Origin of the sequence: Leptospira andrefontaineae, assembly GCF_004770105.1 — a bacterium.
GTDB classification, from domain to species: Bacteria; Spirochaetota; Leptospiria; order Leptospirales; family Leptospiraceae; genus Leptospira_B; species Leptospira_B andrefontaineae.
In genome coordinates, this window is sequence record NZ_RQEY01000019.1 from 1 (window position 1) to 57671 (window position 57671).

General features: G+C 39.4%; 43 protein-coding genes (1 of these 43 running past the window's edge). 28 read left to right on the top strand and 15 right to left on the bottom strand.

Annotated elements, in window-relative coordinates; all coding sequences use genetic code 11:
• The first annotated feature begins 19 nt into the window (after positions 1-19).
• From EHO65_RS14140 to EHO65_RS14165, 6 genes are all read left to right on the top strand, one after another.
• Positions 20-7687: a TIGR04388 family protein gene (locus EHO65_RS14140; protein ID WP_135775236.1), complete on the top strand. Its 7668-nt coding sequence runs from the start codon at positions 20-22 to the stop codon at positions 7685-7687.
• Positions 7632-8333 (top strand): hypothetical protein, encoded by a 702-nt coding sequence (locus EHO65_RS14145; protein WP_135775237.1) that lies wholly within the window; start codon positions 7632-7634, stop codon positions 8331-8333. The genes EHO65_RS14140 and EHO65_RS14145 overlap by 56 nt, the downstream gene beginning before the upstream one ends.
• Before the next feature lie 282 nt (positions 8334-8615).
• On the top strand, positions 8616-9047 hold the full coding sequence (locus EHO65_RS14150; RefSeq protein ID WP_135775238.1) for a hypothetical protein: 432 nt from the start codon (positions 8616-8618) through the stop codon (positions 9045-9047).
• Positions 9034-9639, top strand: a complete 606-nt coding sequence (locus tag EHO65_RS14155; RefSeq protein ID WP_135775239.1) for a hypothetical protein — start codon at positions 9034-9036, stop codon at positions 9637-9639. Before EHO65_RS14150 ends, EHO65_RS14155 begins: the two co-directional genes overlap by 14 nt.
• A gap of 1000 nt (positions 9640-10639) precedes the next feature.
• On the top strand, positions 10640-13996 hold the full coding sequence (locus tag EHO65_RS14160; RefSeq protein ID WP_135775240.1) for an efflux RND transporter permease subunit: 3357 nt from the start codon (positions 10640-10642) through the stop codon (positions 13994-13996).
• Between the two features lie 143 nt (positions 13997-14139).
• Positions 14140-15165 (top strand): LEA type 2 family protein, encoded by a 1026-nt coding sequence (locus EHO65_RS14165; RefSeq protein WP_135775241.1) that lies wholly within the window; start codon positions 14140-14142, stop codon positions 15163-15165.
• A 116-nt stretch (positions 15166-15281) separates the two neighbouring features.
• On the opposite strand, the gene EHO65_RS14170 is transcribed toward EHO65_RS14165, so the two are convergent.
• Both EHO65_RS14170 and EHO65_RS14175 read right to left on the bottom strand, forming a co-directional pair.
• Positions 15282-15695: a hypothetical protein gene (locus EHO65_RS14170; protein ID WP_135775242.1), complete on the bottom strand. Its 414-nt coding sequence runs from the start codon at positions 15693-15695 to the stop codon at positions 15282-15284.
• Between the two features lie 12 nt (positions 15696-15707).
• The gene (locus tag EHO65_RS14175; protein WP_135775243.1) at positions 15708-16973 is read right to left on the bottom strand and encodes a sugar transferase; all 1266 of its coding nucleotides are present in this window, start codon (positions 16971-16973) and stop codon (positions 15708-15710) included.
• Between the two features lie 111 nt (positions 16974-17084).
• Here EHO65_RS14175 and EHO65_RS14180 point away from each other — a divergent pair, with 111 nt between their 5' ends.
• The 3 genes from EHO65_RS14180 (at position 17085) to EHO65_RS14190 (ending at position 21472) form a co-directional block, all read left to right on the top strand.
• Positions 17085-17852, top strand: a complete 768-nt coding sequence (locus EHO65_RS14180; RefSeq protein WP_135775244.1) for a response regulator transcription factor — start codon at positions 17085-17087, stop codon at positions 17850-17852.
• Positions 17836-19842, top strand: a complete 2007-nt coding sequence (locus EHO65_RS14185; protein WP_135775245.1) for a sensor histidine kinase — start codon at positions 17836-17838, stop codon at positions 19840-19842. The genes EHO65_RS14180 and EHO65_RS14185 overlap by 17 nt, the downstream gene beginning before the upstream one ends.
• Before the next feature lie 154 nt (positions 19843-19996).
• Positions 19997-21472, top strand: a complete 1476-nt coding sequence (locus EHO65_RS14190; protein ID WP_135775246.1) for a flavin-containing monooxygenase — start codon at positions 19997-19999, stop codon at positions 21470-21472.
• Positions 21473-21524: 52 nt separating this feature from the next.
• On the opposite strand, the gene EHO65_RS14195 is transcribed toward EHO65_RS14190, so the two are convergent.
• On the bottom strand, positions 21525-22181 hold the full coding sequence (locus tag EHO65_RS14195; RefSeq protein WP_135775687.1) for a TetR/AcrR family transcriptional regulator: 657 nt from the start codon (positions 22179-22181) through the stop codon (positions 21525-21527).
• A gap of 136 nt (positions 22182-22317) precedes the next feature.
• Between EHO65_RS14195 and EHO65_RS14200 the strand changes: the two genes are divergently transcribed.
• Together EHO65_RS14200 and EHO65_RS14205 are read left to right on the top strand one after the other, a co-directional pair.
• Positions 22318-24342 (top strand): oxidoreductase, encoded by a 2025-nt coding sequence (locus EHO65_RS14200; RefSeq protein WP_135775247.1) that lies wholly within the window; start codon positions 22318-22320, stop codon positions 24340-24342.
• A gap of 12 nt (positions 24343-24354) precedes the next feature.
• Positions 24355-26097: an acyl-CoA dehydrogenase family protein gene (locus tag EHO65_RS14205; protein ID WP_135775248.1), complete on the top strand. Its 1743-nt coding sequence runs from the start codon at positions 24355-24357 to the stop codon at positions 26095-26097.
• An 8-nt stretch (positions 26098-26105) separates the two neighbouring features.
• Here the strand turns inward: EHO65_RS14205 and EHO65_RS14210 are convergent, their stop codons facing one another.
• The 8 genes from EHO65_RS14210 to EHO65_RS14245 all read right to left on the bottom strand — a co-directional run bounded on the left by EHO65_RS14210 (position 26106) and on the right by EHO65_RS14245 (position 35509).
• The gene (locus EHO65_RS14210) at positions 26106-27200 is read right to left on the bottom strand and encodes a hypothetical protein (RefSeq protein WP_135775249.1); all 1095 of its coding nucleotides are present in this window, start codon (positions 27198-27200) and stop codon (positions 26106-26108) included.
• Positions 27201-27373: 173 nt separating this feature from the next.
• Positions 27374-28153 carry a GNAT family N-acetyltransferase gene (locus EHO65_RS14215; RefSeq protein ID WP_100767314.1) on the bottom strand — a complete coding sequence of 260 codons (780 nt, stop codon included), beginning with the start codon at positions 28151-28153 and terminating at the stop codon, positions 27374-27376.
• 100 nt (positions 28154-28253) lie between these two features.
• The gene (locus EHO65_RS14220) at positions 28254-28610 is read right to left on the bottom strand and encodes a PilZ domain-containing protein (RefSeq protein ID WP_135775250.1); all 357 of its coding nucleotides are present in this window, start codon (positions 28608-28610) and stop codon (positions 28254-28256) included.
• A gap of 114 nt (positions 28611-28724) precedes the next feature.
• The gene (locus tag EHO65_RS14225; RefSeq protein WP_135775251.1) at positions 28725-29546 is read right to left on the bottom strand and encodes a histone deacetylase; all 822 of its coding nucleotides are present in this window, start codon (positions 29544-29546) and stop codon (positions 28725-28727) included.
• 85 nt (positions 29547-29631) lie between these two features.
• Positions 29632-30528 carry an alpha/beta fold hydrolase gene (locus EHO65_RS14230; protein WP_135775252.1) on the bottom strand — a complete coding sequence of 299 codons (897 nt, stop codon included), beginning with the start codon at positions 30526-30528 and terminating at the stop codon, positions 29632-29634.
• 78 nt (positions 30529-30606) lie between these two features.
• Complete coding sequence (locus tag EHO65_RS14235) at positions 30607-31563, bottom strand: aldo/keto reductase (protein ID WP_135775253.1); 957 nt, start codon at positions 31561-31563, stop codon at positions 30607-30609.
• A gap of 59 nt (positions 31564-31622) precedes the next feature.
• A complete protein-coding gene (polA, locus tag EHO65_RS14240) occupies positions 31623-34385 on the bottom strand; it encodes a DNA polymerase I (RefSeq protein WP_135775254.1) in 2763 nt (920 codons plus the stop codon).
• Positions 34382-35509: a glycosyltransferase gene (locus tag EHO65_RS14245; protein WP_167482047.1), complete on the bottom strand. Its 1128-nt coding sequence runs from the start codon at positions 35507-35509 to the stop codon at positions 34382-34384. The genes polA and EHO65_RS14245 overlap by 4 nt, the downstream gene beginning before the upstream one ends.
• Positions 35510-35634: 125 nt before the next feature.
• Between EHO65_RS14245 and EHO65_RS14250 the strand changes: the two genes are divergently transcribed.
• From EHO65_RS14250 to EHO65_RS14260, 3 genes are read left to right on the top strand one after another with little or no spacing between them, the layout of a single operon-like run.
• Positions 35635-36435 (top strand): class II glutamine amidotransferase, encoded by an 801-nt coding sequence (locus tag EHO65_RS14250; protein WP_135775256.1) that lies wholly within the window; start codon positions 35635-35637, stop codon positions 36433-36435.
• A 9-nt stretch (positions 36436-36444) separates the two neighbouring features.
• Positions 36445-36990 carry a hypothetical protein gene (locus EHO65_RS14255; protein ID WP_135775257.1) on the top strand — a complete coding sequence of 182 codons (546 nt, stop codon included), beginning with the start codon at positions 36445-36447 and terminating at the stop codon, positions 36988-36990.
• A gap of 59 nt (positions 36991-37049) precedes the next feature.
• Positions 37050-37409, top strand: a complete 360-nt coding sequence (locus tag EHO65_RS14260; RefSeq protein ID WP_135775258.1) for a cereblon family protein — start codon at positions 37050-37052, stop codon at positions 37407-37409.
• Between the two features lie 2 nt (positions 37410-37411).
• Here EHO65_RS14260 and EHO65_RS14265 read toward each other — a convergent pair whose 3' ends face one another.
• On the bottom strand, positions 37412-37987 hold the full coding sequence (locus tag EHO65_RS14265) for a hypothetical protein (protein WP_135775259.1): 576 nt from the start codon (positions 37985-37987) through the stop codon (positions 37412-37414).
• A 134-nt stretch (positions 37988-38121) separates the two neighbouring features.
• Between EHO65_RS14265 and EHO65_RS14270 the strand changes: the two genes are divergently transcribed.
• From EHO65_RS14270 to EHO65_RS14280, 3 genes are all read left to right on the top strand, one after another.
• Complete coding sequence (locus tag EHO65_RS14270) at positions 38122-38508, top strand: YfeK family protein (protein ID WP_135775260.1); 387 nt, start codon at positions 38122-38124, stop codon at positions 38506-38508.
• A 75-nt stretch (positions 38509-38583) separates the two neighbouring features.
• Positions 38584-39645, top strand: a complete 1062-nt coding sequence (locus tag EHO65_RS14275; RefSeq protein WP_135775261.1) for a hypothetical protein — start codon at positions 38584-38586, stop codon at positions 39643-39645.
• An 85-nt stretch (positions 39646-39730) separates the two neighbouring features.
• Positions 39731-40966 carry a glycosyltransferase family 4 protein gene (locus EHO65_RS14280; protein WP_135775262.1) on the top strand — a complete coding sequence of 412 codons (1236 nt, stop codon included), beginning with the start codon at positions 39731-39733 and terminating at the stop codon, positions 40964-40966.
• 47 nt (positions 40967-41013) lie between these two features.
• On the opposite strand, the gene EHO65_RS14285 is transcribed toward EHO65_RS14280, so the two are convergent.
• Positions 41014-41421 carry a winged helix-turn-helix transcriptional regulator gene (locus EHO65_RS14285; protein WP_135775263.1) on the bottom strand — a complete coding sequence of 136 codons (408 nt, stop codon included), beginning with the start codon at positions 41419-41421 and terminating at the stop codon, positions 41014-41016.
• Positions 41422-41553: 132 nt separating this feature from the next.
• Here EHO65_RS14285 and EHO65_RS14290 point away from each other — a divergent pair, with 132 nt between their 5' ends.
• The 6 genes from EHO65_RS14290 to EHO65_RS14315 all read left to right on the top strand — a co-directional run bounded on the left by EHO65_RS14290 (position 41554) and on the right by EHO65_RS14315 (position 47183).
• Positions 41554-42357, top strand: a complete 804-nt coding sequence (locus EHO65_RS14290) for an SDR family NAD(P)-dependent oxidoreductase (RefSeq protein ID WP_135775264.1) — start codon at positions 41554-41556, stop codon at positions 42355-42357.
• Positions 42358-42783: 426 nt separating this feature from the next.
• On the top strand, positions 42784-43149 hold the full coding sequence (locus EHO65_RS14295) for a DoxX family protein (RefSeq protein WP_135775265.1): 366 nt from the start codon (positions 42784-42786) through the stop codon (positions 43147-43149).
• Positions 43150-43280: 131 nt separating this feature from the next.
• Positions 43281-43541 (top strand): hypothetical protein, encoded by a 261-nt coding sequence (locus EHO65_RS14300; RefSeq protein WP_135775266.1) that lies wholly within the window; start codon positions 43281-43283, stop codon positions 43539-43541.
• 65 nt (positions 43542-43606) lie between these two features.
• A complete protein-coding gene (locus EHO65_RS14305; RefSeq protein ID WP_135775267.1) occupies positions 43607-43924 on the top strand; it encodes a hypothetical protein in 318 nt (105 codons plus the stop codon).
• A gap of 69 nt (positions 43925-43993) precedes the next feature.
• Positions 43994-45838, top strand: coding sequence for an OmpA family protein (locus EHO65_RS14310; protein WP_135775268.1), 1845 nt, complete (start codon positions 43994-43996; stop codon positions 45836-45838).
• An 88-nt stretch (positions 45839-45926) separates the two neighbouring features.
• The gene (locus EHO65_RS14315; protein ID WP_135775269.1) at positions 45927-47183 is read left to right on the top strand and encodes an FAD-dependent oxidoreductase; all 1257 of its coding nucleotides are present in this window, start codon (positions 45927-45929) and stop codon (positions 47181-47183) included.
• Positions 47184-47187: 4 nt separating this feature from the next.
• Here the strand turns inward: EHO65_RS14315 and EHO65_RS14320 are convergent, their stop codons facing one another.
• On the bottom strand, positions 47188-48135 hold the full coding sequence (locus EHO65_RS14320; protein WP_244243540.1) for a class I SAM-dependent methyltransferase: 948 nt from the start codon (positions 48133-48135) through the stop codon (positions 47188-47190).
• 164 nt (positions 48136-48299) lie between these two features.
• Here EHO65_RS14320 and EHO65_RS14325 point away from each other — a divergent pair, with 164 nt between their 5' ends.
• A complete protein-coding gene (locus tag EHO65_RS14325) occupies positions 48300-50693 on the top strand; it encodes a transglycosylase domain-containing protein (protein ID WP_135775270.1) in 2394 nt (797 codons plus the stop codon).
• Here EHO65_RS14325 and EHO65_RS14330 read toward each other — a convergent pair.
• Positions 50668-52164 (bottom strand): ABC transporter substrate-binding protein, encoded by a 1497-nt coding sequence (locus tag EHO65_RS14330; protein ID WP_135775271.1) that lies wholly within the window; start codon positions 52162-52164, stop codon positions 50668-50670. The two genes, EHO65_RS14325 and EHO65_RS14330, sit on opposite strands and share 26 nt — an antisense overlap.
• A 9-nt stretch (positions 52165-52173) precedes the next feature.
• On the opposite strand from EHO65_RS14330, the gene EHO65_RS14335 reads away from it, so the two are divergent.
• The 4 genes from EHO65_RS14335 to EHO65_RS14350 all read left to right on the top strand — a co-directional run.
• Positions 52174-54057 carry an ABC transporter ATP-binding protein gene (locus EHO65_RS14335; RefSeq protein ID WP_167482038.1) on the top strand — a complete coding sequence of 628 codons (1884 nt, stop codon included), beginning with the start codon at positions 52174-52176 and terminating at the stop codon, positions 54055-54057.
• Positions 54058-54063: 6 nt separating this feature from the next.
• The gene (lpxK, locus tag EHO65_RS14340) at positions 54064-55107 is read left to right on the top strand and encodes a tetraacyldisaccharide 4'-kinase (RefSeq protein ID WP_135775272.1); all 1044 of its coding nucleotides are present in this window, start codon (positions 54064-54066) and stop codon (positions 55105-55107) included.
• Between the two features lie 131 nt (positions 55108-55238).
• A complete protein-coding gene (locus EHO65_RS14345) occupies positions 55239-56513 on the top strand; it encodes an LA_0442/LA_0875 N-terminal domain-containing protein (protein ID WP_135775273.1) in 1275 nt (424 codons plus the stop codon).
• Positions 56514-56701: 188 nt separating this feature from the next.
• On the top strand, positions 56702-57671 hold the 5' portion of the coding sequence (locus tag EHO65_RS14350; protein ID WP_244243541.1) for an LA_0442/LA_0875 N-terminal domain-containing protein. Its footprint extends 314 nt past the window's final position; the window shows 970 of its 1284 coding nt (coding positions 1-970); its start codon is at positions 56702-56704; its stop codon lies off the right edge, out of view.

Genomic DNA, 57671 nt, shown 5'->3' on the forward strand with positions numbered 1-57671 from the left:
TTCTTGCAAAGTCCAAAACATGGATGCAACTTTGTTATATGCATCCAATCAGATGATGAATTTCTTAAATAACGAATTAGGTGTTGTTCAAGATGCACTTCAGGATTTGATCAATGGCAATACCGGAACTATGACCACACATTTGGGGCAGTCGGAATATACAAATAATACGAATACTTGTTTGGACAGCGGGAATCTTTGTGGAGCAGAAGAACATCCTACTGCTAATGCAAGTTCCAGTCTTGCAGTGGCTGTTGCTGATTATTTAAATGAGAGCATGGTTAGCGGAGGTGCTGGTCTTGCAAAGATGGTTGCAGATTATATCGATGGAAAGGTTACACAAACAGATCTGATCAACTGGATCATGTCTGCCTATTCAGACAGTCTACTTTCTGGAACCGATGATCACAATCTTTTTGCACTTTTCGGTTTGGATCCTGGCACAACTCTCTCTGGTGTAGATTTGGCTTCAGCCAATCTTGTTGCCTTCAATGATGAGAATTATACTTACGATGGCTGGGATGGAGATTGGTCTAGCACGTATTGCCAACATTGGACCGGTTGTTTTGGGGTCTGGGGAACGAATCATGATTACCAAACTTATGGTGAGGACTTTGTAAATTACTCAACATCCCAATTTATTTGGTGGGGAGGAGAAGTTATAGGTTGGACTTTTGCTCTTCCGGAACAGCAGGACCATCTTTGGATAGATCTGAACTTTACAACCCAGAATAATAACTCAAGTGCAAACGTAACCACTTACCAAGATCTGGTCATCCAATTGCAAGGATTCCAGTATGATTGGACCCAGAATGTTATGCCTTCCATCACAAATTGGGTTACGCAAGTTGCAAATTACCAAGCTCAATATGATAATTGGCAGATCGAAAAGGCAAAAGCGATCGCAGAAGCCCAAAGCACATACAGCCAGGGTGTAAGCGATTTACAGTCCCAAGAATCAGCTTGGATGGCCTCAATGACATCCATTCAAAACTCAGCGGAGAAGGCGTTTAACGCAGCAGAAAATGCTCTAAGAGATGCGAAAGGTCAGAGCAATTATGATTCCTTATACCAGCAGATCCTTGCCGGATTAAATAAAAATAATGGAATTCCGAACGCGAATGCAGAAGCTTCTGCAAATTTAACTTCGTATACAGATGCACTTTCTAATTTATCTAAAGGTTTAAATGATAAATCTACAAGTGGAATTCCGGATTCAACACTTCTTACCAATTTTGCAAATAGCTTTTCGAATCTGATAGCAGGCGCTTCTAATCTATCTCTTCTTTCTGCAACAAACAATAGTGTCGTGGATAGTACTGCGAATTATATGCTCGGTATCGTAGATTCTATGAAAAACGAGAAAACATTCAAACAGAATGGTGTAGGTAGATTATTAGAAGCGAATCATATCCAAACGAAAGAAGTGGATGGAGAAACTTATGTATTGGATTCTCACGGTCAAAGGATCAAAGTATTAGATGATAATAATGAGCAGAAAAAAGACGAGGATGGAAACCTTGTTTATAAAACAATCGGAGACTGGATCCAAGAGAAATGTGGAGCTGACCTGGGTAATGGAGATTGTTCTAAATATGTAGAGAACAAGTATAGTGATGTGTCATACTCTAATGGAACAATCACAGCAACGACCAAAGGATTTACAGGCAAAACTCACCTAAAAGCAGGAGGAGATGCCACCAATTATAACGATTATATATTCGATACAGAAGACAAAGTAGTTATGATCCATGCTCCTAAAAGAGTCATGATGGGAAGAGGGATCTCCAGCCTCGGAAATGTATTCGATCAAGAAAGTAACGGAGTTGGAGATTATATAAGCTCCAGTTTCAGGAATTTAAATAGTTATCTATCCAATTCTAAAACATCTGCGAATCTATTCTCTGAAGTTAGTGCATTAAGTTTACGTAATAATTCTCTTTCTAGTATGGCTTCTGAAAATGCCATGAGCCAAGTAAAAGTTGCCAACATGGTCGTGGACTATGTGAAAACAGTACTACTTGGAGGAGCTACAACAGGCCAATGGGTGACTGGCCAAGTAAACCAAGCTATCCAGGATGTATATGCAACCGCTCTTGTGAAGGCATTCGATCTAGATCCTCAAGCAGCTTCTTTCGTAGCCGGAATGTATATGGCAAATCAGGAAGCCCACCAAGCAAGACATGAGATGAACACTCAGTATGGAGGACTTGGCTGGGGGGTGCATAAGGTAGAAGACGCATTCAACTCAGCGGGACTAGGAGCGTTGTTGGATACAATGACCTATGGGGCTACGATAGCGGACCAGATGCATAATGCGGAGAACTTGCAGGCATTAGACAGATGGAAGAATTTCAAGTATGATATGGCAGGATTTGCCGTCCAGAAATACGGACAGGAACAAGGTTGGGATCCACAAAAGATAGCGGTATTCAGTCAATTTGCATCAGATTATTTGAAGATGAAAGATGCGAAGGAATCGTTCGGAATGAACGGATCAGAGTTTTCCCTACATTCGATTGCGGGAAACTTAAAATTTATAACAAGCCAGATTGACGGATTGTTTGCAGAGACCTATGAGGCGGGAATCAAGGGGGTCGCGCATTTAGGAGGAGAACTTGGAGCAGTAGGAGAACAAACAGAAAATAAAATCGGGGAACAAGTGAGATATCATACCAATGATATCAAGCTAAAAGACATTAAAGATGCGATCCGTAATTGGAAGAATGACCCTCCGATGATCGCCGGAGAACTGATGCGTGAGTATGGGCAAAGCCAAGGTTGGTCGGATACACAAACTACGGCGATGTCGAAATTAGTGTCAGACTACATGACGAGAGAACAAGCCAAACATGATCTTGAGGGGCGAACAACTAGATTAGGTATTTCGACTCTATTGAACCCACTTGCTTCTGTCGCATATTTGGATCAGCAGCTATTTAATGGCGGGGTTACAACACTCTTTGCTAAAGGTTTGCGTGGAGCCGCTACCGGGATTGCGGATTTAGGAAGAGGTTTAGGAATAGCATCGGACGACTTCGTAGATAACGCATATAAAGAATCGCAGAATTGGTCGAACTATATGACAGCAGCGGATTTGAAAGCGAAAGCTCACCAGGGAGATATCAACAAAAATAGTATCATGGCGAATATCCGGGATCAAATATTCGATCAAATTGGTGAAGAGCTTGCGAATCAATTTGGGGGAGATCCTCATATATTAGGTCAATTATTAAAACATCATATAGATCAACAAGAGGCGAAGAAAGCTGCAAGGGAACAAAGACTGAAAGATGCGGAGCTAACAGTCCAAGTAGCTGCCGCAGCTGCAATGGTATATTTTTCCGGAGGAACTGCCTCAGGTCAAGCCTCCAGTATGTTACAACAATCTTTCTTTAATATAGCTAGAGTAACCGCAGAAGGTACTAAAATTATATTCAATATAAGCAATGGACAGGCATTAGCATTAGGAGCAACAACCATTGCTCAAACAGTTATAGGAAGTGAACTGGGCGGAACTAACGGTGCAATAGCAGGGTTTACGAACGGAGTATTGACTGCATTTACATTAGGATCAAATACTCCAGTGACCGGCTTTGTAACTTGGACAAATCATAAAAATGCAAATATTATCACCGGGCAACAAGAAGTCAAAGGCGGCTGGGGAGGCGGAGTCAACATAAACGTAGTAAACCCTTCGAGCACGCTACTCTCGGAAATCGCGGCTAGCGGTTACAATATGGGCTTCAGTTTTACTCCTGGAAGTGGTTTGAATGTGAATGCAGGACTAAACTTTACGGGAGGACAAAGTGTAACCTTAGATTATAATCTAAGTAGTGGAAATTACACGGCAAACTATAGTGCAGATGCCTGGGATTCAAAGAACGACAAACATCATGGAGGCTTTAGCATTTCTGCGAGCAAAGATGGAAGTGCCAGTTTAGATACTTACTACAACTACGGTAATAAGGCTATCCCTCCACAATTCAGAGGCCATGGAGGAACATTATCGTTTAGTAATGATGGCACTATGACGATGAGTGGCCAAGTCCAGGGAGCTACAGCCGCTTCCCTAACCTACGATACGAATACACATAGTTTTGGAAAGCTAACAGGAAATCAGAACTTCTTAGGGGAATTCGTCCAAGGTTTGGGAGCGGAACATGCTCAGGATAACTTCACGCATGCACAATATGAGTTACTTAAACCGATGGCAGGAATGCTTGTGAAGATGGACCTAATGACCGTAGAAGAAGCACAGGGTGCATTAGGATTATCTCAGAGAGGAGAGTTTAAGGAAAATAATGTAAATGCTGAAGCAATCCTAAAGACTTTTGAAAATTATAAACAAGTAATGAAGGATCGTGGTCTGGCAGATGCTTGGGCGGATGAAATCAAGGCGGCAGGAGATTCCATCGGATTGAAGGTGGAAGTTGCGAAAGGTCAATCGGACAAATCAACTTGGGATAGACTAGTATCCGGTGTTAAAGGTGACTTTGCTCAAACGTTTGGGTTATCCAATGATGGAACCAATTCCGTAGAGAATAATGTCTTTAGAACCAAGACTTGCTTTGTCGCAGGAACCTTAGTCAAAACAAAATCAGGATATACTCCAATAGAAAAACTTCAAATCGGAGACTTCGTATTATCTCTAAATGAAGAAACCGGGGAGTTATCTTATAAAAAAGTAACAGAGAAGTTTATCCATGAGGTTCATTCTGTTCACGAACTTACTTATGATAATGGAAATAAGATAACAACAACCTGGAACCACCCGTTCTATATTAGAGGAACAGGATGGGTCCAAGCTGAGAATTTAAGCAGTCATGAGAGAAGTGTCACTTCCAGAAGTATTCGAAATGCCGATCTTGTTTCGTATAAAAGATCTAATGTGAGTGCTGCGATCGCAGGATCAAGGAATACAGTTCAAATTGAGAATTCATGGAGCGAAGAATATAATGGAACTCTTGGCATTCGGAGTATAGAAGAAAAATTCCATACAGAGAAAGTTTATAATATAGAAGTAGAAGGAAATCATACTTATTTCGTTTCGAAAGACGAAGTGCTGGTTCATAACTACGCTGACCAGCTAGAGAATTCCGTAAGTAAAGCAAGAGAGGACTTAGCGGATTTACAGAAAGCGAATCGTAAACTTTTTGCAACGGATGCAATCGTAGAAGATAGAGATCTTGCTAATAAGTTAGGTAGTTTAGAGACTAAGCTTAATAAATTCGACGAAGAAGGCAGAAGATTAGAAAAAGATAAGAAGGCGTTGCTATCAACGGTAGACTCTGCCAAAGGGAATTTAGCTCTAATAGAAAGAAAGAATTCCTTACTTCTGGATATTATAAGAAGTAAGGATGCAGACAATCTGTCCGGTATTAAGGAAATCCGAGAAGCTTTGAAGGGTGTTAAGCCTAGCGAAGGATTTACGAAGTCGCATCTGGAAGCTATAGATAAATGGGTCAAGGGAGATATCTTGAATAACCCAATAGCAAAAGCAGGCTTGAAGACAGGTGTAAGTTTCGATGTGAGCGCAATGTATCGAGATAGAACTGTCTCCGATGCCAAAATCTACGGATTGGCCTGGAAGGCGGCTATGGATGTGGGAAGTGCCTCGGATGTTGCTCATGCAAGAAAAACAATCAGCGATCTAGAGCCAAAGATACGAGCTAAGGTATCTGAGATTGATAAGATTGGTGTTGATTTAGCTAAGGAAGTGAATCGAACAAACGGAGAAATCCAAGCCTATCTCGTAGATAAACAATACGGTAATGCAGAATTTTCTAAATACTTTGCCACACGCGATCTGTTGAAAAACGAATCGCAATATAAGAAATTCGATTCGGAGACCACTTACTTTAAAGGGGAAGGAAAGGCAAAATTCGAATCGATCAAGAACGATTTAACGGGATTAAACAAATCCGATTATCTGACTGCTGAGCAAAAGAAAAACTTCGATGGTTTGGTTGAATCGAGGGAAAAGGTAGAGGCATACGATCGGATTAGAAGAGAAGTTGCAGAGGTAAAATCCTCAAAAGATCCAGAATACCAGAAGTTAAAGGATAAGTTTAGTTCTCAGCAAGAAGCTTATGAAAACGCGAAGAGTAACGCAGATGGACTTCGCCAATATATAAAACAAAGAGAAGAATTATTATCAACCGGGGGCGCAAAGTTAGATTCAAATGCTGAGATCAAAGCGCTACGCTCAGGTTTGGATAAACTCGAAACAAATGTGAAAACACTTTCGAAGTCGCTGAAAACTGCATATGGAGAAATGGATGCCAGGATGCAGACGATCATCAAAGAAACAAGCTCACTCCAAGCATATGGACCGGAAATCGCAAAACAGGCGAAAGCGAAAGCGATGTTAAAAGATCCGGAATATATGAAGAATCAGGAAGAAATAGCAAGTTTGAAAAATCGACAAGATTCTTCGCTTTCAAAGCTGGATGACCTGATGAATGGTCCGGATCATACAAAGAATAAGCTTGCCACACTTGAACAACGCAATGGAGAGATACTTAAAGCGTATATTAAATCGGAAGAGAAGTCATTTGTAGAGATCCGTGATGGAATCGGCAAAGAAGGAATGAAACATTTTGACGAGAATCTGCAAAAACAGTTAACCGAATTACGAACGAAAGTCCTGAATGATAGCTATAACTCAGTGACAGGAGAATTTAAGGGAGAATTTGCTAAGTTAAATAATCCGACACCGACTGAATACACTCTTAAAGATGCTGAGTTTAATTTTAGATTTAGCGAAAAAGTCCAACCTTCAGAAAAACATATGGATCTCTATGCAAAAGAAATCGCAAGGGATTATACTCAAAAGAATGGAAAGGTTTTATCTTCAGACGATGTCGAACGAATCGTTAAGCGATCTACAGCTTCGCCGGAAGAGATGGCAGGATTTAGTAAAGGGGAATTTAATCCTAAAAACCCTGAACATGTAATGAAGCTGGCCGATGCTTTGGTAAATCCTAATCATGCAAGGCAAGATCAATTTGGACCTTTAGCAACGCAGTTAGGAGCAGTTTTTGATATTATTCGCTCTGAGGCTGGCGGAGATAAGAGTAAGTTTCAACCTGATGAAAGCATCAAAAATAATCCAAATGCACTGGCAGAGTTTAATTCGGTAAGAGATTGGATCTTCTCAGGTAAAAGCCCAATAGAAATGGGAAATACAACGTCAGCCGCATTGTGCAGGGTGTATTATAATTTTGCGCAGACGATACTCACTGGAAAGATATCAGCGGATACGAATCTTGCGACATTCATGACACATAAGATTCGAATAGGAGGTGTTTCCATTGGTGAAACAAATAAAGCTCCTGTATTCGATAGAGGGTTTACGAATGGGTATACTGAACATGTGACGATTCCCGGTCTGGAAGGAAATAACTTTGAGAAATTCAGATTCAATTCTAAAGGTGAACCTTTGGGAATATCTGGAGCGATTTCGCAAGAGAAAGTGCGAGGTTACTTAAAGGATTTGCCAGCGGGTAGTGTTGTTCAAGTATTTGCGAATACGGATACTACTCCAGGACCGAATCACTATTTCTTTATAATTAAGGATGTTGATGGTGATTGGAAAAATATGAACAATAATGGAGGAAAAGCATATTATGAACCTTTTGACTGGAAGAAAAATAGAATTTACGGATTATATTATGATAAGTAGGATTATTGTAATATCGTTTCTTTCTTTTTCCTTTGCATATTGCAAAGGAAATACGCAGAAGTCTGAAGTGAATAATCAAGATCTGTATGCTATACCTAAGAATATGATTGGTAAACTATACTCAAATACATATGATTTTGATATTAACAAGATTCCAAAAGTAATTGTTATTTCACCTGATCAGCACGAAGGGTATTTGGGTACACTAAAGGCGAATTCTAATCATTGTGGTTTGATCGATTTAGAAAAGGGAAAAGTTTTTTTTAAAATGGGAGATGTCAAGAAAGACTTCTCTTTCAAAGTTATATATCTAGGAGAAAGAAAGCTAGCTTTTATAGATGAAAGTAACCGAGGATATGTAGGATACTATAGATACACAAAAGGCTCACTGGGAATAGAAGGTCACCGTTTCTATCTTTATCCATTATCTTTATTGAATGAATCAAAGATAGATGAAGAAGTACGTGAAATTAATTCAGGAGCCATTGTTAGCGGTAATTATACAGTCTCTTTTGATGCCGTTGGTGATTCAAAATATAGCACACTTGAAAAATGCGAACAAGAAGAAATCAAGCGGGAAAAGGGGCAAGAACAGATAACGGAAGAGCTAAAAAAGCTGGGGCAAGATAAGCCAGCGACACCTTAAGAATAGATCAGAAACCCAGCTTCGGCTGGGTTTTTTCGTAATAGGGGTTCAAACCCTTTCTGTGTTTATAACTTTACATAAATTTGATTATATTGAACACAAATTCTGAAAACTTAAATGAATTGAAGTTTGGATAAGTGAGCAATATTCCTTTCAGAAACAGTGACGGGTCATTTAAAAAACCCAGAAGCGCACCATCGAATTATAAATATTTTTAAATTATAATAACTTTATACTTCTTCGACTGGAAGAATTTCTCCGAATGTATCTTTAGGAGAATTCATGACTCATAAGATCCGAATTGGTGGAGTATCAATGGGTAAAGATACGAAAGCACCAGTCTTTGATGAAGGTTATACGAACGGATATTCCAAACACGTAACCTTAAACGGATTAAAAGGAAATGATTTTGAGAAATTCAGTTTCGGAGAAAATGGAGTTCCGATTGGAATAACTGCAGCGATGCCACCAGCAGAAGTGCAGAAAAGAATAAAGGATTTGCCAGTTGGTTCGGTAGTACAAATATTTACTGATACAAATGGAACTCCAGGCCCGAATCACTATTGTTTCATTATTAAGGATATGGACGAACAGTGGACGTACGTTAACAATAATGATGCTAAATTATTTGGCGGCTCAATAGGCGATGCGCCAGGTGACGTTATTTCCTGGAAAAAATTAAGAATATTTGGATTGTATTATGACAAAAATTAATATTGTGCTAATTGCTGTATTTTTCTTAACCTTGTGTAAAGAAAAGCCTAAAGAATCGAATGATCAATACGCATTTCCAGTTGATTATTCTAATTCTGATAATGTTAAGACTTACGACTTTGAAGTAGGAGAAAACCCAAGCTTATTTTTCTTTGAACTTAATAGTAATTCTTATCTTAATCTTAAAGGCTCAAATGAGTCGCATTGTGGTAGTTTTGATTTCGGAAAGAAACTTGTAACCATTCGGAAGACAGGAACTGGACAAGAATTAGCTTGGAATCTGAAATATGTAGGTAAAAATATTTTCATTGCAACCGACGAAAAACAGAGGGGTTTTGCTATTCAATATAAATATAAAAAATCTCCTAAAATAGAAGGAAGAATTCTCTACTCGTTCAATTTTTATCCGTTAGCAAACATTGTTGATTTAAAAACTGGGAGTGAGTTGTTTACTGCACGTTGGAATTTAGAAACTCTTTCAGAAATTAAGACTTTATCTGAATGTGAAAAATTTATACTGCATGAAGCAACTTTGCAAAAACGGATTGATGAAGAGCTCAAGGAAGTCAGCCCAGATATGGCCCCTCCTTGAAATAAATTGGAGATGGAACTGGAAAAAACTCCAATTTTGCAATATTTGTTTTTATGCTTTCCTTTGAGATCTATATATTATAAAAAAAGGTCCTTGGTTGCCCAAGGGCCAAATGATTAGCACAGGTGATATGCTTAAGGAGAGATTTTAAATCTAAGAAGAAAGAATCATTAAAGAAAACGGAATATAGGTTCCAAATACAGAATAAAAATAATATTAGAGTCAAGATTCTGTTAACTTTGATTTGAAAGTTTGTTGAATGGTTAGTTTGGATGAACAAAGTGATGTTTGAACTAAATATTACTTTAAAATGGGGTTCACTGCACCGGCGGTGCACGAATACAGAAAAAGTTCTTTGAGAACGATTATCTAGGAAGAATAATCGGACTTAGAAGAGAAATCCTCCGAACCCTACCCTCCGTGTCTTTGTGCCTCTGCGTGAGAAAAAACAGAGAGGAGTTACGAAAAGACGGGAGACATTGATTCACAATGCGACAGGGATCGCAGCTGAAATCCGGCGATGCACCATCGTTGAGAATGTAGGTTGTGAATTAGAAAACCGTAATGGTGCTTCGCTGATTGAAGCGTAGAGCGCGGTCCTGACGAAGTCAGGAGTCGCCCTATTTTGAAGGAGCCTATAAACTTTAGAAGCGCCACTTATCTTGCTTTCTTTCTCAACTCTAAACAATTACCTTCTTCCTTGAAAGGGATGTTTTCCGCGCTCTCGATTACACCTCTGGCCTCTCTATGTCGTCAATCTTCCCGACTCTCGTCTAAAGAACTTTAGAATCATTCGAGAGATTTCATCTGACGTCCCTTTTTAATTTAGTCTCTTTGCTTTCGCTTTCGAATACTTAGTCCGATCCCAAAACCTTTCCTTCTAAATTTCCGAACCGCGGTCCGCGAATTTGTTTTCGAAAATCCAGGAATCAATCGAAATGGACCTCTGAGCTGATCCTCCTTTTCGATTTTCGAAATTGTAGAATCCTCCGGAGGCAAATTGAATATCGCGCTCCTATCTATTAAACGTCCCATATTTATCACTAGCCTTGTGATCCTGATGTTGATCACCGGTATCTTTTCCCTTAGCAAAATGGGAGTGGATCTTTTTCCGGATGTTAACATCCCAGTAGTGACCGTAACTACGATCTATCCGGGAGCAGGTCCGGAAGAGATCGAGGAATTGATCTCTAAACCATTAGAAGAAGAACTTTCTTCCATTGCAGGTTTGAAGAAGATCACTTCTCGTAACCAGGAAGGTGTTTCCGTAGTTTTAGGTGAATTTACTCTTTCCACCGACATCAAATATGCAGAACAACAATTTCGAGATAAAACTGCGTCGGTTCGCCCCAAACTTCCAGATGGGATCAAAGAACCTAAAGTAGTTCGTTTCGACCCGGCAGACCAACCGATCATTCGTTTGGCTGTGTTTGCAGATCTGAATCAGGCAAAAATGTATGATTTGGCCAAAGAAACTGTTAAGGCTAAATTAGAACAAATTGCAGGTGTAGGTTCCGTTAAGTTAGTCGGTGGAACCAGAAGAGAGATCCAAATCGAATTAGATAGAAATAAATTAGTTTCTTATCAAATGCCGATGGTGGTGATCGCCAACAGATTAAAAACTGCGGGCTTAAATGTTCCAGTCGGTAAATTCGATTCCGGTGCTAAAGAGACTTCTTATAGAACATTAGGAAGATACGAAACTCTTTCCCAAATTGAAAATACGATCGTTTCCTTTGGGGGAGATGTTGGTAATTCAGTACTTATAAAAGAATTGGGGATCGTAAGAGATGGAACAGAAGATGAAGAAACTTTAGGTTATCTCTGGGCTTCTAAAAGTGACGAGGTGGAAGAAGAAGACGTAGGTCTTTTGACCCATCCAATCACTTGGTTTACGCAAATCCCTAAACGAGTTAAAAGACTTTTCGGTGGAAATAAAGGCGCTGCCGTAGAAAAAGAATTAAAACCTGCATTATTCATCGACGTATATAAACAATCCGGAGCAAACACCGTATCCGTTGCGGACGAAGTTTTAAAAAGGATCGATAAGTTAAATGCGGATATCCAACCTTTAGAAGGAAAACCTAAGATCAGATTGATCCGAGACGGTTCCAGATGGATCCGTTACAACGTTGAAGACGTTACGGAAGCCATCGTTTTAGGGATCTTACTCGCGGTAATCACCGTTTATTTCTTCTTAGGAAACTTAAGATCTACGATTATCACCGGTCTTGCATTACCTAACTCTTTATTGGGTGCATTCATCATTATGTGGATCATGGGATTCACGATTAACGTTATGACCTTGTTGGCCTTATCCCTTGCGGTAGGACTACTCGTCGACGACGCTATCGTAGTTAGGGAAAACATCTTCCGCAAATTGGAAGAAGGCGCGACCGTGATGGAAGCCGCGGAAAAAGGAACAATGGAAGTGGCTCTTGCGGTTATTGGAACTTCCTTAACCGTGATCGCGGTATTCTTCCCTGTTGGATTCTTATCAGGGATCGTAGGCCAATTCTTCAAACAGTTCGGATTGACTGTGGTCTTCGCCATGATCATTTCACTCTTTGACGGTCTTTTTGTGGCTCCTATGTTATCCGCATACTTTGCAGGTAAACTTACCCACGATAAAAAGAACGCTGCAGTGGAAGCGTTCGATCGTTTCCAAAACTGGTTAGAAAAAATTTATAAGATCACAATGCATTACGCATTGGCGCATCCGGGAAAGATCATACTTCTCACTTTCTTAATATTTGCTCTTTCATTCGTGAGTTGTGCTTTTGTAAAAAAAACATTCTTACCTGCGAACGATCAGGGCGAATTTATGGTAACCTTGGATCTTCCTCCAGGCACTAGCTTACAAGGAACTAAAGAGGTAGCGGATAAAGTTTTGGCGGAACTCCAAAAATTCCCGGAAATGGATAAGATCGCTATCACTGTGGGCAAACCGGATGGTGGAGAACCGAACACTGCGATCCTTGCAATCGCACTTGTTTCTTCCAAAAAAAGATCCAGAGACACCACCACCGTCAAAGAAGAGATCCGTACGATGTTAAAGGCTTACGATTACGCAAGACCTGCAGTTTCGGATTATTCCGCAGTGGGAGGCGGGGTACAGTATCCATTCCAGTTAGTTCTTAAAGGAAACAACCTGGAAGAAGTGGAAGCATATTCTAAAAAAGTAATAGAAAGACTAAAAGGTATCAAAGACCTCGCAGACATCGACTCCGATTATAGAAGTGGAAAACCTGAATATCAAATTGTTTTGGATAATTCCAGAATGCAATTGGTAGGTGTTCTTCCGGGTGTTGCTGGTTCAGAATTGAGATACCAGATCGCTGGGGACCAAGTAAGTAAGTTTTACGATAAAGGAATCGAGTATGAGGTCCGCATGCGACTCAAACCAGACCAAAGGAACTTGAGAGCTGCTTATGGCCAAACAAAAGTCCCGAATATCGCTAATAGATTGATCCCTCTGGCTGCAATCAGCACTGGTAAAGAAAACTTAGGCCCTTCTCGAATCAACCGTATTGATCGAGCAAGAGCGGTTGTGGTAAACGCAAACCTTGCACCAGGTGGTGCGATCGGAACTGCGATGGAAGAAGCGACTAAAATTATTACAAAAGAAATCCCGCCTCCGCCGGGAGTTCGTTTTAATTTCCAAGGTCAGTCAGAAGACTTAAAGGAACTATTCTTAAACATCATCGTAGCATTCGGCCTCGCGTTGATATTCATCTACTTGGTTCTTGCTTCTCTTTATGAATCTTTCATCACCCCGATCACTATCTTATTCGCAATCCCTCCTGCAATTTCCGGAGCATTCTTTGCTCTGTTCTTAACAGGAGAAATGTTGAATATATTCTCAATGATCGGACTCATCCTACTCATGGGACTTGTTGCTAAAAACTCGATCTTACTCGTGGATTATGCAATGCAGGCTGTGAGAGAAAGAGGTATAACAAGGGACGAGGCAATTTTCGAAGCAGGTCTTGTGAGATTACGTCCGATCTTGATGACATCTATCGCGATGATCATGGGAACTGTTCCGATCGCATTGGGACTTGGAGAAGCAGCTAAATCCAGAACAGCAATGGGTATCGCGATCATCGGGGGTCTAATCTTATCCACGTTAGTTACATTGATTGTGGTCCCTTCCATCTTCGGCGGTATCGATAAGTTCAGAGAATGGATAGAAGGCAAATTCCGTCCTGATATGACTGCTACGATCCATAGTGAAGCCGGACATTCCGGAAGCGCTGCGATGTCGACCAATCATAATCAATCTTCTTTGAGCGAATGGGCTCAAGAGGTGGAGTCCAAACCCAAAAAGGGGACTAGTTCGAAAAAGAAAAAGTAATAGCAAAAGTGCTCCCCACCCTACTCAGGGTGGGGGCCTATGCTACTAATCTCAAAACTCCATTTTTTATTTCCAAGCTTCCAAAACTTAGTTCCCAATAATCGATAAATCCTAAATAAAGACTTCACCTTCAGGAGGAGTTTATGATCCAAAAAACTTCCTTACATACATATATTGGAATTACTCTTATAGCAAACCTTCTATTCGGTTGTGCTCAATTACAAAAAGTTGATTTAAAAAAAGTAAAAGAAAAGATTGAGGATTTGGATAGACCCTCCTTTATTTTAGAAAAAGTTTCTATTGCGGAAATCAATCTATCCGAGATCAAACTGAGAGTGGATTCGAAAGTGAAAAATCCATATCCCATCGCTTTGCCAGCAACCAATCTTGAGATGAATATCCTGATCGAGGGCCAACAATTCACAAAGGCAAAAACCAAAATCCCTACAGTAGGTGGGAATTCCAACAAACCGGTTCCAGTGGACCTAACATTCGCTTATAATGATCTGGTAGCACTTTACAAAAAAGTTCCGGGAAAGATAGATTTAGTAGTCAAAGTCCAAGGAGTTGTTTCACTTCCTATCCCTGAAAAATACAGATCTATCGCAGGTGCTGCATCTCTCGACTTTCCATTCGAAGAAGAAAGAAAGATCCCGGCGGTTCTTCCGGACATAGAGATCCGAAATTTTAAAATTATAAAACCGGACCCTTCTACCATCTTAAGCTCCGCAGGCACGGAAGACCTGGCAAAAAAAGCCACATCATTCTTAGATACATTACTTAGTCCTCAGAAAAAATCCCCAGGCTCAGCAGTCGCCGCAGGATTATCCTCACTCGACTTAAAAGTAGATACAGAATTTCAGATCGTATTAAAAAACAGAGCCACATCTAGATTACAATTTTCTGAATTTGAATTTGAGCTGACTCTCGAAAAGGAAAAATTCCTGACAGGCCAACCGGTCCGGATCGAAAACCAAGGGCAAGAATCCATCCTAAGTGTTCGCACCTCCTTCCCACTCGGAACAGTCACACAAGGAATCGCAAACGCAGTCTCCAAAAGGTCCGCAGCATTCCGATTGAACGGAAAGGCAACCACTGAATCCCCGGAGATAGGAACAGGTCCGGTTCCATTCAAATTCGACAAATCCGGCTCTTTTAGCTGGAATTAAGGATTTGGGCGCATGCTCGCCATTTGGCGAGCACCCGGCTCTGCGCTCCAATCTGCTTCGCAGGATTTCCGCTGCGATCCGTTGCGCTTTACTAATTCGGAATATATTAGAATTACCTAATTAATAATCCTAATATACGAATTTTTTCCGGAAGAAAATCTCATCCAATCGGTTCTAATATTGTTTTCTTCCAAGTAAGTCTGAACTTTTTTGTTAACGCAAAACTTCGCGCCGAAATCATCTGTTCCGGAAAAGTTTCCAAATTTCAAATACTTCCCGGTTTCAATTTCTGCTTCTTCTAAATCCCGAGGCAAAGTAGAAATATCTTCTTCGAGAAAACCTATAAACCCTTTGAAAATTTTTCCAAAACTTTCATACTTCGTTGCTAAACATTTTCTTTGAATATGATTCTCTAACAGAAACCTTTCCAAACGGTCTCGGATACGATTTGATTCGTAACTCAATTCACCTTCTTCACATGTAAATCCGTAACCTATAATTTTTCTTCTAAACACCAAAACAATATTCATAGAAAAACTTCCTTAGGCGAAGAAAGTTTGGAGAATTTTTCTCTCCGTGTTTCGGGAAATATCCATAAACTGAAGATAACAATCTTTCATCGGGACTTCTAATGCTTTAAAAGTTTTACGATGGTCCATCAAAACGGAAACACAAGCCACGAAAGAAAGAAATCTCCAGATGATCTTGAAAAGAAACCGGGTGCTGGGATTTTTAAGCCTGATCTTAAAAAATGTACAATGAAAGATCAGATGTTTTTCCTCATCTTCCGCGATATGTAGTAGTGCATTCTTTACGGAACCGAATGGAATTTTCTCTGCAATCTTCTTATAAAAACAGATTCCAATCACTTCTGCGACTAATAACACCATTAACTTAAGCCTGGTTCCTAAAAGCCTTCTTCCAAAATGAAAAAGTTTCTCAGTCCAGTTACTTTCGATCAGTTCTCCCCTTAATGCTCGAACGCAATCACCTAAAATACGAGCATGTCTACCTTCTTCTTTTACAAAAAGTTTCAGTGCTTCTCTATAATTTGGGTCCACTCCGTAGATATGTATATGATCTATATCTTTTGCGATCCTACCTTCTCCTGCTTCACCTAACTGAAAGATCGCAAGAGATTTAGCGACTGGAAGACGTTTTTGAGGAATAAAACCTATGACCTGCTCTTGTACAATAGGATAAGGACGATCTGCGTTCTTTCTAAAATGTTTAGCCCAATTCCCCCAAAAATATCCTCGATCCCTTTTTTGAAGACGGGTCCATAATAAATTTCTAATTCTTTTCTTCCCGAAAAGATTCATTGATAAAGTTAGAATTACGATCTTAAGATCCAAAATAAAACTTCTTCTATCAAGATAGGAAAGATCGAAACAAAGTGAATATTTAGATCCTCTTCCGGAGTACAATTGAGAAAGTCCGGTGATCCCTGGACGAACAGACCATCTTCGATCTAATCCTTCTACTCCCCAACCCAATCGTTCGATATCTTTCTCGGTCAAAGGCCGAGGGCCTACAATACTCATATCTCCTTTTAGTATATTCCAAATTTGAGGAAGTTCGTCGAGACCGGTGTTTCTCAAAAAAGAACCAATCCTTGTTGGAACTCCGTCTTTTAAGGTCCTGAATTTCCAGATCCGAAATATCTTCTTTCTCAAACCTGTCCTTTCCTGTAGGAAGAAAATCCGGCCGGGATCAAAGACTGAGATCAGTAAAAAGATCCCAAGTAAAATCGGGGAAAATGCAATGAGCGCAACCAAAGCCAAAGAAAATTCTAAAATTCGTTTCATAATCCGAAGAATATCGAATTTTCAAAAATAAACCCACCTTCCGAGTGCGGATGACTAAGCACTCAAGTGCTTGACCTCCTAGTTCTTATTATCCTAAAATTTCGAGAATACATGAAAGCCGAGTCTCTCAAGATACTGGTCGCGGAAGACAATCTAAAACTAAGAAAAGCGATGATCTCCGGCTTGGAAGAATCCCGAAAAATAAAATCCGTATTCGACTGTGACTCAGGAGAAGAGGCAATCCGTTACTGTTTAGAAGGAGATGTAGACGTCCTTCTTTTAGATGTGAGACTCGCAGGTAAATTAAACGGGATAGAAACCATCATCTCAATCCGGAAGGAATTCCCACGTAAACCTGTAGTCATTTATTCTATACAAGACAGCGATGAATATTTCAGGACTTTCAGAAGTTCCGGGATCTTAAGCCATTATGCTTACATTCGAAAATCAAATTATCTTCTTCCACAAATGGTGGTCCCACTTATTCGATTAGCTTACGATGGAAAAAGTTTTATAGATCCAGAAATAGAATCCAGAGTCACCGAAGTCAGGGAGAAGGACGAAAATTCTCCTCTTGCAGTATTAGAACCAAACGAAAGATCCGTAGCGGAAATGTTGGCCAAAGGATTCAGCAATGAACAGATCGCAAAACATTTCGGGTTCAAAGATAAAAGAACGATCAGCAGGATTAACGGACAAATCTATTCAGCTTGGGGATTAAACGATACAAATTCGGATGAAAAAGTTGCACGAACAAGAGCAGCACTCATCATATTATCCAATCGTTTTTTAGAATGGGAGGAAGACGAAAAAATTTTTTATAGGAATTCTTCAGGAGAAAGGATTCCGTGGAAGCCGAACTTTGACGATAGATCTTGAAATATTAATCTGTTCCATTTTTATCTTTCTTTCCACAAATTTGTTTTGGTTAGGATCGACAACTGGAACGAATTTAGAAAAGAAAAACGCTGCCGCATATTTCAGTATTTTCACTTTAATCGTATCTTCTTTATTATTCTCCTTCTCTGCTATCCTGGGCCAAAACGGATTTTTAGCAGTATCCTCGTATCCGATCTTATATTTTTTTCCGGGACTTATCTTACTAATACTAATCCCATTCGGATGGTTTGTTGTCATCGTTTGGTTTTTCGGCTTCTTAAAAAAGAAAGGTATTTTTCTTTTCTTATTTTATATATTATCCTTTTGTCAATTGGTTGCTATCACGATCCTACTTGCCTACAATCCCGCAAAAACATGGAATATCAGTTTATTTGAATATTGGAAATTTGTTCCGTTTTCCTTTAAATCTGCCTACTTAATCTATATTTTCTCCTGCATTTTCCTTTCTTTACTTTGTTTATTCTTATTCAAAATTTCTGATAATAGCCTTTCCGAGTTAGGACGACAGAAGGCGGTTCCTTTTTTAAAGTTAATCGGGTTTTCTCTGTTTGGAGTAGTGTTATTAGTTTCCGTTCTATTCATAGGGGATGAATTCGGAATTATAGAAAATCTGATCTTAAAAGCAGAAAAAGAACCTAAATACTTTTATGGATTCGTAATCTGTATACAGTCACTTATCTGTGTTTCTATTTTGGTTTTAGGCTGGGCATTAACATCTTACGAAATACTCACAGGAAGAATACTACCTAAGATCAGTTTAAAACAAGAATGGAAAAATTCTGTTTATGCTTCCCTTGCACTTTCTGCCCTGTATTTTCTTTTTGCAAAATTAGGATATCCTAGAGCAGAAATACCGATCATATTCTCTTATTCCTTCTTTCTTTCCCGATTTTTTACGATTCGAAAAAATAAAGAGGTAAGTTCCAAACAAAACAAAGTCTTAAAAAAGATCTTATCATCCGGTTCGGTCAAACTTTCCTTCGGATATTTATGCAAAGACGTATTGGAAGCTACAAAGGCTGCCTTGGTTTTTCAAGGAAAAATTCCTTATATCTCGGACACGAATATCTATTATCCCGAAAATACTCCGTCGGAAACATTTGATTTTTCTAAAATAGATCCAAGCCCGGAGAATCCCAAGATTCAATATTTAGATAAAGACCGGTTTTCTGGATTTGTAATCCGAGTAAAAATAGAAAGTGTTCTTTCCGAAGATGCTTATTTAATTTTAGGGCAAAAAGAGAATGGAGGGCTATTCGCAGAAGAAGAAATCGAGATCGCGAAGATCACAGGAACATGGCTCGTACATTCTTTATTTTTAGAAGAAACTGGAAATATTTTAGAAGAACTGCAAAGAAAGAAAATCCAAGAACAAAGGCTTTCTGACCAAAAAACCAGACAAATCCTCCATGATGAAATACTTCCTGAAATCCATTCTCTTATTTTAGAGATCTCTAACGACAAATCAGGAAGTCTCAACTCTCAACACGCAAATTCACTTACAGAACTTCATAAAAGAATTTCTTCTTTATTGAGAGAAATGTCTGATACCGGTTTGGAAATTTCTAGGCTAGGTCTAACTTCTATGTTACAAAAATTGGGAGATAGCGAAGCAAAAAATTCCGATTTGATTTGGGAAATAGATCCAAATGTGAATTCTCAAATAGAAAACTATCCTCCTGAAGTTCAGGAAGTTTTGTATTATGCATTCAGAGAATCATTGCGCAATGCGGTAAAGTATTCCGGAGACGTCCAATCACAAATCACGATTCGTATTCAATATGAGAGCGGCTTATCTATCCAGATTAGAAATGGAATAGGAAAAGAACTCACCTCAATACGTTCTTCCGGCCAAGGATTGAAAATACATAGCGCATTATTGAAAATTTTCCAAGGTTCTTTGACATTGGAATTTCCTAGCGCTAAAGAAGCTGTAATCAGGATCTTTCTTCCTTCTCCCAAAATATAACCCTGAATTGATATTTAGCAAGGTTCGATTGAATTATTATCTAAAAAATCGACTTGCTAGAATGATTTTCCTTTCAATGATGCGCTTAAGCCGAAACATAAAAAATCAAAACTTGTGAACAGTTGTTCACTAAATTATTTGGAGTCTGTAAAACATGCAGCCACAAAACAGAAAAGAAAAATCGATCTCTATCGCAATTATAGGTACAGGTTTTGGCGGTTTATGTGCTGCAATACAACTTAAGAAGAATGGATTCCATAATTTCGTAATTTACGAAAAATCAAATTCAGTAGGAGGAACTTGGAGAGAAAATACTTATCCAGGAGCTGCATGCGATGTTCCTTCTCATCTTTACTCTTTTTCCTTCGAACCGAATTCAAACTGGCCTAGAAAATATTCCGCACAACCTGAGATACTTTCTTACTTAAAACATTGTGCAGAAAAATACGGAATACTTCCTCATATTCGTTTCGGGATCGAGATCAAGTCTGCGGATTGGGATGATTCTTCCAGAGTTTGGAAGATCAAAACTTCTCAAAATGAAACATTAGAGCATGATGTTTTTATTTCTGCAGTGGGACAATTGAATCGCCCCGCCCTACCTTCGATCAAAGGTTTGGAAAGTTTTAAAGGTAGAATATTCCATTCTGCGAATTGGGATCCTTCTTATAATTTTTCAGGAAAGAAGATCGCCGCAATCGGAACCGGCGCCAGTGCTATTCAATTCATTCCACAAATCGTAAACCAAGGAGCAGAAGTGACAGTGTTCCAAAGAACTGCACCTTGGGTGGTCCCTAAACCGGATCGCAAATATTTCAGTTTCGAAATGTTCCTATTTAAGTATCTTCCTGGCTACAGATTGCTGCACAGGCTCCAGATCTATATGTGGAACGAGATCAGGATGATCGCATTCCAAAAGAATAATCATGCAAACAAGATCGTAAAATGGATGAGCCTTTCTCATATGAAAAAGTTCGTCAAAGATCCGGAACTACGTAAAATTCTAACTCCGGATTATCCTGCTGGATGCAAACGTATTCTCCTATCCAATGATTATTACGAAGCATTAGCTAAACCGAATACAAAGGTACTTTCTGAATCCATCCAAGAAGCAAATGCAGAAGGAATAGTAACCAAGGACGGTCTCAAAAAATTCGATGCGATCGTTTTTGGGACTGGATTTAAGGCCACAGAGTTTCTTTCTCCTATGAAAGTAAAAGGAACTAAAAACCAAGATCTGAATGAGGTTTGGAAGAATGGCGCAGAGGCTTATCTAGGTGTAACTGTTGCCGGCTTTCCGAATTTTTATATTTTATACGGCCCGAATACGAATCTGGCTCATAATTCTATCGTATACATGATCGAATCCCAGGTGCGTTATCTTATTTCTGCATTAAATGAAATGAATAAAAAAGGGATCCAAGCATTGATCCCTAAGGCCCGTAGTATGCAAAACTACAATGCATCTTTAAATAAAAAATTCGATAAGTTCGTTTGGGATACTGGATGTACAAATTGGTATATCAACGCTTCCGGAAAGAACACGAATAATTGGCCGGGTCATACATACGAATATTCTTATAGAACTAGAAAGATTGACCTATCTGAATATGAGATCCTATCTAATTAGCGAAAGAATTCGATCAATTCTTCATAGGCTTCCTGATTCAATGATCCGACAATCATTCTTCCATTGATATAGGCAGAGTCATTCCGGTATATGCACATTCTATTACGGACAAGATAAACTTTTTCATGTCCTCTTTCTTCTTTTGGGGCTTTATCCTACCTTCCAAAAAGAGCATTGCGATCCCGTGGATCATAGACCAGGAAGCTACAGTTTTCTCTCGTGTTTGCCCTGGCTTGATCGCTCCCAATCTTTGCCCCATACGTATAATCTCATGCAACTGTCTATATGTTCTTCTAGAAACTGCGGACAATGTAGGATGTAAATTTATATCAATACCACCGAACATGATCCTTGCAAACTGCTGGTTATTCAGAATAAACTGAATATAAGTCCAACCGAGCGCGTGAAAACGTCCTAGAAAATCGTTTTCCGTTTTTTCCAACTCCTTCTGATATTCGGAGAAATATTTCTGAAATCCCCTTTCTGAAATTGCAGCGAGCAAAGCATTTTTGTTTTCGAAATGATGATATGAAGCCGCATGACTTACTCCTGCAAGTGATGCAACCTTTCTTAAGGAGATCTCTTCAAGAGGAGTGGTCTTTAATAATTCAGTACCCGCAGATATAAGATCTTCTCTGACAGTGATCTTGTCTTTTTTAAACGGCCTTCCCGGACCCTGTTGTTGGCGGCGCTTCCTATTTACGGGCATACTAACGATTCTTACCATTTCCAATTCTTTGCAAGAACATATTTACCAATGGTAATTTATCTCTTGAATTCTATATTATTTATCTTACCATTGGTAAATAATAGCACTAATACATAATTTCAGTGGAGAATTTACCATGGAAAAAGCGTTTCAACCCATAAACATTGGAAAGTTTACCCTTCCGAATCGATTTGTGATGGGATCCATGCACCTCGGGCTCGAAGGCAAAACGGAAACTGCAGAAAGAATGGCCGCATTCTATGGAAAACGTTTCGAAGGAGGCGTCGGCCTTATAGTCACCGGTGGAATAAGTGTAAACGAAGAAGGAAGAGGATCTAAACACTTCTTTAATATACAAAATGAAGAACACGCATCTGAATTAAAAAAAATGAACGATCTTCTGAATGGAAGCGGAACCATGTGCGCTCAACTTTTTCATGCAGGACGTTATGCATTCGATAGAAACTGTGTAGGCCCTTCTGCCCTTCGCGCCCCAATTAATAGATATGTTCCCAGAGCTCTCACGGAAGAAGAATGTTGGAAAACCGTAGAAGATTTTGGGATCGCAGCAAAGCTCGCAAAAGAAACAGGGTTTGGAGCAGTAGAAATTATGGGAAGTGAAGGTTATCTCATTAATCAATTCTTCTCTCCTGTAACAAATCATAGGGATGATCATTTTGGTGGAGATCATAAAAGAAGAATGAATATGGCTGTCGAAGTTCTAAGAGCAGTCGTAAAAAATCTTCCAGAAGGTTTTCCTATAATTTTTAGAATGTCCGGAATCGATCTCATCCCTGGGAACCCAACTTTCGAAGAAGTATGTGATCTAGCTCAAACATTAAAGCAAGAAGGTGTATCCGCTTTAAATATAGGGATCGGGTGGCATGAATCAAGGATACCAACGATAAGCCAATTAGTACCGAGAGGAGCTTGGGCAAATATTGCAGCTAGGATCAAAGAAAAAACCCCAGGTATTCCTATTATTGCCTCCAATCGTGTAAATGATCCGAGCACAGTACAAAGAATTTTTGATACAAATCAGGCTGATATAATTTCTATGGCGAGGCCATTTCTAGCGGACGCCTTTATCGTAAAAAAAATCCAAACGGGTATGTCAAATCGGATCAACACATGTATCGCATGTAACCAATCTTGTTTGGATCATGCTTTCGTAGATAAATCGGTTTCTTGCCTAGTCAATCCACAAGCTGTAAATGAATTGGAATATAAAATAGATCCCAATACGAAACCGCAAAAAGTTGTGGTGATCGGCTCCGGACCCGGAGGGTTAGAGGCAGCAAGAGCAAGTGCTTCCCTAGGTCACGAAGTTATATTACTGGAAAAAGCCGATCAGTTAGGTGGGCAGTTCCAACTTGCTTCTAATATCCCGGGCAAATCCGAATTTAAAGAAACGATCCGTTATTTCAAAAACGAACTTCCTGCACTCGGAGTGGATATCCGTTTAAATACAAATTGTGATCTAAACTTACTTGAAGAATTAAATCCGGATGCGATTATATTTGCTACCGGTGTTAAACCGAGAGAATTTACATTACCTGGTATTAATAATCTTCCTGTCGGAAATTATACAGATTATCTGACCGGGAAATTCAAAGCAGGAAAAAAAGTAGCTGTGATCGGAGGAGGAGGGATCGGCGTTGATGTGGCTCATAAATTGACCGAAGAAAACGATCCTAATCTAGAATCTTATTCAAAAAAATATAATATCGATTCGTATACGAATGCCGTTATCCAGCCTCATAAATCGGAAAGAGATGTTGCGATTTTTAGAAGAAGTGGAAAACATGGTGCCGGCTTGGGACCTACTACTTTTTGGGCTCTCAAACAAGAATTGGAAGCATCCGGAGTAGAATTCTTTCAAGGACTCAACTATAAAGAGATCACTAAAGAAGGTTTAAAGATAACCTTGAAAAACGGAGAAGAGGTTCTTTATCCATGCGATTCATTGGTTCTTTGTGTGGGACAAGAAAAAGAAAGTTCTCTCTATGAAACCTACAAATCTTTATACCCTCAAAAACAGATATTCATTATCGGGGGAGCAAAAGATTCTAAAGGAATTGATGCAGAGAGAGCGTTCTTAGAAGGACTAAACGCAGCTTATAGTATTGGAAAAGAAAACAGAGTCGAAGTAAACGTATAAATAAAGGAACATATGATAGCTAATAATTATTTTACAGACGACGAAGATTTAAAACTAATTTTCGAACATTTAATCGATTGGGCTTCGATCGTAAAATCAACCGAAGGTGAAGAATTTTTCGAACACGAACTTTATAAGAAAACAAATAACCCAAGATATGAAATGGCTCCTTCTAGCGTAGAAGAAGCTGTAGAGTTATACAGATCTAGTCTTGAATCCTTGGGTGAGTTTTTCGGAAAGGATGTCTCACAACTTTCTAGCATAATGGATAGGAAACATCTTCGCTACGAAAATGGAAAAGTGATCTTTCCGGATGAAACCACATCAATCTACGAAAAATTCCGAGATACTGGACTTATGCCCTTCTCCATTTCGAGAGAAGCGGGTGGACTCGGGCTACCAGGCACTATGAGCGCATTTTACGGAATGGTAATGGCAAGAGCAGATGTTTCCTTTTGTATGACTGTTGCTCTATTAAATCTAGCCCAGATCGTTTCTAGATACGGAACAGAAGAACAGATAGAAAACTTTGCAGCAAAGGCAGCAACCGGCGAAACTCTTTTTGCAATGTCTCTTACCGAACCGGATTTCGGCTCCGATCTAAATAATGTAAGAACTACCGCGGTAAAAATGGAAGACGGACATTACCGTCTAAATGGAACAAAACGTTTCATATCCCAAGGTTGTGGACTCGGCCCATATCCATCTAGTTTATTAACTCTTGCACGAACAGGAAATGGAGGAGCTCGAGGATTATCCGTATTCTTGGTAAAAAGTGAAGATGTAACTGTTGCCGGGATTGAAACTAAAATGGGAATCCATGCATCACCTACCTGCGAAATCGTATATGAAAACAGTTACGGCGAACTTTTAGGCCAAGAAGGTCTCGGTCTTACCAGATACACTACCGGTATGACAAACTTTATGAGATTAGGAAGCGCAGCTTGTGGTCCAGGAAGTGCAGCCGGAGCATATTACGAATCTCAAAAGTACGCGGAAGAAAGACAACAATTCGGAAAACCGATCGGACAAATCCCTGCAGTCGCAGAGATGCTTCATAAAATTAAAAGAGAAATGAACGCGTCTAGACTTCTCACATTCGAAACCGCTCGTGTTGTGGATATGTACCAACACCACCAGATCCGTTTGGAAAAAGCGAATAAGGAAGATAGAGAGATCCGAAAAGACGAAAGAGTCAAAAAATGGGGAAACCTTGCAACGATACTTACGCCTATCTCTAAATACTATTGTTCGGAAGAAGGACATAAATGTGCAGGGCTTGCCATTCAAATCCATGGTGGAGCCGGTTATACTGAAGATTATGATGTGGCGAGAATATTTAGGGACTCTAGGATCAATACGATCTACGAAGGAACAAGCCAGATCCATGTTCGAATTGCGGTTGGTGCGATTGTAGCAGGAATGAGCGGAGAAGGAAATTTCAAAAAATATCTGGAATCGATCAATGCAGATATTGAATCACCTTCTAAATATCTAAATGAACAATCTCAAATCTTTGAAGATGCAATTTCGAAGTTTAAATCGATCGAAGACGATCAAGCGAAAGAAAGAGTCGCTGAAAACCTAATGATCATTACTTCCAGATATCTATGCAGTATGTTGTATGAAAAAGCTGTAGCTAAGCTGAAACAAAACGACCAATTCGATCGTTGGGCAAAAGATTGTAGAGCGTATCTAATCGATAGTACGGCGATTTCAAAAGCATGTATCTATAGAATAGAGAATGCTGTATAACTTGGAAATTACTTTAGGAATTTAGGAATAAAAGAAGTTTTTTCGGGATAAAACTGAGAAGCGAGTAAGAATATAAAAATACTCACTGCAATTCCTATAGATGCAAGAAGTACATCCTTACCTACTTTGCGGAATGTCTCCAAATAAGGAGCATCCCTGTAGGTAAGGAAATTTAACACAATCTCTCTTCCTGCAAGCATGCCTAAAAAAACCCAAGTGGTAGACATAGGCATATTGCTGATCTTCTGGAAGAATATTAGAATACTAGCATATACGAGATCTACAATGGTGGCCGCCTTGGACCATTGGATATCGGACTTCTCCGTAACTATCTCTTGGATAGTTCCACCATTTGTGTACAATATGATACCAAGAGCTCCTATCAGAATAGACACCGCGCCAGTAAGCTCCATCCAATTCAATTGTCTAGGAAGATATACTACTATATTGGCAGCATCTTGAGCAAGCCAAGCTGCCCATAAAAACAAAGTGGAGAACCATTGTAAGATCGCCCATTTTCTTTCGGTTCTAGGATCGGGCATATGATCGTCATAATATTCTTTCGGATCTACTTTTACTAAGATCCCCCAGACTACCAATGCAGTGATAAATGCGATCATATATCCTAAAAAGGATTTGGTCAGCATCTTCTCTATATTCTGCCCGCCGAATAATCCTAAGATCAAGAATGTAGTAGAGATCGGAGACTTCATCCGAGTGATGACGACTAGAACGATAGGTGCGATCAATTGTAGAAAATTATATTCTGCAGGTGGAGTGAAATTATCCAACCTGTGAAAATGAACTTCTCCACTTCCAGACCACCAAGCATATCCGAATACCAAAGCAAGAAGTCCACCCAAGGCAGCAAGTTTAGGGAACCAGTGCACTGATTTCTTACTTTCTATGAATGTCCCTACGGTTTGGACAGCATCGTTACCGGCTACAGAAAACGCTGAGATACAGAATGCAAACCAACCAAGAATATAGGAAGAAATCCCTAAATAATAACCTACGCTCATGATCAAGAAGGACAGAAATACCAGAGTGTAAAATCGGATCTGGTCCTTAAAAGAGGGATGTTGGAAATCGATTTGATTCATGAGTCACCCAAACTGGGTTTTCGCTTGTTTAGAATGAATTTAGTATAGAAAAAAAGGAGAAGCCCAAACGGTCAAGGTGTATCGGCCCATATTTAGGCGCAAGAAAGGGCTAAAAACAAAAACGGGCCTAATGAGGCCCGTCCTTACAAGAGAAAACTCAAGTCTCCTTAGTTCTACTCTAAGTAATGTTTGCTGTATCTTGCTTCGATGTCTTTGATATCGAAGATGATAAAGAAGTCGGTAGTCTTGAAAACTGCATCCAATGCTGGAATTCCGCAGATTGTTGATCCGGCTCTAATATACCCTTTGATCAATGCAGGGATTCTTTTAGAAACTTCTTTGATATCTTCTGGAGAGTAGTTCTGATCGAAACCTGGCATCTCGAATCCAGGAAGAGGTTTTACGTCGAAAGCTTCTCCAGCAAGAGCTTGTTTATCTTTCAAAAACGCATAAACTTCGTTTGCAGATTGAGCATCAGTGCTATGAACGGAACCGCAACCGAAAAGATATCCGATATTGTTCTTCTTCATGTATTGAGCGAGTCCGCCCCAAAGAAGAGAGATTACGGATCCGTCTCTGTATTCAGGATGAACGCAACTGCGTCCAATCTCTGCAGGTTCTCTTTCTAATTCGTAAATTTTAGTAATATCGAATTCGTTATCTGAGTAAAATCCCAGATTTGCCTTTGCGACACTTCTGCGCAGGATACGATAAGTTCCGACGATCATATCATCTCTGTTCTTATCTACTACGATAAGGTGGTCGCAAAATAAATCGTATTCATCTCTGTCTTTACGTGTAGCTGCGGATTGAGGTAAACCTTCTCCCAACTCTAGATTGAATACGTCATAACGAAGAGCTAAAGTTCTTTCGATCTCGAGTTGATTCTCAGCGATCCTTACTTCAAGCTTACGTTCTACTTTTTGCTTTTTTTGGACTGTTCCTGATCCCATTGTCGTCCTTCTTTTCCTTGTTAGGATGCTTCTATCTATCCTCCCAAATGGTTACAGTCGGATTACGCTGGAAAGAAATTCCGATGACTGGACTGGCTGATTATCCTGCCATTCTGCGGAGAGAAGTCAGTTTTTTGACATAATCGACCAGGAAACCTTTCCCTTTTACGTCGATTTGGGTGAATTGGAGACCGAAAAGGCCCTGTGCTTCCTTGGAAGCGCTCAAGTGTTTGATCTTACCTAATGCTTTAAATGGTTTGTATCCGGGCAGAGAGATCACAATTTCCACGCTGGAATGAATATCGCATCCATCGAATTTATGGGGAACACGGACCGCTATCCCTCCCTCACTAACGTCCTGGGCGACAAGAATGTCTAAAAAACCGTTTCCCATCAATTGGAGTTGAACTGGTTGTTTAGGGAAAGGGACTACCCTTACCTGTTTTCTTTTCTCCATCCGAGGACCTCCGGAACAGAATAATGGCCAAACCTATATTATAAATGGATAAGACGGGAGAAGAAAATAGTTTTCTTACGAAAAATAATCGCGTAACACTCGTTCAAAATAGTGCTAAGTATTTAGTCCTAATTCTGCCTCTGCACCTTCTACTAAAGAGAGTTTGTATGTGGAAAGTATCTTGGAAACCTTCTTCTCAAACTTACGATTGAATACGAAGAAGTTCAAAGATTTTTCCAGAAAGAAAATCATCTCTATCGGTTTCCATTCGATCACCCCACGTTTTGCATCTACGATCTTTCCGTGTTGTAAAAGAGTGGAGATAGCTCGGATAGAATGTTTCGGGAAGGTTGTTCTCAAAGCCTGATAAAGCGCCTTGGAGTCGGCTTCTAAAAAATGGAATTTACGAGAGAAGAGTACTGCATCATGAAAATATTCGGGACGGATCACTGCGCCATTCAACCTGAGTGAGATAATCAGAAATCCAATGAGGTCCGCCATCTCGGTAAAAATCCCTAGGCCCGGAACATCTTGACCGGGATATAAACGAGCAGAATCTCTTCCTTCCTGTTTCGGATGACGTGTCTGAAGCCAATTCACAACCAAATATTTTTCTTTGAAGAAGTAATCGTTGAGACGTATCCGATATTCTTGGATGCTCAAACGTAGATGTACTAAAATTTCGTTTTGGTGAGTTAGGATTAATTTTTGGTAGGTATCGTCGCTACCGGAAAGATCCAACTGGAAGGAATCATATCCTCTTTTTTTGAGTTCCGCCAGAACCCCAGTAATCTCGAAAAGTTCCCAAACACTTTCTTTGGTTAAAGAATGAAATAGAACTCCGGATTGTGCGACGTGAGAGTCCACCGCCGCACATAAAAAGTCGTCGTATACAAAATCGAAAAAACGCGGATTATTGTATGCAACCTTACCCATCTAATCTTTCGCTTTCTTTACAGTCTGGCAGGTTTCTTCCTTTTTTCAAGGAAATAAATCCGGTCACCAAACTATATGAGGAATATCAAAGTTTAGATCTGAAGTTTGAATACGCTTTCAAAACCTGATCTGCAGCTTCTGTCTGAGGATAATGTCCTATGCCCGGGAGTTCGTACACTTTCGCGTCCGGTCTCATCTCTCTCAATCGATCCACTACATGTTGTCCGCTGACAGGATCTTCCAGACCATCCGCCAAAGCGTACGGAATCGGACTATCGAGGATTGCTCCCACCCATCTATCTCTGAAAATTTTTCTTTCTCTCATGTATCTTATCAACTTGTGATAGATCAACTTCCCCCCTCCGTTGTTCACACATTCCCAAAAACCGTCCAACTCCTCTTGGATAGGTTTTGTATTCGGTCCGAAAACTTCTGAAAAACTTTTTTGGAAGGAAGTCTTGTTCACTAAACGGGAGAATAAAAATCCCAAAGGGCCGTTTAATAATTTCTGTACCGCTCTAGGTCTATGAGTCTCCGGAAAGATCCCTCCATTTAGGAAGAATACTGACTCCAAGTCGGGTCCACCGATCCTCTGTCCGGAGTTTTTCTCCCTAAATCTTGCGACCAATTCTTGGGCAACTGTGTCTCCTAGATCATGAGCAAGAATATGCACTTTTTTAATCCCTTGCTCTTGTAGGAAGAACTCTACCTGGTCCGCGTATTCAAAAATAGAATAATGCCCGTCTTTAGGTTTTTCAGAAAAACCGAAGCCCAAATAATCTAAGGTCAGAACTTTGTATTGATGAGTAAGAGTTTCCCATACATCCTTCCAATCCCAGGAAGAAGTGGGAAATCCGTGTAAAAGAAGAAGTGCCTCTCCTTCTCCGCCTATTCGATAGAATAGTTTCCTTTTTTTCCATTCAAAGAAAGCTCCCGATGCCTTCCAAGCCAAAGGGTGGGTTCTCCAAAGCGGTTCCGACATAGACTCCTCCAGAAGGAGCAATATTGTACTCCCTGCTTTTGGAATGGGAAGTGTAAAATTAATAACGCGATGGAAATTTCAATCCATTGCGTCTAGAAGGTTCGATAGAAAAACTTTTCTTTCTTTGCCTTCCGGAAATCTGCCAAGTCCAGCGCCCATATTATCTTTTAGATGTGAAAGTTTAGAAGTCGCAGGGATTGCACAAGTCACTGCCGGATGAGAAAGAATATATTTTAAGAAGCCCTGCGCGAATGAATTACAATCCCATTCTTTAAAATATTCAGGTAATATTTTACCCTTTGTATTCCTAAAAAGTCCACCCTCTTCAAAAGGGCGATTGATCAGGACTGCAATCCCATGTTCTTGGGCAAAAGGCAAAATTCGATCCTCTGCTTCACGCGTTTGGATAGAATAAGGTATCTGCAAGAAGTCCGGTTTTTCTTTTTCGGAGATACGTTCCATTTCGGCGAATGCAGAGGTTGTAAAATGTGTCAGACCTATATAACGGATCTTTCCTTTTTCTTTTAGGCCTCTCAATGTTTTGAGATGAGTTTGAGTATCTAGTAAATTATGAATTTGGAATAGATCGATCTTCTCTGCTTTCATCTTTTTGAAAGAAGCTTCGATCTGTGATTTTCCGGCTGCTTCTCCCCTGATCCAAACCTTTGTAGCTAAGAAAAATTTCCTTTTCTCCGTGTCGGAAAAATCCTTGGATAAAATCCCGAAAATTTCCTCGGAACGACCATACATGGGAGAAGAATCTACCACACCTCCGCCAGTATGTAGGAACTCCGACAAAACTTCTTTTAAAGGGGCCAAAGAAGAAGGATCCGGATCCACATCTAAAGTCTGCCAAGTACCTAGACCGATTGCAGGAATTTCTTCTCCAGTTTTTGGGATCTTACGTTTTAACATCTTAGAAGCTCCGGACGTCTGGGAGAATAACGGAGAAATCATTTTCTCCGAAAGACTTATACCTGCGGCGGATAACGCCAAAAGTTTCAGGAACTTTCTTCTGGAATAAGGGCTTTCCATTAAGTTCTCCCCAAGCGGCCGAATTTTAAGGGCAGTTTGCCCTCGGACTCAACTAAAAATTAATGAGCTTCGTCCCAGTTTTGCCCGAATTTTCCTTCTACCTTGATCGGAACATCTAAAGGAAGAGCATCCTCCATCAGCCTTTTACAAACTTTCAAGAACTCATCCTTCTCCGATTTATACACTTCGAATACCAATTCGTCATGTACTTGGAGTAGAAGTTTGGATTTCCATTTTCTTTTTTCGATCTCGTCTTGGATCTGGATCATTGCTATCTTGATCATGTCGGCGCAGGTTCCTTGGATAGGAGTGTTGATCGCTACCCTTTTGGCTCCTTCTTTTGCCTGACGATGAGTGGATGTAATATCCGGAATAGGTCTCCTTCTTCCTTTCATGGTTTCTACATAACCTTTCTCTTCGCAAAAGGCGACCGTATCATCCATATACTTTTGTACACCAGGATACTGGGTTAGATATCGATCTATAAAACTCTTTGCTTCGTCTCTAGGAATTCGAAGGTTACGGCTAAGACCGTAAGGAGTGACTCCATATATTACGGAAAAGTTAACTACTTTCGCTTTATCTCTCATCTCCGGGCTGACCAGATCTTCTGAAACTCCGTAGATAGCAGCGGCGGTTCTTTTGTGGATATCGATCCCTTTTTTGTAGGCATCCATCATGGCAGGATCTTTGGAAATATGGGCCATGATCCTAAGTTCTATCTGAGAATAGTCCAAACTTAAGATCTCAAAATCCTTATGACCTGAGATAAAACCTTTTCGGATCAATCTGCCTTCTTTTTCTCGGATCGGAATATTTTGTAAGTTCGGATCTGTAGAAGAAAGTCTTCCTGTCGCTGCGATAGTCATATTATAACTGGTGTGAATTCTTCCATCTTTAGGAGAAGCCATACTTGGAAGAGTATCTACGTAAGTAGAGATCAACTTTGTATATTTTCTATAATCCAAAAGTTTTTCGATGATTGGATGTTCTCCCAATAATTCTTCCAAAACTTCGTGGTCTGTGGAATAACCTGTTTGGGTCTTTTTAACAACTCTAAGCTGCAGCTCATCGAATAGGATTTTTTGCAATTCTTTGGTAGAAGCGATATTGAATTCTTTTCCGGCAGCTTTGTAGATCCCTCTTTCCAGATCTTTTACTTCTCTTTGGAAATCTTTAGAAAGTTCCGCGAAATATTTCGAATCGACCGAGATCCCAGCCTTCTCCATTTGGGTTAAAACTGGAATTAAAGGCAGATCTATATCCTTGAATACACTTTCCAGCCCGGATTGTTTTAGGGACTTACGAAGAACATTATATAATCTTAAAGTAATATCCGCATCTTCCGCTGCGTATTCGGAAACCTTGTCCAGATCCACTTCCCAAAGATTTTTTTTATTCTTACCGGTTCCTACTAATTCCGCATAAGTGATCGTCTTATAATTCAGAAGATCTTCCGCAAGATCATCCATATTAAATCTACGGCTTTCAGGCGCCAAAATATAGGCCACGATCATAGTATCAAAAACGATATTTGTTACTTCGAAGCCGTGGTTTTGCAAAACGATCAGGTCGTATTTAATGTTCTGACCGACTTTAGGAATATTTGGATCTGCTAATATAGGTCCTAATATTTCACGAACCTGATCTAAAGGAAGAAGTTGTTCCTTATTTGTAAATAAACCCTCTTGTGTATGAGAGACAGGGATATAAAAACCGGTTCCTTCTTGGTTACACAAAGAGATCCCTAAAAGTTCCGCATCAAAAGCGTACTGGGATGTTGTTTCTGTGTCCACGGAAAGAATCGGAGATTTTTTCCAAGCTCTTGCAAGTTTGGTCAATTCTTCTACACTTTCTACTCGTTTATAAATCCCTTTTTTGGCAGCCGGACCTTTTGCGGAACCTGCTGTTGTTTCTTCCGGTTCATCCTTAGGAGGTTCTTTGCCTACCGACTTAGCTAAGTCTCGAGATAGAACATTATATCCTTGGTTCTTTAGATATTTTATCCCTTCGTCAGAAGCATAGTCAGGAAGTTTGAGATCATCTTCCTTGATACCCAAATCTAGATCTCTCCTAATCGTGGCCAATTGCCTGGACATGAAAGCATTGTCTTTATGTTCTATAAGTTTGTTCTTTAAGCCTGGATTTTTGATCTTCTCTATATTTTTATAAATCCCTTCTAGGTTTTTATATTCTTGGATCAACTTAGAAGCTCCCTTCTCGCCGATCCCTTTTACTCCAGGAATATTATCAGAAGTATCGCCAACGATCCCCATATAGTCAGGGATCTGTTTTACGTCTACACCCACTTCTTCTTTTACCCAGGAAGAGTCGATTTCCACAAATTCAGTGACTCCCTTTTTACCCCTGAGCATTTTAATATTCTTTTTTTCTAATAGTTGGTATAAGTCCTTATCACCGGAGAAGATCAAAATTTCCTTTGCAGAAGATTTATAATTTTCCGCAAGAGTCCCGATAATATCGTCCGCCTCATGTTTTTCTATCTTTAGGATCCTAAAACCTAAAACCTTCAGGGTTTCCATGATCTCATTCAACTGAGGTCGAAGATCTTCCGGCATAGGTTTACGATTTGCTTTATATTCTGCGAATGTAGCTCCTCTTTCCAAGGGCCCGCCAGGATCAAATGTCATTGCTACGTGAGTAGGAGAATAATCCTCGAAAAGTTTGAATAACATTCTGAAAAATCCAAAGACCGCACCACTTGGTTGTCCTGTTTTTGAATTTTTCAAATTGGAAGCTGCAAAAGCATAATACGCTCTGAATGCAAATGCGTGACCGTCTACTATGAGTAATTTTTTCATGCCGCTTCCCCGGATTTTCCTTTAGAGGTGGAATAGATCTCTTCACCTAATAAACTATAGTACGCGAGTTCAGTTTTCTTAATGGTATTTTTAACAGAGAACCTTTTTACGGATTCTTTATTAAACGCTCCCATAGATTTCCGAACTTTAGGATCTTCTAATAGAGTTTTGTAAGAAGAAGCAAGAGATATAACATCCCCCACCGGAGAAACAAATGCACCTTTACCTTCGGTCAACATTTCCGCAATGCCTCCGCCGTTCGTGGCAACGATAGGTAAACCGGATGCCATCGCGTCTAAAACGGAAGTCCCGAGTCCTTCTTCTTTCGAAGTTAACGTGAAAATATCGAATAAGGAAAGAAGTTCGGAGATATCTGTTCTGAATCCTGTGAAGATCACTTTATCCAAAAGTTTTTTTTCTGAAGCTAGTCTTTCCAGTTCTTTTCTGAGTTCACCTTCGCCTACGATAAGCACCTTATACTTTTTGTCAGTTTCTACTTTGGACAAAGCATTGAGTAAAGTTTTTTGGTCCTTATGATCGACTAACGCAGCAATATTCCCTATAATCAGTTCATCTTTGGAAAGATTGAATTCTTTTCTGAGATAAGATACATCACTCGCTTTTTTAGAAACACCTAAATCAATCCCGCTATATACGGTTACAACTTTAGCCGGATCAATCCCGTCCATGATAAGAATTTCACGAATACGATTCGAAACACTTAAGTAAAGATCCACTCTATCGGATACATACTTACGTTTGCTAAACCAATTCTTTCTAAGTCTAAAATCCACTCTTCTGGAAACTACAAGTTTCACTTGAGGATGTTTTGCTTTCGCCATCCAAGCAATAGAATGTGCTTTTGCAGTATGTGCATGAATGAGTTTGATCCCTTTGGAAACAATGAGTTCTTGGAGTGCCTTTACGGAGCCAAAGTCCCATTCACCTTTTAAAGGAAGGGTAACTGTTGGAAGTCCAACATCATTGGCGCGTGTCTCTAATGCAGAACCAGGTTTGCATAGAATGAGCTGAGGGATTTTGTGTTTTTTTAAACCTTCTGCCAGAAGAAAAAGTTGTCTTTCTCCTCCTCTCCAGCCGGTTTCCGTGTCGATATGAAGAATCACCCGATCAAATTGGGGTTCTGGCTTGAATTCTGCAAGAGTTCCGCCATTTCTTTTTAGGAAAAAGTCCTGGACAAACAGGATCCGCATTAGTGACAATTATTCTAATATAGCAGAGGAAATCCAGAATGTGCGAACTTTTGGGAATGAGCGCCAATGTTCCTACAGATATATGCTTCAGTTTCACCGGCCTTGTCCAAAGAGGTGGGAAAACAGGACCCCATAAAGACGGATGGGGGATCGCATTTTATGAGGGCAAAGGTTGTAGGGTCTTCCAAGATCCTCAAGCAAGTGCGGATTCACAATTAGCGGAACTGGTCCGAACATTTCCGATCAAAAGTAATTTAGTTATTTCACATATCCGAAAAGCAAATCGCGGTAAAGTAGATCTAAAAAACACACATCCGTTCGTTCGGGAGCTATGGGGTTATTATTGGACATTCGCTCATAATGGACAATTAAAGGGAGTGAAGAAGGAACCATTAAAAGATTTTACGCCTGTTGGGACAACTGACAGTGAGTATGCTTTTTGCTGGGTGCTTTCGGAATTAAAGAAGAAGTTTAAGACAAGACCTAAAAACGAAGTACAACTTTCTCAAGAGATCCGCAAACTGTTGTCCAAGCTCGGAAAAAAAGGAGTTTCAAATATCCTAATTTCGGATTCCAAATATTTATACGCATATTGTTCCACAAAACTAGTTTATATCACAAGGCATGCTCCGTTTGGAGAAGCAAAACTAATAGATGCAGATCTGAGTATTGACTTTAGTAAACATACAAGTCCGAAAGATATAGTTACTGTTTTAGCCACAAGTCCTTTGACCCAAAATGAAATTTGGACCCAGTTTTTACCTGGAGAATTTCAAGTCTGGAAAGAAGGAAAACAATGGCAAAGATTTTCTCCTGATAAAGAAAATAGGTCTGCCTAATATCTTTTTATGAACCCTTTAGGGAAATTTCCGAATCATCTAAAAATTTTAGGGATCTTTCTTTTATCCTATACCTTGATCACGAATTATTTATGGAGAGAACCTGATAATTATTTTTGGATCTGCCATGTTTCTGCATTTTTAGTTTCAGGAAGTTTGATTTTCGGGTTTCAAAAAGGAATTCGCATCGGAGGGCTCTGGCTCATACTCGGAACCATTCTTTGGCTTTCCGATGAGATTTTAAACGATTATCCTCTGGATAAACTTTCTTATTTTACACATTCATTATATGCAATAATCTCTATATATTGCTTTCGAAGGATAGGATTATTTCCGTTTCCATGGATCGGAGCTTTTTTGTGGTATGTTTTCGTACAATTACTCAGCCTGAAATTCACTGATCCTGCTCAAAATATCAATCTAGTATATTCCATTTGGCCTCCATGGGACCTACTATTTTCGAATTACCTTCATTTTCAGATTTTTATGAATCTTTCCATCCTAGGAGTTCTTTTTCTCGGATCATATATATCGAATAGATTTTCTGATGAGTAATAAGATCGGATCTAAGATAAAGAACTTGAGAATTCAATTATACGTTGTAAATAGATTCTATGCCTGAAATTTTCCAGGATCCAAAAAAAATCGAATATAGAATCGAAAACGAAAATTGGAAGTTATGCACTTCCTGTGGAGAAAAGATCACAAAAGAAGAATGGAAAACTTCTGTGGATGGAGCATACATTCACAATTTTATCAATCCTCTTGGAATTGAATTCAGAATTCTTACATTCTCTCAAGCAATCGGAATTACTTGGCAAAAAGATTCTTACCAAGAACATACTTGGTTTCCAGGTTTTGCTTGGAGAATAGGTAGCTGCTCTACTTGTGGATCTCATTTGGGTTGGAATTTTGAATCCGCTGTAGGCTCGAGTTCATTTTTAGGATTAATCTTAGGAAGAATTACTTCTTAATTCTAAAAATGAAACCTATATTTTAAATCCATTCCAAATGTATCCCTAACTTGATCTCTCCCAGTTTCTTGAGAATAAGTACGAATATTAAGATCGAATCCGGCAGAATTTTCTCCCTCCCATTGGATCCCTCTCCAATATGTATAAGCCAATTGAAAAATATACTTTGCACCTAAAAGAGCTAATCTCAGATCATTTCTGCTACGAACTCCTTCCAGATCATCCTGTTTACTATGTTGATAATTCGCTAAAAAGGTAATCATCCCAGGATCAGGTTGAGGGTAAAAATTAGAATACGCAAGGAACAGATTCCGGGAGTTTTCGAATTCTTCTTTTCTTTCCAATTCTTCTTTATGCCCTTTCAATTCAGAAAGAATTAAGATAGAAGTGACTATCATCGTAAATCTAGCTTTTCTGTATTCTTTTGCATGTAGAAGTCCCCAACCAGGAAGAACAGCGCTCCTCCAAACCAAATCCCAACGAGATCTATCTTTTGTTTCCGGAGAAGTTGTTTGGTCTTGAGAATGAATGGATGTAAGACCAAAGAAGAATATACAAAATAAAACGAATTTTCTCACCCGAACCTTCCTTTTAGGAATAATACACAAAGTAGATCAGTACAGTCACGAAAAAAAGGAACCTAAGAAAATTAGAGAATTTCGAATACTTTGTTGCCATGAGTAAGCGGACCCGTTAATTCTACGGACTATCTATGAAAAAAATCTCGACCATTCTTTTATTCACTTTTTTAATTTTGAGTTCCGACTTTGTTTTCGGAGCAGAGCCCGAAGACGAGATCAAAGCTTTGGTTTCTTCCTTAGATTCTTGCAAGGGTTGCGTTTTTATACGGAATGGTTCGGAACATAAACTGGATGAGGCAAAGGCACACCTACTTAGAAAGTATGATGCGGCTAAAAGTAAAATAAGCAGCACGGAAGATTTTATCAAAGGATTAGCAAGCAAGTCCTCAATCACAGGAACGGCATACAAGATCAAATTTCCTGACGGAAAGGAAGTAGAGTCCGAAAAATGGATGACTGACAAATTGAATGAACTACGCAATCCTCCGCCGGCAGCTAAACCAAAAAAGAAAAAATAATCCACCTAAGCGAAAAATCAATTCAACTCAGCAGTTATTATAAAATGACAGCGTCGAATTGAGCTATAGACATATATGCGAAAGTATCTGTATATTCTTCCTGTTTCCCTTTTATTCGCTTGTCCTCCTCCGCCTAGCGAAGATCCACTTTTTTCCCTAATGTCTACATTAGCATTATCGAATATGTCTGTTCCTTCAGAATTTACCGTCGTGGATTCCACAAAACAAGCCCAACTAAACGCTGTAGAAGCTACTGCTACCAAGAATTCGACATGTACTAAACTGGGTGCTTTCTATTGGGAGATTGGAGATGTAAATGGAGCTTATGGATATTCTTCGGTAAACGGTTTTGTGAATGGATCTACAGTTCTTTTGATTGCTTCTGCATCTAAATGGATCTGGGGAGCTTATGTTTTGGAGAAGGTTGGAACTCCAACATCGATAGAACAATCGTATCTTAGAATGAGATCGGGTTATGATAATCTAAACGATAACAAATGTAATTTAGCTCTTACCGTAAACGCATGTTTCACAAACGGCCCGGGAAGAGACGGAACAAATAATAACGACTATTATAATGCCGGTGATCTAAATTATTTTTATTATAACGGAGCACATTTCCAAGCATATGCCGCCTTGAATCCAAGCGGCTTAACTCCTGCACTTACAAACTACACTCGCGCTCAACTTGCAACTGAGATAGGGAACACTTTATTCGGAGGATCCAATCCTGGAATAGACTATGCGGTTCCCCAACCTGCAGGAGGAGTTAGGACTTCTGCTTCCGTTTATGCTCAGTTCTTAAGAAGAATATTAAATTCTAATCTAACAATCCGGGCTTATTTGGGAGCAGATCTTGTTGCTACATTACCTTCTGCACATCCAACCCAAGCAAAATACTCACCTTTCGTTTTAGAAGATGTACATTATTCTTACGGACATTGGGTTGAAGATTCTTCCGGGAACGACGCTGCATACAGTAGCCCTGGAAAATTCGGATTTTATCCTTGGATTGACCCGACAGTCACTACTTATGGGATCATTGCCAGATATTCTACATCCGGGTTAGCTTATGCAGAATCAGTCTATTGCGGACGACTTTTGCGAAAAGCATTTGCTACCGGAATCGAACAATAAATTGTACCGGAGTCCGCACTCTGTAACGAAAAAGTAACTCTCTCTTCACGGAGTAGATACAAAAATTTAAGATGATCAAAAGTCGATGCTTCCATCGACATATATCAGTTCTTATCCTAAAGCAGGTCCCTTTCGAATTTTAGTGGTGACCGAAACATTTCCTCCTGAGATCAACGGAGTCGCCAAGACACTTCACAGAATGTTAGGGGATCTTTTACAAAGAGGTCACGAGATCATTCTGGTCCGTCCAAAACAAGGCTATAATGATTATGCAACAGCGAGCAATAACTACAGAGAAGTACTTGTAAGAGGTGCAAAAATCCCTTTATACGAAGACCTAAGATTCGGATTTCCTGAAAAATACCTTCTCCGCAGATTAATCGAATTAGAAAAACCTGATATAGTGCACGTGGTCACTGAAGGGCCGCTCGGCTGGTCGGCAGTCAGGGCAGCTAGACATGTTGGAATTCCGATCATCAGCGATTTTAGAACGAATTTCCATGCATACGCGAAATACTATAAGTTCGGATTTGCAGGAAAATTGGTCCATAATTACCTAAAAGGTCTTCATAACAGAACACAGATGACATTGGTCCCAACTGCTCAGATCAGAGAACAGTTAACAGAGCAAGGATATACGAATGTGCAAGTGGTTTCAAGAGGGATCGATTCCGATCTATTTCATCCTGCTCGTAGGAATTCCAAATTAAAAACAGAATGGGGATTAAAACCTTCTGAACTTGGAGTTCTTTACGTAGGAAGATTAGCTCCGGAAAAAAATCTAGATCTATTAATAAGAACATTCCGCAGACTCCAATCCAGAGTCCCAAATGCAAAATTGATCTTAGTGGGAGACGGACCTTCCAAAGAAAAACTACAAAGGGAAAATCCTGATTTTATATTCAGAGGAATGAGAAAAGGAAAAGAACTGGCAGAACATTATGCCACTGGAGATCTATTTCTATTCCCAAGCCTAACAGAAACTTTCGGAAATGTAATCGTAGAAGCAATGGCATCCGGCCTTCCAATCGTAGCTTATAACTATGCAGCTGCTAACCAACATCTCAAACATGGTAAGTCTGCCCTACTCTGTGGTTTCGACAAAGAAGAAGAATTTATAGAACAATCCTGTCTCTTAGCAGAAAATAAAAAATTAGCCGCAAAACTTGGTCTTGCCGCAAGAAAGATCGCAGCTTCCTGCACCTGGGAAGATGTTACTGATTCTTTGGAAATGACTTACTCCAAACTTTCTCTTTCTAAGAAAAAGGCCGCAAGGTCCAAGAAGGCAATCAAATTGAAAGTACAGATGGCGAGGGGATAGGCAGTAATCCCTTATTCAGTTACTATGAGCTTGCTCTTCTAATATTTTTACTTTCTCAATTCTTTCGCCATCGATCTAACAAAGGATTCCTTGTCCTTCTTAACATCTTTTAACGCAGCTTTGATTTCTTTCGGAATATCGAAATACTTTTCCGCCCACATATAGATCTCAATAAATACAGGAAGAAGATCGATACCCTTTTGTGTAAGTTTATAAAGAATCTTTGCCTTGCTATCCGGATGTTCCGATTTTTCGATCAGGCCGTTTTCTTCCAAGGACTGAAGTCTGGATGCTAGTATATTTGTAGCAATCCCTTCATCCGACTTTAGGAAATCCCCATAAGTCCTCTTTTTGTTAAACATAAGATCCCTGATTATGAGAAGCGACCATTTGTCGCCCCAGATATCCAGGGAGCAGCTAATCGGACAATCCGATCTTTTTTTTCCCTCTAACATAAATTTTATCTTAAAATTTGCTTGCAAAAAGCAAGTATTTTTCTGCCCCATATATTTACTTGCAAATTGCAAGTAAATTGATCGACGTGGGAAGACGTAATAGTCGTAAAAATTTACAATTAGAGGATATATATGAAACAGACAATTTTAGTAACAGGAGCTTCTTCGGGCATCGGACTACTTCTTGCCAATAAACTCCACCAGAGCGGTCATACCGTCATCGGAACCAGCCGCAATCCGCAAGAACATAGTTCTTTACCTTTTAAATTATTAGAATTAGATATTTCTTCCGACAGCTCAATTGAGTCCTTCCCGAAACGTCTTTTCAGTCAGATACAAAGTTTAGATGTTCTGATAAATAATGCAGGTTATTTGGTATCTGGTCTCGCTGAGGAAACTCCTATCGAACTAGGAAAACAACAATTCGAGACAAATTTTTGGGGAACAGTAAAACTCACCAATCAGCTATTACCTCATTTCAGAAATCAAAGACATGGAAAAATTATTACAGTTGGATCTATTCTAGGTTTAATCGGTCTTCCTAATGTTTCTTATTATTCGGCCTCGAAACATTCTCTTGAAGGTTACTTTAAAGTACTTCGTTTTGAATTACAGGATTTTAATATAAAAGTGAGTATGGTTGAGCCGATGGGTTTCAAAACCAATATCGGAACTAGCGCAGTTAGATCAAAATTGGAAATTGACGATTATAATCTACTTCGCAAACAAACAGCTGCATTCTCAAAAGAAACATTTGATAAAGCGCCTACTCCCGAACCGGTTGTAAACACCGTGATCGAAATTATAAATCAAAAAGATCCGAAATTCAATTTTCCGGTCGGCCAAGGCGCTTCATTTATTCTTACAATGCAACATTATGCATACAAAGCTTTCGAGAGTTCGATCTTAAAAAGATTACATAAAGCGAAATTATAAAGAAACGATATTGTTACACTTTTAAACGCGCGAGGTCTTTGCAGGACGGCGTAGCCGGTCCGAAGGACCGAGCGGGGCTCCGCGAGTCCGTAAAAGACCGACCCTTGCAATGCAAGGGACGCGCCCAAACTTTCATAATAAATTGTTTCGGAATTTTTTTGAAGATTCTTTTTTTCGCTTGTACTTTCTTCGCCTTTACTATAATCACTGGCAAATTTAACGGCAAGGAGCAAAGCCTATGCTGAAATTTCCCGGCCCTCGTACGGATCATCGAGAAAGAAATCGTCCCTTCGTCACCAGAGAAAAATATCTCACCTTTCTAAAAATCGCCAATAAGTCTTCTCATTCCAGACAGAGAAGGTTTCGTAATAAAAACAGAGAAAAAAGGCAGACCTTGTCACCATAGTTGTCTTATCATGGTTTTCCATGGAAAACCTAGACGCTAAATCTATCAGTCTCTGGATCATGGCGACCATTTATACGATCGCCGGTATTCTTCATTTTGTGATCCCTAAATTTTATATGAGGATCATGCCACCGTGGATTCCTTATCATAAACTTATGGTCCAACTCAGCGGTATCGTAGAGATCGCCTTGGGGCTTGGGCTTTTCTTTCCTCAAACAAAAGTATTAGCAGCTTGGGGTGTGGTCCTTCTTTTAATCGCAGTTTTTCCTGCTAACGTATATCACTTTCAATCAAGAACCAGAAAAGATCCTCCTACTTGGGCTTTACTTTTGAGGCTGCCTTTGCAGTTTCTTTTGATCTACTGGGCTTATACTTTTACGTATTGAATCCTCGTATACAATCGATCTGATTTCTTTTGCGCGGAAAAGCGGGATCTTTATCTTTTATTTGAGTCAAAAATTTATTGAAAGGGTTTCAGAAGAAGGTATTCTCCCTTTTTAGTTTTTGGAGTTTCTTTATGTTCAAGTTATGGATAGCGATCTGCGGAAGTATTTTAGTTTTAGGCTTAGCTTTTTCTTCTTCAAAAGTCCAAGCGAATACTAAATATAGTGTTTTCTGCGCAGACGGTAAAATTGAAGCAGATTCCCGCACTTTGGATCAGATGAAATCGGCCCGAGGTTCCAACGTTTGTCTTCTGAAAGAATTCGATTATTCTTCGGATGCCGATAATTACGCTCAGTCTATTGGAGGAAAAGGTTCCGCTTGTAGCTGCAATTAAGTTTACAAGGCGTAGCAATCGCTGGGCCTTCAGCTTCGTCAAAAGTTAAAGTCTTAGGCGGTCTTATGAATAAAAATCTGACTTCTTTTTATGTTTTAGGGTTTATTAGAAGTTTTGTATTTTTAATCGTTCTTTGTATTATGCTGGTAGTCTCGGAAAGTTTGAGTTCCTACCTTTATGATCAGAAGGATTTGCCTGAGATTTCCTTTATATCCGGCTTAGTTTTGAGTATTGGGGCGGCTTTTACTGCAAGTCGTCGCAAGTTTCAGGACAAAGAACCTTCTAAGCTGGTCTTTATTCTTGCTTCTTCTATTTTCAATTTTGTTGTTCTATTGGTCGGTCTGTTTCTGATCCGCAAGTTTTTCCCCGGTTGGATCTCCTGACCTCTTCCTTATTTTAATTTTTTCTTTTCCCCTCTTCCGGTTCGGATATTATTCTCCGAAACGTATAATATGAACCGTCTTCTTACCATTTTACTTTATTCTGTTTTTCTATTTTTCTCTTCGGATCTGCTCGCTGAAGAAAAGATTATCGAAGGTAAACTTCTTCAATTTGGTAGAATGTTAGGGACTGGAAATGAATTCATCCAAGTACTTTCCAACGATCTGAGTCCTGAACTTTCCAGACTTCATAATCAAACCATTCGTGTTCTCTGCCAGATGAGAGGAGAAAATTGCGATCCGATACGTTATGAGACCTATCCTTTTTCCGAATCCAAGGGTCTTGCGGATTGGACTTTGAAAAGAATTCCGAATTATGTGAATAGAGGTTACTTCGCTTTTAATCCTACCGTAACTCCCGACGGACAATCCATCTTTTGGACTGTGTATTCTAGCAAAGGTAAATCAGGCACTCAAAGGATCTGGTTTGCGGAGAAGGACGATAAAGGTTTTTGGAGAGACGGTAAAGAGATGCCTGCTCCTTTGAATAATGATCTGAACTCAGCAGTGATCGCAGTTCTTCCAAGTAACACTGAATTATTCGTTTTCGGATCCTTCGGTGATGATGAAGCTTCTCATAAAATCCAAGTTGAGTTCCAGGAAAAAAGAGAAGAATTGAGAAGAAACACGAGAGACGAAATGGAATTCCGTTTAAAGGAAGAACAACTCGCCTATGAATATCTCCGCAAACTCACTCTGCTCCAAAATAAGGCGACTGTTCCATTATATAAAAGTTATAAAGAAAAAGGAAATTGGTCTTATCCTAAGGCGATTAATTTTCCCGAGTTTTCGAATATATATCTGAAGAATAATACATCCGTTTTCGGCGGTTCCACTCTTTCTTCTTCCGGAAGAATATTGATCTACTCGGTCCAGCAGCCGGATTCTTACGGAAAGTTGGATCTGTACGTAAGTATACAAAAAGCGGACGGCTCTTTCTCTCTTGGTAAAAACTTAGGAGAGGTTGTAAATACTTCTTCAGAGGAGACCGCTCCCTTTTTAGCAGGAGACGACAGAACTCTTTATTTCTGTAGCGATGGTCATAAGGGACTTTCCGTATATGTGACCAAAAGAATTGGAGAAGGTTGGGACAATTGGACTAAACCTGTAGAAGTCTCAGCTAACTTAAAAGGTGTAAACTTCTTCTCTATTCCGGTAAATAGCGACTGGGCTTATGTAAGCAAAGAAGGTCAGCTTTACATGGCTTATCTTCCCCGCGATTTCCGTCCAAATCCTGTCGTAGTGATCAACGGAAAAGTTTTGGATGAAGAAGGAAATCCTTTAAGCGCGGAAATACATTATGAATCCTTAACACGTCTGGAAAAAAGAGGAAGTGCCAAGAGCGATTCAAAAACCGGTTCATTTAGTTTAGTTCTTCCTTATGGAGAAAAATACGGTTTTTATGCGGAGAAGCCTGGCCATCTTTCCGTTTCTAGAAATTTAGATCTTACTGAATCTAAACAAGAAGACGCAAAATTAGATGTAGAATTTCGTCTTCCTGCTTTGGCAGTAGGTCGACAAATCCTTCTGAACAATTTATTTTTCGAGACAAACAAATTCGAGATCTCCAAAGACTCCGAACCGGAATTAGATCGTTTGGCAAACTTTTTAAAATCGAATCCTAAACTCAAAATCTCTGTCGAAGGTCATACGGACAATGTTGGTAAAAAAGAGCGTAACCTAGAACTTTCCGAAAACAGAGCAAAAGCAGTGGCAGATTATTTGATTTCCAGACACGGGATCAACGGCGAAAGAGTTCGTACCCAAGGTTTTGGGGACAGCCAACCAATTTCTTCCAATGATAACGCTTCAGACCGTCAAAAGAATAGAAGAGTTGTGTTACAGATCGTAGACTGAATTCGTTCAGCTCCTTTTTTGTAGCATTCCTTCCTTAAATTCAGGTTTTACCTTGTATTTTTGTTTTAAAAAAGGATTCTAATCCGGAATGAAAATAGCGGTCATCGGTAGTGGAATCGCCGGCTTAAGTGCAACTTGGCATTTGGGCAAAGAACATGAAGTCTCTCTTATAGAAAAACATCCTTTAGTCGGTATGGATGCACATGGTACCGATCTTTTTTCCAACGGACATTCTATCCGAGTGGATGTTCCTTTTAGAGCATTCAAACGTAATTATTATCCTTGTCTTTTGGATCTTTACAAAGAAGCGGGGATCGAAGTAAGGCCAGTGGATTATTCGTTTTCCTTAAATTATGGAGACGGCACCACATATTTCGGTTTTTCTACTTTGGGAATCGGGGGCAATTTTGTTCCGATCCCTTATTGGGTTTGTTTTTCTAATAAAACTTCTAGACGGATTTTTTCGGATGCGATCCGCTTTTACGAAGAATCGGAAAGAGAACTCCAATTATTAGATGGAGAACAGCTCACAATTTCTCAGTTTCTAAGTAGATTCGGTTATTCCGTAGAGTTCGAGGATATGTATCTGATCCCGATGTTCTCCACGATCAATACTTGCACTTCTGAAAGTGCTAAAAATTATCCGGCAGAAGTGGTGATCGGCTATCATTCCAGCGGTCTGAAGTTTTTAAGATTTTTAACTCCGGAAAAAGGAACCAGAGATGTTACAGAAAAACTTTCTAAAAGAGCTTCTTCTGTTCGTTTGAATACTGATCCTAAAAAAATTGTTTTAGAAAAAGATAAAGTAAAACTGATTTTTGAGAATGGAGAAGAACTTTTCGACAGAGTAGTAGTCGCTGCCCCAGCCAATCAGGCGATCTCAATTCTTCCTGACGAATATTCAAAGGAGAAGTCTCTACTTTCCAAACTCAAATACGAGGCTTCCGAAGTAGTAGTTCATTCCGACGAAAAGTTTATGCCTAAACAAAAAAGGCATTGGGCACCCATGTGTTTCTCTCTTTCACAAGATAGTTCTACTGCGACTGCTACTATCCTTTTGAACAAGGTTCTTCCGTCTATGAAAGGTAAGGCAGTATTCCAAACATGGAATCCGCTTGTGGAACCGAATGAAAAAGATTTTATTAGTAGATCCAAATTTGAAAGACCTGTAATAGATATTGCTTCCAAAAAGATCTTAGAAGAACTGAAAGAACTACAGGAACTTCCGGGTAAAAAAGTATGGCTATGCGGTTCTTACGCTAAATATGGAATGCCACTTCTAGAAGCAGGAGTTTCCACTTCTTTAGATGTTAAAAGATGGGTAGAAGGTTCGTTGCGATCTTAAATTTTTACTCCGGCTTTCTGACCTTATAGACCCAATATTCGAAATGTTTTTTGATCGTTTCGGATCCGAAATATTCTCCCAACATTTCGTATCTTCCTGCGAGTCTTTTAGGTATTTTTTTTCCTGATTTAATTTTTTCTAATATGAATTGGGAAAATCCGGGAAATACGAAAGGATCTATTCTTTCTAAAACTTCGAAATTAAATCCTAGTGCGGAATATTCTGAGACGATACCTTCCACCTTTTTGAGATCCGAAGACATTTTTGCCATTTTTGAGATCAAATTCCTTTTAAAAGTTTCCCAATAAGAAATTTTTCGATCGGAAAACAATATCTCTGCAGATACGAACACTCCCCCCGGTTTTAGAATTCTATAAACTTCGCCAACTAATCTGTTTCGATTCGGTATAAAATATAAACTGTCTAAGGCAATTACCACATCAAAAGTTTTGTCCTCAAATTCTGTTAAACGTTCTACACTTCCTAAAATTAAATTGGGAGAACTACTTCTCCCCTCATAACGTCTTTTTGCAAATTCGATTTGGATCTTGGAAATATTGATCCCATATATATTCGAAACATTTACTCCAAATATATTTTCCCAAATCCTGAATTGGTCTCCGCAACCGAACCCAAGATCTAAAAGTTTAGAATCAGGATCCAAACCGGCTAATGTCCCAAGGTGTTCCGCTAAATTCGCGCAGGCTGTTCCATATTCTTTTGTGTTTTCCCAATAACCCAGATTTGCCCAAGATTCCCCAGGATCGTTCAAATAGAGATGAGAAAGATCTGTAGGAATTCCTTCTCTTCCGAATAATAGCCGGACCTTGGGCCAGATTTCAGTCTTTGTAGGAAAAGAAGAATGATGACGCAGAGAATTTTCTTTTTTGTAAGGCAGGTCTTCCATGATTCCTAAGTCTTCGGTTTCCCAAAGCAAAACTTTATTGGACATAGAATTTCGGAACTGTCTACCAGAATCAGCTTTATTTGTCCGTTCTCTAATCCTTTCGGATATGTTTTATGCCGACATAAGAAGAGCTAGATCCGGACAAAAATTCGCAAAAAAAAGTCCTTTTCTTTCCCTAACTTACGGCGGAAAACCTACCGACGGACCTTATGAACATCAAAGATCGTATTCTTGGAATTTTAGCTGCACTCCTCCAATATTCTAGAACAAACTGGAGATCCATCCTTAAATACTCGGTAATCTCCGGGATCGTAATCCTTTCCTTTCTGATCGGCGGATCTTACGTTGTGTGGCTCACCAAACAGGAAGAAGTCGCCCGCAATTTGGAAACTTTCCAGAGAGAAGTTTCGGATGCATATGATCCAAATGAGATCAAACCGATCCGCATCTTAGATAAAAATGGAAAATTGATCGGGGAATTCTCCCGTAGAAAATTCAGACCGATCCGTACTGACAATCTAGCAAATCATGGAAATATAATATGGGCCCTTCTCAGTTCCGAGGACAGGGATTTTTACGAGCATAATGGTGTAAATTTTACCGCATTACTTAGGGCAATCATAGTTAATCTAACCACTTTCCAAAAACAAGGTGGTTCTACTCTCACTCAACAGTTGGCAAAACTTACTTTGGATCTGGGAGCTCGAAATGTATTCAATAAACTCACTGAGTTTTATTGCACATTCTATCTAGAAAGTAAGTTTGATAAGAATACGATCCTTGCGATGTATTTAAACCGTATTTTTTTGGGAGAAGGGAATACGGGAGTAGAAGAAGCTTCTCGTTATTACTTTAATAAACCTGCATATGAATTAACTCCTGCAGAAGCGGCTCTGCTTGTAGGAACAATTCCGGCTCCTTCTAATTATAACGCTGTCAGAAACCCTAAGATAGCTCTCAAAAGACAGAAGATGGTGATGACTGTTATGGGGAAAAACCAAAACCTTCATCCAAATCCTAAATCTATTGAAAAAGATTTTGAGAAGAAGGTAGATGCAAATATCCGCAAGTTCAGATCATTTTATGTGGTAGAGGAAACCAAAGAAGAAGAGGATAAAGTAGTTATCACTTCCGAGATAGGGAAGTATGGATTTGATAAGGATTTTACGATCAATCTGGCTTCCGATTTTAATTTTGGGATCCGCCAATTCGTGATCGAGAACTTCTCGGAAATTGATTTGGAAAGTCGTGGTATGAACGTATATACCACATTAGATTATGATAAACAAGAAGCGGCAGAACGTTCTCTTAGAGAAGGGATAGAAGCAGTTCGCAAAAAACTTTCCGAAGATAAGGCAAATTATATAAAAGCAGGCAAAACAGAAGAAGCTTCCAAACAGAACAAGATCATTGAGAACATGAACGGAAGTTTGATCTCCATCAATCCTACAAACGGATATGTGGAGGCGATGGTTGGTAGTTACAAAATTTCTAATATATTCAGGTTAAACCGAGCAGTTTCCGCGGTAAGGCAACCCGGTTCTGTAATCAAGGGACTTGTCTATCTGATGGCGTTCGAAAAAAGGATCGCAACTCCTACTTCTATTGTTGTAGATGAGCCGATCAAGATTAGAGGTTATGCCCCTAAAAACTGGTATAAAGGCCATAGAGGTGCAATGCAAACTAGGACTGCATTCGCTCAGTCAGTGAACACAATTGCAGTCAAATTTATGGATGAGATAGGTGTTGGCGATTTCATCCATACTCTCGGAAAAATTTTGGATCTGGACAGTTCGGAGTTAAGTAGAAGGTTTCAGCATAATCTTACGTTAGCACTTGGTTCCGGAGAATTATCTCCCAAAGAGCTAGCAACCGTATATGCTACAATTGCGAATAACGGTAAAAAAGTAAAACCTGTAGAAATCCTAAGGATTACCGACTTCGAAGGTTCCGAACTTTATATGAATACTCTTCCTGATCCGAAAGATGCAGAACAAATTTTAGATCCTGTTGCCTGCGCGATGACCTTAAACTTATTAGAAGCAGTCGTTTCGGAAGAAGGAACTCTCAAGATCGCATTAAAAGATGGAGAAAAATTCCCACTAGGTGGAAAAACAGGAACGGTCCAATCTCCCAAAGAAGCACAAAAACGTTGGGGTTCCAGAAAAGGAGTAAGAGACGTTTGGTTTGCAGGTGTGAATCCGAATTTAGTGACTGCAGTTTGGGTAGGTAATGATTTAGGCGCTCCTTTCCCCGGTTCCGGTTCTGGAACGAGCGGTTCTATTTGGTTTAGATATGTTTCCCATGTAGCAAGAACATTAGGTTTTGGTGATAGTCTAATTACTCCATTTAATGGAGATTATGTGAAAGTGGATATCTGTGCGGAAACCGGTGGACTTTTATCAAACGAAGCAGAATGTAAACATCCTCTTTATGGACAGTACTATTATGTGGGAGACCAACCTGGCGGCGGTGCAACAACTCCTACAGTCACTCAAACAGAAGGAACAAATTCTACAAATGGTACCGAAGAAGCACTTTCCGGAGAAGACGCTGTAGAATTAGAACTTCCTGAAACTAAGGAAGATCCAAACGACGATTAAGATCTTTTGGCAAACGGTCCCCTACTAGATACAATTCATATGGGGACCATAAAAAGATCCAAGGAGCATCTTCGCTTAAAAGTGAAAATGCTTCCTTTATCTGTGGGCTTATATCCGTTTTATCTGCGGATCTGATCTCTTTGAATAATTTTTCCATTTTCGGATTTAAGTAGAAGGCTCTATTTCCTCCGTTCCCAAATCTATCCCCCGCAAATAACGGATCTAAAAATGCAAACGGCCCGGGAAGATCTGCATACCAAAATAATAATGTTAGATCTCCCTTACCTTCTCCATTCTCTTTATATAATGCAGCTTTTTCCATCGGAAGGATTTTGATTTTCAACCCTAACTCTTTCAGGTTTTGGACGATCGCAGCCCCATTTGCTTGGTTCTCCTCGTCTCCTCTCATCCTAAATTCTAATTCTCTTTCTAAAATTTTGGGATAGCAAACCGACTTAGAGAGTAATTCTTTCGCCTTTGCAAGATCATAAGGATATATTTCTTCGGAAGAAGTCCAGGTATCGGAAACCGATTTCGGAAATGGACCTACGGAAACTTCTCCTTTTCCTTCTAATAAAACCTGGATGATTGTACGTTTATCTACCGAATAATTTAATGCTTTCCTAAAATTCTTATCGAAGCAGGGCTCTTTCGCATTGATCGCTATGTATTGAACACCTCCTCCTTTTCTTACAGAGATATAATCTTCTTTTACTAATGAGTTTTTGAGAAGGAAAACAGGCAATTTCATCAGATCTAATTCGTCTTTAAAATATAAATACAGTCCTGTACTTGCCTGAGGAAGAACTCTAAACAAAATCTCAGAGCCCAAATCGTTAGGATAATTTGCAATTAATCTAAGATGATTATTTCTTTTCCATTCCACTAATTTAAAATCGCCACAGACTGAGTCAGGCGAACCACAATAGATCCAAGCTTGAGGCAAAGAAAGTTTTTCTAAAGTTTCCCTCAAACCTCCTTCGAAATATATTTCCAAACTGGAATCGGAGAGAACCTTGCCGCCTTTTAAAAAAGAATATGTGCTCCTTCTAGGTCCTGGAGTATTTCTTAATCTTTCTAAAGATCCAAGAACTGTTTGAGCGTTTACATTCGATTTCGAATCGGTTCGAAGTTCTAAGATCAATCTTCTGATCTTGGATGACGGACCTTCTGCCAGCTTATATGATCTCACTAAAGAAGGAAGGATTGTACCTTCTCCATTTATTTCAAAAAGTCTAGGGTAGATATATTTTAGAACAATTCTGGAAGATAAGTCGGTGGATCTGATCGGGTCCAAAGAGATTGGATCAGAAGCTAGTGAAAATACTAGTTTTTCGGGACTTCTCTCCGCTTTTCCACAATCATAAAAAAGAAGGGACAAAAGAAGGAAAGCCAGGGAAAAGGTAAGAGTCGGTTTCGGTCCGACCTGAAATCGGGAAGAGACCGAGTCTAGAAATCTAGGATAAAACATTCCGGACCTATGAACGTCTATAGACGCCTCTTGGGGTATTCCTTCAAGTATAAATACAGATTAATCACCGGGGTCGTACTATCCTTTTTTGTATCCATACTCAATGGAGCCTCTCTCACTAGCGTTATTCCGATTTTCAACGCGATTGGAAAAGGTGGAAAAGCTGACTTTCAAATTACACTCACTAAAAAAGAAAGTATCGCATTAAAAGATAGGGAAGAAGGAAAAGAATTAGAAGCTATCCAAAAAATAGAGGCTCTTGTCGCAGATATAAAGATCAAGACCAACTTTTATCTAACCACTCTTCCTAAAGATCAGCTCGTTTTAATTTTTTGTTTATTCATATTTCCGATCTATCTAGCAAAACTTTTATTCTTAACAGGTGCAGTTTATTGTATTAACTCGGGCGGCTATTTAGCGGTACGAGATTTGCGATTAGAACTTTATTCTAAAGCTCAAGAACTTCCGCTCAATCATTTCGTTCAGGAGAAGACCGGGATCTTCATGAGCCGCATCGTTAACGATGTGGAAGTTTTGGCCAAACTGATCAGCTCTGATCTGAAAGATGCGGTCGTGGACTTTTTCTATATCATCACACATTTGCTCATTCTTCTTTTCTTAAGTTGGGAAATGTTCCTCGCAGTTTTAGTTGTTGTCCCGTTGATCATGGGCCCGGTAACTTCTTTTGCGGATAGGATCAGAAAAGCGACTCGCAATCAGCAAGAAAGATTATCCTCATTAAACGGACATTTGCAGGAAGTGATCTCAGGTATCCGAGTCATCCGCGCATTCTCCATGGAAAAAACGGAAGCGGGAAGATTTTGGGAGATCAATAACGATCTTTCCGACAAAACATTTAAGGGACATTTTTATCATCAGATCGGTCCTTCTTTGGTAGAACTTTCCAGCTCTATAGTTGCAGTGATCTTCTTAGCTTTCGGCGCTTATTTGATCGAACTCGATAAATTGACCTTAGGTCATTTTATGATCTTCTTCTTAACTTTGGTATTCTTAACTAGACCATTCAAACAAATGGGAATGTTATCCAACTCCATTCAAAGTGCCGTGGCAGCAGGAACCAGAGTTTTTGAAATGTTGGATAGTGAAACGGATGTTAAAAACCCTCCGAACCCTATTTATCCAAAAAGACTTTCTAAAGAATTAAAATTCGATTCGGTCGGATACACTTATCCAGGTGCAAAAAGCCCTGCTCTTTCCGATTTAAATCTTTCCATACAAAAGGGATCCACAGTTGCGTTAGTCGGCTCTTCCGGAGCGGGAAAATCCACATTGGTGGATCTTGTGCCAAGATTGATCGATCCAAGCGAAGGCTCTATTACTTGGGATGGAACCGATCTCAGAAATTTGGACCTTGCTTCTTTAAGAAAAAAGATCTCCATCGTGAACCAACAGGTATTCCTATTCAACGGAAGTATCCGAGAGAATATCTGCTACGGAACCGAAAACGTTACGGAAGAAAGAATGAGAGAAGTTTCAGAACTCGCATTTGCAACTGACTTCATCCTATCTTTCGAAGATGGTTTCGATACGGTAGTGGGAGAAAGAGGGGTGATGTTGTCCGGCGGTCAAAGACAAAGGATCTCCATCGCAAGAGCATTATTGAATAATCCTGAGATCCTGATCTTGGACGAAGCGACTTCTGCTCTGGATACGGAATCAGAAAGAGTAGTACAACAAGCACTCGAATCATTATACAAAAATAGAACCGTTATCATCATCGCTCATAGACTTTCTACAGTCCAGATCGCAGATACTATTTTTACTATGGAAGGCGGGAAGGTAGTAGAATCAGGATCCCACTCAGAGTTGATCCGCTTAGATGGAAAGTATAAGAAATTATACGAGATGCAATTCGCAGAATCTCCGGTTTAATAGAAGATGATTTCTTTTGGAAAGATCCTATTTTTTCCGATCCTATTTATACTCTGTCTGATCTATAAGATCTTATTCTTTTTAGATAGAAGTTTTAAAAAAAAGAGAACCCTTCCTTCTTCCATTACGATCAGTGTAGGGAATTTTAGTGTGGGTGGAACAGGCAAAACACCTTTTACACTTCATCTAGCAAAATTACTTCATTCTAATTTTCCGAATATTCCAATCGTAATCTTAAGCAGAGGATACGGCTCTTCCGGAAAAGGAACCAGAAAAGTAACCGAAAACTCTTCTCCTGTTGAAATTGGAGACGAACCTCTCCTTTTAAAAAAGAATCTTCCATTTGCGGAAGTATATGTAGGAAGTAATCGGTATGATTCTTATGTACAATTCAGATCGGAAAACAAAATACCGAATGACCAAAAGGTATTTGTATTGTTGGATGATGGATTCCAACACCATGCTTTAAATAGAGATTTGGATCTAGTTTTATTAGATTGTACCAAACTTTCCAAAAAGGAATTTGTACTTCCTTTAGGCTTATTAAGAGAATCTTATACTTCCGTATCCAGAGCAAATTTTTTGATCGCTTCCAAGTTTTCAGAAGAATATGAAGGCCCACTTTCTGAATGGATCCAAAAATATAAACCTTCTCAAACATTAAAATTTAGATTCTCTCCCAAGAAACTCATTCCACTTTCTTTCGGTGCCTCAGAAGTTTCTGTAAAAGAATTATCCGGAAAATCAGTCTTTGGCTTTGCAGGTTTGGGAAATCCGGACTCGTTTTATTCTTCTTTAAAAGATCAAAATCCATCCGAGCTAAGAACCAAATCCTATCCGGATCATTATTCTTATACAAAGGAAGATCTAACTCAGATTTCCGAAAAATCTTCCGCCCAAGATTATATTATCTGCACGGAAAAAGACGGAGTAAAGATCACTTCGCTTATTGGAACCGACAAGAATTTTTCTAAATGGTTTTATCTCAGATTAGAAACCGTTCTGGAAAACGAATCCGAACTTTTACGATCTGTCCGCAACTTCGTTTAATCGAATAAAAAGACTTTTTCTTTCCCCAAAAAATAGTATGATTCTTTACTCTTTCCTATTTTTATGTAGGAAAATAGTGAATGGAAATAAATTTTTAACTAATATTTTATACAATGAATGAAGAAGGTTGAATGAAATCCAAGATTCTATTTCTATTCTTATTATTCCTACCGGCGGTTCTAGTTGCAGAATCCCAAACCGTATATTTACGTAACGGCCAAATATTACATGGGGATGTCACCAACCAAACTGCGACCCATATCGATATAAAATTACAAAACGGGGAAACGAAACGTATTCAAAAGGAAACTATCCTTAGGATCGCCTATAGAGAACCTCAAAAGGAAGAGCCTAAAAAAGTCGAACCTACAGTACCGATCGAAAAGCAGGAACCCAAAAAACAAGAACCGGATATTGTTTCCCCTCCTCCGGTGATTAAAGAAGCAAAAAGAGTGGTTAGAAGTCCATTAGAAAGACATTATATAGACTTTTATTTAGGAGCAGGGAATGGGACCTTCTCTCCACAAACCATAGATTTTTATTATAAGTACCAAAATATCAGAAGTTTACTCATAGATGCGACTCCTTTCTTTTTAGCCGGCGGCCCGAAACGTAATGCTGGCACATCCGTATCTGGAGGGATTAATTATAAGTTTAAAAAATTCTCCTTTGAAGCAGGAGGAATGCAAACCAATACTTCTACTAGTTCAAAAAATATAGGCCCGGAAGCAGAACCGATTTTAGTCTATGGATCTTATCCTGAAGAAATGAAGGCAGCTTTTTTCAAAGCGTCTTATTCCGCATTTTCAAAATCCAATTTCGAGTTATATCCGAGTGTAGGTTATATTCGAACTTGGAATAGGACGAAAGACTCACAATCGCAGGTCTTTCAAGCAGATAGCGTGGCCGGGAAATCCAATTTCCAAGCTTCTGAAAGTTTAAGTGGAACTTCCGTTGGAGTTGGCTTTGCATATTTATTCGGATCTAAATTCGAAATAAGACCTGAATTTGAATCCTTAACCATGAAAGGTTCTCAGTCCATCCACCAAGATTACACAGCTGTATCTTTAAGCCCTCCTAACGTACTATTTGTATTACCTGCAGATTACAGTTTTGATTGGAAAGCAAAAGGAGCACACACCTCATTAAAGTTGAGTTATTTTTGGAAAATGGGAATCGGATTTTTTATCAAATATGATTCTTATCAATGGAATTATTCCCTACAAGGTGGAAATTTTCCGATTACACTTTCTTTAGATTCCGATCCGCCTACTTTGTCCGAACTAATAGGTTGGAATCTCGGCCAAAAACTCCTAGCCCAAACTATAAATGCCACAAGTAAGGCGACTTCGATACAATTCGGAGTTTCCAAAACCTTGAACTTCGGACCCGAGGAAAATTATTAACCGAAGTATTTTCACTAGTGTAGTATTTGTTATACGATAGGCACTCTTAGTTTTCAGGCATGTCAATTTATTGCTTGAATCTTGTTTTCATTCCAAGGATTCTTTCCCAGAATTCAAAACTGAATGGGATCGGGTCAGGAATGCGAAGACTAAAAAATAAAATTAGAGCGGCAATCTTTTTCGGATGTATGATCCTCGCGCTAACTTCTGTCCATCCAAACGATCAAGTCATCTATATGAAAGATGGAAGAGTGATCACCGCTGAGATCGTTTCCCAAACTGCGTTCGATATGGTAATCAAATTGCAGGACGGCTCTACTAAAAAGATCTCAAAACAAGATGTCAAACGGGTTGCTTTTAAAGAAGCAAAAACCCCGGAACCTAAAGACAAAACCCCTGCTGAACCTCCTACACCAACTCCGGAAGAAATTGCAAAACAACAGGAAGAAGATTCCAAAAAACAAGCCGCCTTAGATGAAAAGGCAGAAAAAAGAAAAAAACAGATCGAAGAAGCAAAACGAAATCGTATAGATATTTCTTTAGGAGCCGGATCTGGAACTGTCAACTTTCAAGGAGCAAATTTTTACGATAATGTGATCGCAGTCGGAAGTAGCTTAGGCCAAGACAGCGGTAAATTCGAATTCCCAATCGAACCTAAACCTAAAAGTGGAAAGGCAAGATCTTTCGAAATTAGATATTCTTGGAACAGATTTGTAGGAGAAGTGGGAGCAAGTTCAATAACGTCTACTGCAACCCAAAATATTATCGGAGTAGACGGTCCGACCAGTGGAACATTCCCGAAATTAATCAATGGCAATTACGATGTTTCCATGAAACATGTTTATGGAAATTTTTCCTACTCAGTGTATCCACATCCTAAATATGATATACGTCCAGTCATCGGATATCACCAGTTCTGGACAAAAACAGAAAATTCAAATGCAATAGCATTCGGAGCAGGAGTTGCTCCTTTATTTACCGACCAGTATTTTGGAACAGATCCCACTTCGATTGCAGAAGGTTTAAAAGGTTATTCTTACGGGGTCCAATACGATATAAAATTCGAAAAGTTCGAGATCCGCACCGGATTACATATTCTACAGATGAAAGGTTTTGGAACTTATGATCGACAACTGAATGCATACGCACCAGTAAGTA

What these genes read in the sequence shown, in the direction of transcription:
- EHO65_RS14140 (WP_135775236.1), top strand. Translation starts at nt 20, where the DNA reads ATGGATGCAACTTTGTTATATGCATCCAATCAGATGATGAATTTCTTA.
- EHO65_RS14145 (WP_135775237.1), top strand. Translation starts at nt 7,632, where the DNA reads ATGAACCTTTTGACTGGAAGAAAAATAGAATTTACGGATTATATTATG.
- EHO65_RS14150 (WP_135775238.1), top strand. Translation starts at nt 8,616, where the DNA reads ATGACTCATAAGATCCGAATTGGTGGAGTATCAATGGGTAAAGATACG.
- EHO65_RS14155 (WP_135775239.1), top strand. Translation starts at nt 9,034, where the DNA reads ATGACAAAAATTAATATTGTGCTAATTGCTGTATTTTTCTTAACCTTG.
- EHO65_RS14165 (WP_135775241.1), top strand. Translation starts at nt 14,140, where the DNA reads ATGATCCAAAAAACTTCCTTACATACATATATTGGAATTACTCTTATA.
- EHO65_RS14170 (WP_135775242.1), bottom strand. Translation starts at nt 15,695, where the DNA reads ATGAATATTGTTTTGGTGTTTAGAAGAAAAATTATAGGTTACGGATTT.
- EHO65_RS14175 (WP_135775243.1), bottom strand. Translation starts at nt 16,973, where the DNA reads ATGAAACGAATTTTAGAATTTTCTTTGGCTTTGGTTGCGCTCATTGCA.
- EHO65_RS14180 (WP_135775244.1), top strand. Translation starts at nt 17,085, where the DNA reads ATGAAAGCCGAGTCTCTCAAGATACTGGTCGCGGAAGACAATCTAAAA.
- EHO65_RS14190 (WP_135775246.1), top strand. Translation starts at nt 19,997, where the DNA reads ATGCAGCCACAAAACAGAAAAGAAAAATCGATCTCTATCGCAATTATA.
- EHO65_RS14195 (WP_135775687.1), bottom strand. Translation starts at nt 22,181, where the DNA reads ATGCCCGTAAATAGGAAGCGCCGCCAACAACAGGGTCCGGGAAGGCCG.
- EHO65_RS14200 (WP_135775247.1), top strand. Translation starts at nt 22,318, where the DNA reads ATGGAAAAAGCGTTTCAACCCATAAACATTGGAAAGTTTACCCTTCCG.
- EHO65_RS14205 (WP_135775248.1), top strand. Translation starts at nt 24,355, where the DNA reads ATGATAGCTAATAATTATTTTACAGACGACGAAGATTTAAAACTAATT.
- EHO65_RS14210 (WP_135775249.1), bottom strand. Translation starts at nt 27,200, where the DNA reads ATGAATCAAATCGATTTCCAACATCCCTCTTTTAAGGACCAGATCCGA.
- EHO65_RS14215 (WP_100767314.1), bottom strand. Translation starts at nt 28,153, where the DNA reads ATGGGATCAGGAACAGTCCAAAAAAAGCAAAAAGTAGAACGTAAGCTT.
- EHO65_RS14220 (WP_135775250.1), bottom strand. Translation starts at nt 28,610, where the DNA reads ATGGAGAAAAGAAAACAGGTAAGGGTAGTCCCTTTCCCTAAACAACCA.
- EHO65_RS14225 (WP_135775251.1), bottom strand. Translation starts at nt 29,546, where the DNA reads ATGGGTAAGGTTGCATACAATAATCCGCGTTTTTTCGATTTTGTATAC.
- EHO65_RS14230 (WP_135775252.1), bottom strand. Translation starts at nt 30,528, where the DNA reads ATGTCGGAACCGCTTTGGAGAACCCACCCTTTGGCTTGGAAGGCATCG.
- EHO65_RS14235 (WP_135775253.1), bottom strand. Translation starts at nt 31,563, where the DNA reads ATGGAAAGCCCTTATTCCAGAAGAAAGTTCCTGAAACTTTTGGCGTTA.
- polA (WP_135775254.1), bottom strand. Translation starts at nt 34,385, where the DNA reads ATGAAAAAATTACTCATAGTAGACGGTCACGCATTTGCATTCAGAGCG.
- EHO65_RS14250 (WP_135775256.1), top strand. Translation starts at nt 35,635, where the DNA reads ATGTGCGAACTTTTGGGAATGAGCGCCAATGTTCCTACAGATATATGC.
- EHO65_RS14255 (WP_135775257.1), top strand. Translation starts at nt 36,445, where the DNA reads ATGAACCCTTTAGGGAAATTTCCGAATCATCTAAAAATTTTAGGGATC.
- EHO65_RS14260 (WP_135775258.1), top strand. Translation starts at nt 37,050, where the DNA reads ATGCCTGAAATTTTCCAGGATCCAAAAAAAATCGAATATAGAATCGAA.
- EHO65_RS14270 (WP_135775260.1), top strand. Translation starts at nt 38,122, where the DNA reads ATGAAAAAAATCTCGACCATTCTTTTATTCACTTTTTTAATTTTGAGT.
- EHO65_RS14275 (WP_135775261.1), top strand. Translation starts at nt 38,584, where the DNA reads ATGCGAAAGTATCTGTATATTCTTCCTGTTTCCCTTTTATTCGCTTGT.
- EHO65_RS14280 (WP_135775262.1), top strand. Translation starts at nt 39,731, where the DNA reads ATGCTTCCATCGACATATATCAGTTCTTATCCTAAAGCAGGTCCCTTT.
- EHO65_RS14285 (WP_135775263.1), bottom strand. Translation starts at nt 41,421, where the DNA reads ATGTTAGAGGGAAAAAAAAGATCGGATTGTCCGATTAGCTGCTCCCTG.
- EHO65_RS14290 (WP_135775264.1), top strand. Translation starts at nt 41,554, where the DNA reads ATGAAACAGACAATTTTAGTAACAGGAGCTTCTTCGGGCATCGGACTA.
- EHO65_RS14295 (WP_135775265.1), top strand. Translation starts at nt 42,784, where the DNA reads ATGGAAAACCTAGACGCTAAATCTATCAGTCTCTGGATCATGGCGACC.
- EHO65_RS14300 (WP_135775266.1), top strand. Translation starts at nt 43,281, where the DNA reads ATGTTCAAGTTATGGATAGCGATCTGCGGAAGTATTTTAGTTTTAGGC.
- EHO65_RS14305 (WP_135775267.1), top strand. Translation starts at nt 43,607, where the DNA reads ATGAATAAAAATCTGACTTCTTTTTATGTTTTAGGGTTTATTAGAAGT.
- EHO65_RS14310 (WP_135775268.1), top strand. Translation starts at nt 43,994, where the DNA reads ATGAACCGTCTTCTTACCATTTTACTTTATTCTGTTTTTCTATTTTTC.
- EHO65_RS14315 (WP_135775269.1), top strand. Translation starts at nt 45,927, where the DNA reads ATGAAAATAGCGGTCATCGGTAGTGGAATCGCCGGCTTAAGTGCAACT.
- EHO65_RS14320 (WP_244243540.1), bottom strand. Translation starts at nt 48,135, where the DNA reads ATGTCCAATAAAGTTTTGCTTTGGGAAACCGAAGACTTAGGAATCATG.
- EHO65_RS14325 (WP_135775270.1), top strand. Translation starts at nt 48,300, where the DNA reads ATGAACATCAAAGATCGTATTCTTGGAATTTTAGCTGCACTCCTCCAA.
- EHO65_RS14330 (WP_135775271.1), bottom strand. Translation starts at nt 52,164, where the DNA reads ATGTTTTATCCTAGATTTCTAGACTCGGTCTCTTCCCGATTTCAGGTC.
- EHO65_RS14335 (WP_167482038.1), top strand. Translation starts at nt 52,174, where the DNA reads ATGAACGTCTATAGACGCCTCTTGGGGTATTCCTTCAAGTATAAATAC.
- lpxK (WP_135775272.1), top strand. Translation starts at nt 54,064, where the DNA reads ATGATTTCTTTTGGAAAGATCCTATTTTTTCCGATCCTATTTATACTC.
- EHO65_RS14345 (WP_135775273.1), top strand. Translation starts at nt 55,239, where the DNA reads ATGAAATCCAAGATTCTATTTCTATTCTTATTATTCCTACCGGCGGTT.